General features: G+C 70.7%; 34 protein-coding genes and 2 tRNA genes. 26 read left to right on the forward strand and 10 right to left on the reverse strand.

From position 1 onward, the window contains the following. The first annotated feature begins 233 nt into the window (after positions 1-233). From HS109_13115 to HS109_13135, 5 genes are all read left to right on the forward strand, one after another. Entirely contained in the window at positions 234-1,514 is a 1,281-nt protein-coding gene (locus HS109_13115; protein ID MBE7523311.1) for a serine hydrolase, read from the forward strand. 48 nt (positions 1,515-1,562) lie between these two features. After that, on the forward strand, positions 1,563-2,678 hold the full coding sequence (locus HS109_13120) for a YeeE/YedE family protein (protein ID MBE7523312.1): 1,116 nt from the start codon (positions 1,563-1,565) through the stop codon (positions 2,676-2,678). A 47-nt stretch (positions 2,679-2,725) separates the two neighbouring features. Further along, the gene (locus tag HS109_13125) at positions 2,726-3,151 is read left to right on the forward strand and encodes a DUF1178 family protein (GenBank protein MBE7523313.1); all 426 of its coding nucleotides are present in this window, start codon (positions 2,726-2,728) and stop codon (positions 3,149-3,151) included. A 99-nt stretch (positions 3,152-3,250) separates the two neighbouring features. Further along, positions 3,251-3,327 (forward strand) — tRNA-Lys (locus HS109_13130). Between the two features lie 78 nt (positions 3,328-3,405). Continuing rightward, positions 3,406-3,481: transfer RNA gene (locus HS109_13135), tRNA-Lys, on the forward strand. Between the two features lie 97 nt (positions 3,482-3,578). Here the strand turns inward: HS109_13135 and HS109_13140 are convergent. Both HS109_13140 and HS109_13145 read right to left on the reverse strand, forming a co-directional pair. Beyond that, entirely contained in the window at positions 3,579-4,196 is a 618-nt protein-coding gene (locus HS109_13140) for a hypothetical protein (protein ID MBE7523314.1), read from the reverse strand. Between the two features lie 43 nt (positions 4,197-4,239). Further along, entirely contained in the window at positions 4,240-4,584 is a 345-nt protein-coding gene (locus HS109_13145) for a hypothetical protein (GenBank protein ID MBE7523315.1), read from the reverse strand. Positions 4,585-4,838: 254 nt separating this feature from the next. On the opposite strand from HS109_13145, the gene HS109_13150 reads away from it, so the two are divergent. Beyond that, a complete protein-coding gene (locus HS109_13150; protein ID MBE7523316.1) occupies positions 4,839-5,111 on the forward strand; it encodes a BrnT family toxin in 273 nt (90 codons plus the stop codon). After that, entirely contained in the window at positions 5,071-5,355 is a 285-nt protein-coding gene (locus HS109_13155) for a BrnA antitoxin family protein (protein MBE7523317.1), read from the forward strand. Before HS109_13150 ends, HS109_13155 begins: the two co-directional genes overlap by 41 nt. A 132-nt stretch (positions 5,356-5,487) precedes the next feature. Here HS109_13155 and HS109_13160 read toward each other — a convergent pair whose 3' ends face one another. Further along, entirely contained in the window at positions 5,488-6,411 is a 924-nt protein-coding gene (locus HS109_13160) for an EamA family transporter (protein MBE7523318.1), read from the reverse strand. A 137-nt stretch (positions 6,412-6,548) separates the two neighbouring features. Here HS109_13160 and iolC point away from each other — a divergent pair, with 137 nt between their 5' ends. The 10 genes from iolC (at position 6,549) to HS109_13210 (ending at position 19,486) form a co-directional block, all read left to right on the forward strand. Continuing rightward, positions 6,549-8,495 (forward strand): 5-dehydro-2-deoxygluconokinase, encoded by a 1,947-nt coding sequence (gene iolC, locus HS109_13165; protein MBE7523319.1) that lies wholly within the window; start codon positions 6,549-6,551, stop codon positions 8,493-8,495. Then, positions 8,495-10,339, forward strand: a complete 1,845-nt coding sequence (iolD, locus tag HS109_13170) for a 3D-(3,5/4)-trihydroxycyclohexane-1,2-dione acylhydrolase (decyclizing) (protein MBE7523320.1) — start codon at positions 8,495-8,497, stop codon at positions 10,337-10,339. The genes iolC and iolD overlap by 1 nt, the downstream gene beginning before the upstream one ends. Next, positions 10,336-11,250 carry a myo-inosose-2 dehydratase gene (gene iolE, locus HS109_13175; protein ID MBE7523321.1) on the forward strand — a complete coding sequence of 305 codons (915 nt, stop codon included), beginning with the start codon at positions 10,336-10,338 and terminating at the stop codon, positions 11,248-11,250. The genes iolD and iolE overlap by 4 nt, the downstream gene beginning before the upstream one ends. Positions 11,251-11,451: 201 nt before the next feature. Next, on the forward strand, positions 11,452-12,249 hold the full coding sequence (iolB, locus tag HS109_13180) for a 5-deoxy-glucuronate isomerase (protein MBE7523322.1): 798 nt from the start codon (positions 11,452-11,454) through the stop codon (positions 12,247-12,249). Then, on the forward strand, positions 12,231-13,151 hold the full coding sequence (locus HS109_13185; GenBank protein ID MBE7523323.1) for a MurR/RpiR family transcriptional regulator: 921 nt from the start codon (positions 12,231-12,233) through the stop codon (positions 13,149-13,151). Before iolB ends, HS109_13185 begins: the two co-directional genes overlap by 19 nt. Beyond that, the gene (gene iolG, locus HS109_13190) at positions 13,141-14,130 is read left to right on the forward strand and encodes an inositol 2-dehydrogenase (GenBank protein MBE7523324.1); all 990 of its coding nucleotides are present in this window, start codon (positions 13,141-13,143) and stop codon (positions 14,128-14,130) included. The genes HS109_13185 and iolG overlap by 11 nt, the downstream gene beginning before the upstream one ends. Before the next feature lie 11 nt (positions 14,131-14,141). Beyond that, positions 14,142-15,164 carry a Gfo/Idh/MocA family oxidoreductase gene (locus tag HS109_13195; protein ID MBE7523325.1) on the forward strand — a complete coding sequence of 341 codons (1,023 nt, stop codon included), beginning with the start codon at positions 14,142-14,144 and terminating at the stop codon, positions 15,162-15,164. 95 nt (positions 15,165-15,259) lie between these two features. Next, positions 15,260-16,291, forward strand: coding sequence for an ABC transporter substrate-binding protein (locus HS109_13200; GenBank protein MBE7523326.1), 1,032 nt, complete (start codon positions 15,260-15,262; stop codon positions 16,289-16,291). Between the two features lie 13 nt (positions 16,292-16,304). Then, positions 16,305-18,425: an iron ABC transporter permease gene (locus HS109_13205; protein ID MBE7523327.1), complete on the forward strand. Its 2,121-nt coding sequence runs from the start codon at positions 16,305-16,307 to the stop codon at positions 18,423-18,425. 17 nt (positions 18,426-18,442) lie between these two features. Continuing rightward, positions 18,443-19,486 (forward strand): ABC transporter ATP-binding protein, encoded by a 1,044-nt coding sequence (locus tag HS109_13210; GenBank protein MBE7523328.1) that lies wholly within the window; start codon positions 18,443-18,445, stop codon positions 19,484-19,486. 43 nt (positions 19,487-19,529) lie between these two features. Here the strand turns inward: HS109_13210 and HS109_13215 are convergent, their stop codons facing one another. From HS109_13215 to HS109_13225, 3 genes are all read right to left on the reverse strand, one after another. Beyond that, on the reverse strand, positions 19,530-22,250 hold the full coding sequence (locus tag HS109_13215) for an insulinase family protein (protein ID MBE7523329.1): 2,721 nt from the start codon (positions 22,248-22,250) through the stop codon (positions 19,530-19,532). Positions 22,251-22,437: 187 nt separating this feature from the next. Then, on the reverse strand, positions 22,438-23,013 hold the full coding sequence (locus HS109_13220) for a DedA family protein (GenBank protein ID MBE7523330.1): 576 nt from the start codon (positions 23,011-23,013) through the stop codon (positions 22,438-22,440). 48 nt (positions 23,014-23,061) lie between these two features. Next, positions 23,062-24,360 (reverse strand): MFS transporter, encoded by a 1,299-nt coding sequence (locus HS109_13225; GenBank protein ID MBE7523331.1) that lies wholly within the window; start codon positions 24,358-24,360, stop codon positions 23,062-23,064. 257 nt (positions 24,361-24,617) lie between these two features. Between HS109_13225 and HS109_13230 the strand changes: the two genes are divergently transcribed. From HS109_13230 to HS109_13240, 3 genes are all read left to right on the forward strand, one after another. Beyond that, on the forward strand, positions 24,618-27,911 hold the full coding sequence (locus tag HS109_13230) for a cobalamin B12-binding domain-containing protein (protein ID MBE7523332.1): 3,294 nt from the start codon (positions 24,618-24,620) through the stop codon (positions 27,909-27,911). A 112-nt stretch (positions 27,912-28,023) separates the two neighbouring features. Beyond that, positions 28,024-29,730: an AMP-binding protein gene (locus tag HS109_13235; GenBank protein MBE7523333.1), complete on the forward strand. Its 1,707-nt coding sequence runs from the start codon at positions 28,024-28,026 to the stop codon at positions 29,728-29,730. Positions 29,731-29,817: 87 nt separating this feature from the next. After that, positions 29,818-31,638: a diguanylate cyclase gene (locus HS109_13240; protein MBE7523334.1), complete on the forward strand. Its 1,821-nt coding sequence runs from the start codon at positions 29,818-29,820 to the stop codon at positions 31,636-31,638. A gap of 31 nt (positions 31,639-31,669) precedes the next feature. Here HS109_13240 and HS109_13245 read toward each other — a convergent pair whose 3' ends face one another. Further along, the gene (locus HS109_13245; GenBank protein MBE7523335.1) at positions 31,670-32,095 is read right to left on the reverse strand and encodes an Lrp/AsnC family transcriptional regulator; all 426 of its coding nucleotides are present in this window, start codon (positions 32,093-32,095) and stop codon (positions 31,670-31,672) included. Positions 32,096-32,217: 122 nt separating this feature from the next. Between HS109_13245 and HS109_13250 the strand changes: the two genes are divergently transcribed. Beyond that, a complete protein-coding gene (locus HS109_13250) occupies positions 32,218-33,318 on the forward strand; it encodes an ornithine cyclodeaminase (GenBank protein MBE7523336.1) in 1,101 nt (366 codons plus the stop codon). A 66-nt stretch (positions 33,319-33,384) separates the two neighbouring features. Here the strand turns inward: HS109_13250 and HS109_13255 are convergent, their stop codons facing one another. Further along, positions 33,385-34,395, reverse strand: coding sequence for an endonuclease/exonuclease/phosphatase family protein (locus tag HS109_13255; protein ID MBE7523337.1), 1,011 nt, complete (start codon positions 34,393-34,395; stop codon positions 33,385-33,387). Then, positions 34,392-35,486 carry a 5-methyltetrahydropteroyltriglutamate--homocysteine S-methyltransferase gene (locus HS109_13260; protein MBE7523338.1) on the reverse strand — a complete coding sequence of 365 codons (1,095 nt, stop codon included), beginning with the start codon at positions 35,484-35,486 and terminating at the stop codon, positions 34,392-34,394. Before HS109_13260 ends, HS109_13255 begins: the two co-directional genes overlap by 4 nt. Before the next feature lie 163 nt (positions 35,487-35,649). Here HS109_13260 and HS109_13265 point away from each other — a divergent pair, with 163 nt between their 5' ends. Both HS109_13265 and HS109_13270 read left to right on the forward strand, forming a co-directional pair. Then, entirely contained in the window at positions 35,650-36,846 is a 1,197-nt protein-coding gene (locus tag HS109_13265; protein MBE7523339.1) for an amidohydrolase, read from the forward strand. 91 nt (positions 36,847-36,937) lie between these two features. After that, positions 36,938-37,774, forward strand: coding sequence for a hypothetical protein (locus HS109_13270; GenBank protein ID MBE7523340.1), 837 nt, complete (start codon positions 36,938-36,940; stop codon positions 37,772-37,774). A gap of 22 nt (positions 37,775-37,796) precedes the next feature. On the opposite strand, the gene HS109_13275 is transcribed toward HS109_13270, so the two are convergent. Then, the gene (locus HS109_13275; protein ID MBE7523341.1) at positions 37,797-39,404 is read right to left on the reverse strand and encodes a hypothetical protein; all 1,608 of its coding nucleotides are present in this window, start codon (positions 39,402-39,404) and stop codon (positions 37,797-37,799) included. Between the two features lie 138 nt (positions 39,405-39,542). Here HS109_13275 and HS109_13280 point away from each other — a divergent pair, with 138 nt between their 5' ends. From HS109_13280 to HS109_13290, 3 genes are all read left to right on the forward strand, one after another. Next, positions 39,543-40,343 carry an ABC transporter substrate-binding protein gene (locus tag HS109_13280; protein MBE7523342.1) on the forward strand — a complete coding sequence of 267 codons (801 nt, stop codon included), beginning with the start codon at positions 39,543-39,545 and terminating at the stop codon, positions 40,341-40,343. An 18-nt stretch (positions 40,344-40,361) separates the two neighbouring features. Next, a complete protein-coding gene (locus tag HS109_13285) occupies positions 40,362-41,348 on the forward strand; it encodes an oxidoreductase (protein ID MBE7523343.1) in 987 nt (328 codons plus the stop codon). Between the two features lie 142 nt (positions 41,349-41,490). Further along, positions 41,491-41,820, forward strand: a 330-nt coding sequence (locus HS109_13290; GenBank protein ID MBE7523344.1) for a monovalent cation/H+ antiporter subunit A, incomplete at its 3' end; no start/stop codon positions are given.

Genomic DNA, 41,820 nt, shown 5'->3' on the forward strand with positions numbered 1-41,820 from the left:
GACAGAGGACAGAAGCGTCGGCGTCTCCGGTGGCGGCGCGTCGAGCGCCGTTGCGAGGTCCTGGTAGGTCCGGCTTCGGCCGGACGCTGCTTGCGCCCATCCGGCGAACCCCGTCAGCCTGACCCGCAGGGGAAGGGCCCATTGGCCATTGACCCTCGCGCCGCCACTACCGACGCGACGCTTGCGCAACGGGGAGTTCGCCGCCACGCTGTCGGTCGACGGGACCGCCACGCATGCCGCTCCACGCACGCCTCCGATCGCTGAGCCGCGTTCGCGCAAGGTCATGCTGCGGGCGGCCCGGACGCGCGCCATCGTGGATCCTCGCGGTCGGGCTCGTCGTCGCTGTCGACGCCGGCGCCGCACCGGACGAGGAAGCGCTCGGCAGGAACGAAGGCTATCCGGTCTGCCGCGATCAACCGCTGCGCCCCGAGACGCGTTGCCTCGTCGGACTGGTGAGCCGCTGGGACGAGGTCCATGCGACGCGCAAGGTCGCCCGCGGCGAAGTCGTCTCGCCGCTCGCGCGCGCCTCCTCGGAGCCCGCGATCGGCTACCGCTTCGCGAACCTCGATCGGCCGACGCTCGACGACTATCTCGCGCGCAATCGCACGACCGGCCTCGTCGTGCTGAAGGGCGACACGATCCTCGTCGAACGTTACCAGTACGACCGCCGGCCGGACCAGCGGATGGCGTCGTACTCGATGGCGAAGACGCTCGTCGGCATGCTGGTCGGCATCGCGATCGGCGAGGGAGCGATCCGTTCGATCGACGACCGCGCCGATGCGTACGTGCCCGCGCTCGCGGGCACGCCGTACGGCGAAACGCCGATCCGGCACCTGCTCACGATGTCGTCGGGCATTCGCTACTCCGAAACCCACGGCGGGAGCGACGACGTCGACCTGCTCGCGCGCCTCTCGATGGGGCGGGGGAGCGACGGCGGCGCGGCGACGGTCGCGCCGTTCCGCACGCGCGAGCATCCGCCGGGCGAGCGCTTCAACTACTCGTCGGCGGACACGCAGGTGCTGGGGCTGGTGTTGCGCGCGGCGACCGGCGCTCCGCTCGCCGACTACCTGTCCGAGAAGATCTGGAGGCCGATGGGCGCGGAGGCCGACGGCTCGTGGACCGTCGACAAGGGCGGGTACGAAACGGCCTACTGCTGTTTCAACGCGATACTGCGCGACTACGCCCGATTCGGCAGGCTGCTCGCGAACGACGGCGCGCAGGCCGGCCGGCAGATCATTCCGGCCGGATGGGTGCGCGCGGCCACCACGCCTTCGTTGCGGCGCTTCGAGCCGGGGCAGACGGGCGAGCTCCACGGATACGGCTACCAGACCTGGGTCGTGTCCTCCGGCGACGGGCGACAGTTCGCGGCGTGGGGACTGCGCGGCCAGAACCTGTTCGTCGATCCGGCGAAGAAGCTCGTGTTCGTCAACACCTCGGCGGGGCCGCTCGGCGACCCCGGCAGCGGAGAGCGCCTGTCGCTCTGGTACGGGATCGTCGACAGCGTGGGCAGGTAGCCCGCGCCCGCATGCCATAATTCCCGGCCCCACCCGCACGAAACGCCCATGAAAGACGCCGCCCAGATCGCTCCGCTCGTGACCGGAGGTGCGTTCGCGCTCGCGTTCGTGTTCGGCTGGGTCGCGAACCGCGTGAGTTTCTGCACGATGGGCGCGGTCTCCGACGTCGTGAACTTCGGCGACTGGCGGCGCATGCGCATGTGGCTGCTCGCGATCGCGGTGGCGATCGCCGGCACGGGGGCGCTGCAGGCGACCGGAACGATCGACGTCGCGAAGTCGATCTACACCGGCGCTCAGGTGCCGTGGCTGTCGCACATCGTCGGCGGATTCCTGTTCGGATTCGGCATGACGCTCGCCTCCGGCTGCGGCAGCAAGACGCTGATCCGCGTCGGCGCGGGCAATCTCAAGTCGCTCGTCGTGCTGATCGTGCTCGCGATCACCGCCTACATGACGCTCAAGGGCGCGTTCGCGGGCGCGCGCGCCTTCGGCCTCGATCCGTTCCGCATCGACATGGCGTCCGTGTTCGGGACGAAGACCTCCGACCTCGCGTCGATCGTCGGCGCGTCGGCGGGCGGGGCGAGGCTCGCGGTCGCGCTGTCGGTTGCCGGGGCGATCGCCGCGTTCGTGTTCGCGAGCCGCGACTTCCGTTCGACGACCGAGATGATCGTCGGCGGCCTCATCGTCGGCGCGGTGATCGTCGGCGGCTGGTACGTCTCCGGGCACCTGGGCTTTCTCGCCGAGGACCCGGCGACGCTCGAGGAGAAGTTCGTCGCCACGAACACCGGTCGACTGGAGTCGTACTCGTTCGTGGCGCCCGCCGCGTACCTGCTCGAACTCTTGATGCTGTGGACCGACAGCACGCGGGTCATCACCTTCGGCATCGCGGGTGCGCTCGGCATGATGGCGGGCTCGGGCGCGTACGCGCTCGTCTCGCGCACCTTCCGGTGGGAAGGCTTCGCCAGCGTCGAGGACATCGCCAACCACATCGTCGGCGGCGCGATGATGGGTTTCGGCGGCATCACCGCGCTCGGCTGCACGATCGGGCAGGGCCTGACCGGCATGTCGACGCTCGCGATCGGCTCGATCCTCGCCCTCGCGTCGATCCTGGCGGGTTCGGTGGCGGCGTTCCGCTACCAGACTTGGCGGCTGGAACGTCTCGGGTAGGCGGGCGCGTTGTCCACGCCGCGGCCCGCCCGCACGTTATCGATCCCATGATCGTCTTCGACCTCCGCTGCGCTCAGGGCCACGGCTTCGAGGGCTGGTTCGACTCGGGCGAGGCGTTCGAGTCGCAGCACTCGAACGGGCTCGTGCGCTGTCCGGTGTGCGATTCCGCGGAAGTTGCCCGGCAGCCCGCGGCGCGGGTCAACGTGCCGAAGGGCCGTGAAGCGGTCGCGTCGACTGCGACTCCTGCCGTCGCCGGCATGTCGCGCGAACTGCTCGCGAAGCTGCGCGAGATGGTCCGCAACACCGAGAACGTCGGGCGCCGCTTTCCCGAGGAGGCGCGCAAGATCCACTACGAAGAGGTTCCGCACCGCGCGATCCGCGGCGAGGCGACCGCCGACGAGGCGCGCGAACTCGCCGACGAAGGTATCGACTTCTCGCCGATTCCGTCGATCCTGTCGCGCGACGAGCAATAGGGTTGCGCTGCCGGTTTCGCGGCGGGACCGCCGTCCGTCCCGGAGCCCCGCGGAACTGGCGAGCGCGACGGCGATCGGCTACAATCCCGCGTTTCCCGCGGGCCGTTAGCTCAGCTTGGTAGAGCAGCGGACTTTTAATCCGTTGGTCGCTGGTTCGAATCCAGCACGGCCTACCAGGCCTTCCCGGTCGGCCGCACCGTCGAACCGGTCGGGCCGGGACGCCGCGGGCGCGGTAGAATCACGCTTCTTTCGGCGGGCCGTTAGCTCAGCTGGTAGAGCAGCGGACTCTTAATCCGTTGGTCGTAGGTTCAAATCCTACACGGCCTACCAACCCGTCTTCCGCAGGTGCCCGAGCCCGGGTGCAGGCTCGCCCCCGTTGCTCGGGAGGCTCGGCCGACACGCCGTCGACGGAAGCCCCGCGCGCGGATCAGCGCGTCGCGATCAGCCCGTCGGCTTGCAGCCGTCCGACCACGTCGTTGGCGAACGCCGGCACGCCCTGCGAGAGCGAGAGCGGCGAGTAGGTGACCGGGTTGTAGGTCCAGACCGGGCGCGCGGTCGCGACGTCGAACAGCGTCGTGAAGATGTTGGCTGCCTGATAGTTCTCCGACACGACGCCGGGCGCGTACCAGCCGACGTACAGGTTCGGGCCCGCCTGCGCGACCGTGCCGGCCGAATAGGCGAGCGTCGACTCGGTCTGGACGTCCGACATCCGGACGAGCAGCGCACTGTCCGCGCCGGATCGCGCGACGGCTGCCCGCATCGTGGCTTCGTCGGGCACGCGGTCGGTCGGAACGAATTGCCAGCCGGGCACCGCCACGACGCCGGCGCTCTGCAGCGTCGCGACCATCGCGTTCTCGAAGCCGCGCTGGTCGACGAGGCTCTGCGCACTCAGGCCGACGACGAAGACCTTGCGGAACGGTGGGCCGCTGAACCCCGGATCGCGCCAGGTCGTGACGTTCGTGGGCGACGGCGCGGCGGCGCAGGCCGCGAGGAGCGCGCAGGCGAGCGTCGCGATCGAACGCCGCAGCATCGAAGTGTCAGGCAAGAGAAATCTCCGGATATTGTCGTGGACGGATGTCGTGCCGACGCTAACGCTGCGGCAGCATGCCGAGCACGCACGATACGCCGGGATCGCCCGACCTGCCCTCGAGGTCGCTCACCACGGCGAGCGTCCATGGGTCGGCGCCGATCCGGCCGCTGTACAGGCGCGAGGTCGCGTCGAGGAAGACCATCGCGTGGTCGGATGCGTTCATGCCGAGGAGCGAGCCCACCTCGTAGCGTCCGATCGTCTGGAAGTTGCAGGCCGCGGCGACCTTCGCGATCCATGCATCGAACGCGCTGTCCGGCCGGACGGCGTCCGGGGCGCAGGCCCAAAGCGTCATCGGGGACACGAGCGCGAGCATCAGGCGCAACGAGACGAGGCGAGTGTGCATCTGCGGTCCGTGGATCCTGCGGTCGTTGGCGTGCGGGGCGGCGTGGACGCCCGTCAGCCGCTGCTGGCGACTTGCGCCTGTCGGGGGCGGCTGCTCGCGATCGCTTCGGTCCTCGTGTTCGCCTGGTCGGTCGGTGCGCTGCCCATCGCTCGAGTCAAGCCGTGCCGCGAAGCGGTCTCGGCCTGTACGGCATGTCCGCCCCGGCCCCAGCCACGCCTTGACAGCCACATTATTGTATATACAATAAATACCGCGTGAGCCACGACCCCGCCAAGCGACGCAGGAACCTGCGCAAGCACGGTATTGACTTGCCGGCGTGCATGGAAGCGTTCGAAGGCCCGATGCTTACCCGGGAGGATGACCGTGAAGACTACGGAGAGCAACGGTTGGTCAGTCTGGGCTGGGCGCATGGCCGGGTGGTGGTGCTGGTATGGACCGACCGCGAGGGCGGTCCGAGATTGATCTCCTGCCGAGAGGCCGAACCCCATGAACGTGAAGCGTACTACCGCGCGTACCCGCAAGGCTGACGTGCCCTACAACCCGAAGAGCAAAGCGGCAACCCGGAAATTCTGGGAGGCCGCGACGCCCCACCGAGGGGTTGCCGAACTGCGAGCCAAGCGGGGCAGGCCCGCCAAGGCAGCGGAAGACCGCAAGGAGCAGATTGCCTTGCGTGTGGACAAGGACGTGCTCGAGTGGTACCGCGCACAAGGAACAGGATGGCAGACGCGAATGAACGCGGTGTTGAAAGCGTTCCGGGATGCGACAGTCTGATTGCCGGGCCTGACGCCTGGTGGCGATTCGCCACCGGGCATCTCGCACTCGCGCGCACCGTGACGAGCGCGAGCTTCACTCGAGGGCCGTAGGCGCCGGCATGGAGTTCCGATTCGCACGACGGTTCGGGCGTCAGTCGCCGGAAGCCGTCCGCTTCAGCGCCGGCCCCAGGACGTTCAGAGCCAGCCCCGCGAGCACGATCAGCACGCCCGCCATCTGGACGAACGCGAGGCGCTCGCCCAGGAAGATCGCGCCCGACACGAGGCCCGACACCGGCACGAGCAGCGCGAACGGCGAGACGAGCGGCGTCGGATGGAGGTGCAGCAGGCGATTCCACACGGCGAACCCGAAGAGCGTCGCCGCCCACGCCAGGAACAGGATGCACGCCCACGCGAGCCACGACGCGTTCGCGGCGGCGTGCACCGCGTCCATGCCGCCCTCGAACGCATACGACGCGAGCGCGAGCGGGATCGGCGGCACGAGGCTCGACCAGACGACGAGCGAGAACGCGTCGACGTCGTGGTCCGCGCCGGCGCGCTTGGCGATCACGTTGCCCGCCGCCCAGGCGAACGCCGCGACGAGGAGCACGACGAACCCGGCGAACGTGCCTTCCGCGCCCTCTGCGACCTTGTAGCCGCCCAGCACGACGATGCCCGCCGTGGCGACGATCGCGCCGACCACGTTCCAGCGGTGCACCCGGTCGCCGGCGAACGCGACCGCGAGCGCGATGGTGAAGAACACCTGCACCTGCATGACCAGCGAGGAGAGCCCCGCCGGCATGCCGAGCTTCATCCCGAGGAACATGAGTCCGTACTGGAACACGCCGATCGCGAGTCCGTAGGCGAGGACGCCCCGCCACGGCATCTCGGGCCGCCGCACGAAGAACACCGCCGGGATCGCCGCGGTGGCGAACCGCAGCGCCGCGAGCATGAACGGCGGGACCTCGACCAGCGCGACCTTGATCGGAACGAACGAGAAGCCCCAGACGGTCACGACCGTGAGGATGAGCGCGAGGTGGCCGGGCGCGAGGCGGTCGGGAGTGTGGGGACGGTGCACGGCGGAGCGGCCGATCCGGCCGGTCGCGCGGCGGAAAGGATATTCCGGAGCCGGTCCGCCGTGGAATTTGCGTTTCGAACGGAGCCGGGCGACAATCGCGATCCTACCCGAGCGCCCGCCGCCCTCCCGCCGTCCCCATGCGCAACGCGACGACCTTCGCCTCCGGCCGCGAGTTCGACGTGCTGGCGCTCGGCCGCTTCGCCGTCGACTTCTACGCGCAGCAGATCGGCGCGCGCCTCGAGGACGTCACCAGTTTCGCGAAGTACCTGGGCGGGTCGTCGGCCAACACCGCGTTCGGCTGCGCGCGGCTGGGGCTGCGCGCCGGTCTCATCTCGCGAGTCGGCGACGACCACCTCGGCCGCTTCCTCGTCGAGACGATCGCGCGCGAGGGCTGCGACACGAGCCACGTGAGCGTCGATCCCACGCGCCTCACCGGCGCGGTGGTGCTGGGGATCAAGGACCGCGACAGCTTTCCGCTCATCTTCCTGCGCGAGAACTGCGCGGACATGGCGATCACCGAGGACGACGTCGCCGAGGACTACCTCGCGCGGAGCCGCGCGCTCCTGATCACCGGCACGCACTTCTCGCAGCCGCACATCGACCGCATCAGCCACCTCGCGCTCGAGCGCGCGCGCCGCCACGGCGTGCGCACCGTGCTCGACATCGACTACCGGCCGGTGCTCTGGGGCCTGACCAAACGCGGCGACGGCGAGACCCGGTTCATCCATTCAGACTCCGTTACCGCGCACCTGCGGCGCATCCTGCCGCACTTCGACCTCGTGATCGGCACCGCCGAGGAATACGCGATCGCCGGAGGCAGCCGCGATCCGGTCGAGGCGTTGCGCGCGATCCGGGCGGTCACGAAGGCGACGCTCGTCTACAAGCGCGGGCCGCTCGGCTGCGTCGTGATCGACGGCGACGTGCCCGACTCGCTCGACCGTGCGTTCCAGGGCCGCGGCGTCGAAGTCGAGGTGCTGAACGTGCTGGGCGCGGGCGACGCGTTCTCGGCCGGATTCCTGTCCGGCTGGGTGCGCGGCGAGGACTACGAACATTGCACCGCGTACGCGAACGCCTGCGGCGCGCTGGTCGTGTCGCGCCACGGCTGCGCGCCTGCGATGCCCACGCGCGCCGAACTCGACCACTTCCTCGCGAACGCGGCGTCGATTCCGAGGCCCGACCGCGACGCGACGCTCTCGCGGCTGCATCGCGTGACCGCGCCGCGGACCCCGCGCGAGGATCTCGCGATCTTCGCGTTCGACCACCGCAACCCGTTCTTCGAACTCGCGCAGGAGGCGGGTGTCGGCGAGGATCGTCTGCCGCGCCTGAAGCGCCTGTGCGTCGAGGCGGCCGCGGAGACCGAACGCGCGCGCGGGCTCGGCGGCCGCGTCGGCATCCTGTGCGACGACCGCTACGGCCAGGACGCGTTGAACGAGGCGACCGGCCGCGGCTGGTGGATCGGACGGCCGGTCGAACTGCCGGGCAGCAACCCGGTCGTGTTCGACCGCGGGCGTTCTGTCGGCACGACGCTCATCGGCTGGCCCGCCGAGCACGTCGTCAAGTGCCTCGTCGCCTACCACCCGGACGACGTCATCGATCGGCGGCTCGAGAACGAGGCGCAGATCCGTACGCTGTGCGAGGCGACCGAGGCGTCGGGCCACGAACTCTTGCTCGAGATCATTCCGCCGCGCGGACTGCCGCGCGCACCCGACACGGTCCTGCGCGCGCTCGAGCGTCTCTACAATCTCGGGTGCCGCCCGGAGTGGTGGAAGCTCGAAGCGATGAGCGCCGCCGAGTGGCGCTCGATCGACGCGCTCATCGCCGAGCGCGATCCGTATTGCCGCGGCGTGCTGGTGCTGGGACTGGCGGCCGACGTCGCGACGCTCGCGCAAGGGTTCCGCGACGCGCGCGCGAGCGCGAGCTGCCGCGGCTTCGCGGTCGGCCGCACGATCTTCCACGCACCCGCGCGCGCGTGGCTCGCCGGCGAGATCGACGACGCGCGCTTCAAGGCGTCGGTGCGCGAAACGTTCGAGGCGCTCGTCGACGCGTGGGACGACGCGCGGCGCGGCCGGCGCGAGGCCGCGTGATGGGCGCGAGCGTCCGCCTCACCGCCGCGCAGGCGCTGGTGCGCTGGCTCGCGGCGCTGCGCGTCGAAGGGGGCGAACGGGTCTTCGGCGGCGTGTGGGCGATCTTCGGGCACGGCAACGTCGCCGGACTGGGCGAGGCGCTCTACGCGCACCGCGCGTCGATCCCGACCTTTCGCGCGCACAACGAGCAGGCGATGGCGCACGCCGCGATCGCCTACGCGAAGGCGCACATGCGCCGCCGGATGATGGCCTGCACGACGTCGATCGGCCCGGGCGCGACCAACATGGTGACCGCGGCCGCGCTCGCGCATGTCAATCGCCTGCCGGTGCTCTTGCTCCCCGGCGACGTGTTCGCCTCGCGTGCGCCCGACCCGGTGCTCCAGCAGGTCGAGGACTTCCACGACGGCACCGTCTCGGCGAACGACTGTTTCCGGCCGGTGTCGCGCTACTTCGACCGCATCGCGCATCCCGAGCAGTTGCTGACCGCGCTGCCGCGCGCGCTGCACGTGCTGACCGACCCCGCGCTGTGCGGTCCGGTCACGCTCGCGCTGCCGCAGGACGTGCAGACGATGGCCTTCGACTGGCCGGTGGCGTTCTTCGCGCCGCCGCCGGTGCGCTTCGCGGCGCCCGTGCCCGCCGAGGAGGACATCGCGGCGGCCGCGGCGCTGCTGCGGGAAGCCCGCAGGCCGCTCATCGTCGCGGGCGGCGGCGTGCTCTACTCGGGTGCGAGCGGCGCGCTCGAGCGCTTTGCAGGGGCGCACGGCGTACCGGTCGCCGAAACGCAGGGCGGCAAGGGCGCGCTCGCGTGGGACCATCCGCTGCAACTGGGCGCGATCGGCGTCACCGGCTCGCCCGCCGCGAACGCGCTCGCGCAGGACACCGACCTCGTGCTCGCGGCCGGCACGCGGCTGCAGGACTTCACTACCGGCTCGCATTCGCTGTTCGCGCGCGCGAGGCTCGTGACGCTGAACGTCAACGGCTACGACGCGCACAAGGGTCGCGGCACGATGGTGCGCGCCGACGCGCGCCGCGCGCTGGAGGCGTTGTCCGCGGCGCTGCCGGGCTGGTCGTCCGAGGCAGCGTGGCGGCAGAGGGCGACCGACGAAGCCGCACGCTGGCGGGCGGAACTCCTGCGCCTCACCGGCCCGCGCGACGGCGCGCTGCCCTGCGACGGCGAGGTGCTGGGCGCGGTGCAGCGCTCGGCGAAGGACTCGCCGCGCGACGACATCGTGGTGTGCGCGGCGGGAACGCTCCCCGGCGAACTCCACAAGCTCTGGCGCACCTCGACGCCCGGCGGATACCACGTCGAGTACGGCTACTCGTGCATGGGCTACGAGATCGCCGGAGGTCTCGGCGTCAAGATGGCGAAGCCGGACCGCGAGGTCGTCGTCGTCGTGGGCGACGGCAGCTACCTGATGATGAACTCGGAGATCGCGACCTCGCTGATGCTCGGCCTGAAGCTCACGATCGTCGTGCTCGACAACCGCGGCTTCGGCTGCATCAACCGGCTGCAGCAGGCCTGCGGCGGTGCGCCGTTCAACAACCTCCTCGCCGATTGCCGGCACGGGCCGGACGGACCGCCGGCGATCGACTTCGCCGCGCATGCGCGCTCGCTCGGCGCGGACGCCGTTCACGTTCGCACCCTCGAAGAGCTGGAGGCCGCGCTGGTGAAGGCGCGCGCGTCGAAGCGCACGAGCGTCGTGTGCATCGACACCGACCCCTCCCGCACGATCGACGCGGGCGGCTGGTGGTGGGAGGTCGCGGTGCCGGAAGTCTCGGACCGTGCGCAGGTACGCGAGGCGCGCGCCGCCTACGAGGCGGCGAAGAAGGGACAGGCGCGATGACACGGGGACTCGACGTGCGGATCGGGATCAATCCGATCTCGTGGAGCAACGACGACCTGCCCTCGCTCGGCGGCGAGATCTCGCTCGAGACGGCACTCTCCGAGGGAAAGGCGATCGGCTACGAGGGCTTCGAACTCGGCAACAAGTTCCCGCGCGAGCCGGCGGCGCTCGCCTCGGTGCTCGGAAGGCACGGCCTCGCGTGCGTGTCCGGCTGGTACTCCGGGCGGCTCGCGCGCGGGCGCACCGTCGCGCAGGAGATCGAGGCGGTCGGCCCGCACCTCGACCTGCTCGCGAAGAACGGCGCGACGGTGATGGTCTACGGCGAGGTCGCCGACAGTATCCAGGGCGCAGCCGCGCCGCTCTACCAGCGCCCGCGCTTCGTGCGGCCGGACCAGTGGAGCGCGTACGGCGAGCGGCTCGACGCGTTCGGCCGCCATCTGCTGCGGCACGGCGTGCGGCTCGCCTACCACCACCACATGGGCGCCTACGTCGAGACGCCCGACGACGTCGACCGGCTGATGTCGGTCACCGGCGAGGACGTGGGTCTCCTGTTCGACACCGGCCACATGACCTTCGCGGGCGGCGACGCGGTGGCGATGATCGAGAAGCACGTCGCGCGCGTCTGCCACGTGCACTGCAAGGACGTGCGGCCCTACGTGATCCGGCTCGCGCGCAATCGCAACTGGAGCTTCCTCGAAGCGGTCATCAACGGCGCGTTCACCGTGCCCGGCGACGGCGCGATCGACTTTCGCGGTGTCCTGTCGGTCCTGCACGGCCACGGGTACCGGGGCTGGCTCGTCGTCGAGGCGGAGCAGGATCCCGCCGTGGCGCCGTCGTACGCGTATGCGGAGAAGGGCTATCGGACGCTGCGCGGCATCGTCGATGCGTTGGCGAAGAAGGAGGCGGCGTGATCCGCGCATCGCGTCGGCCTGAAGGCCGACCTACCGCAATCCAGTGGGTCGGGCTTCAGCCCGACGCGGCGCCTCCCCGTGGGTCGGGCTTCAGCCCGACGCGGCGCCTCCGTGGGTCGGGCTTCAGCCCGACGCGGCGCCTCCGTGGGTCGGGCTTCAGCCCGACGCGCTTGTCCGGACGCCCAGCGAGCGAGGGATCGCATGAGCTCACTGCTGGTGAAAGCGAGCAAGAGCGGCCCGACGATCGTCGACGTGACGCCCGCCTCCGCCGGCTGGCGCTACGTCGGCTTCCACGCGTACCGGCTCGACGCCGGCGAACGGGCGGACCTCGCGATGCGCGGGCGCGAACTGTGCATCGTCGTGCTGTCCGGCAAGGTCGACGTGCGCGCGCCGGGTGGCGAATGGCGCGACCTGGGCGGACGCGCGAGCGTGTTCGACGACCAGGCGCCGTGGGCACTCTACCTGCCCGACGGCGCCGGCGTGTCGATCGTCGCGCGCACCGCGGCGGAGATCGGCGTCGCGAACGCTCCGGGCGGCGGCACGCTCGCCGCGCGCGTGATCGACCCCTCGACGATGAAGCGCTCGGTGCGCGGCGCGGGCACGAACACCCGCTACGTCACCGACATCCTGCCCGAGACCGCGCCCGCCGAACACCTGCTGGTGGTCGAGGTGCGCACGCCTTCCGGCCATTCATCGTCGTACCCGCCGCACAAGCACGACCGCGACCTGCCGCCGCACGAGACCGAGCTCGAGGAGACCTACTACCACCGGCTCGACCCGCCGCAGGGCTTCGCGTTCCAGCGCGTCTACACCGACGACCGCTCGATCGACCAGTCGCTCGCGGTCGAGGACCACGACGTCGTGATGGTGCCGCGCGGCTACCACCCGGTCGTGGTGCCGCACGGCTACCGGTCGTACTACCTGAACGTGATGGCCGGCCCGACGCGCGAATGGCACTTCCACAACGACCCGGCGCACGAATGGATGCTGAAGCGCTAGTCCGCGCGAGGCCCGTGCGCCGCGCGGATCGAAGCGAGGCCCCCGCCTCGCAGGTCGACCGGCTGCTCGCGCGCATCGCCGCCGAGTACGACGGCCTGCCGCGGCAGTTGAAGAGCGTCGCGCGCTACGTCGAGCGGCATCGCGCGCGGGTGATGGTCGACCGCATCGGCGACATCGCGCGCGCGTGCGAGGTGCAGCCCTCGGCCGTCGTGCGCTTCGCGCAGCGTTTCGGTTTCCCCGGATACTCGGCGCTGCAGGCGGTTTTCCGCGACGACTACACGCAGCAGACCGCGCCCGCGTCGACCTACCAGCAGCGCATCCGCAAACTGGTTTCGGCGCGGCCGCGCACGTTGACCCCGGGCGCGGTCGCCCGCGAGTTCGTCGCGGCGAGCGTCGGCGGACTCGAGGAACTGGCCCGCGACTTCGACGAGGCCGCGCTCTCGTCCGCGGTCGCGCTCCTCGCGCGCGCGCAGCACATCTACGTCGTCGGCGTGCGCCGCTCCTACGCGGTCGCCGCCTACATGACCTACGCGTTGCAGCACATCGACAAGCGCGTGCAGCTCATCGACGGCGTCGGCGGGATGGTGCACGAGCAGATCCGCTCGATCGGACGCGACGACGTGATCGTCGCGATCAGCTTCACGCCCTACGGCAAGGAGACGCTCGCCTGCGTGCGCCACGCGACGAAGCGCGGCGCGAAGGCCGTCGTGATGACCGACAGCCGGCTCGCGCCGCTCGCGCGCGGCGCCGATGCGCTGCTCGTGGTGCGTGAAGGCAGCGCGTTCGCCTTCCGGTCGCTGACGAGCGCCCTGTGCCTCGCGCAGGCGCTGTTCGTCGCGCTCGCCTGCCGGCTCGAACTCGACGTCGAGGAAACAGCTCACCGCGGAGACTATGATGACTGATGTGGCGATCTTCGGCGCCGGCAGGATCGGCAAGATCCACGCCGGCAACCTCGTGCGCCAGCCCGGCGTGCGGTTGCGCTGCGTCGTCGATCCCGACGCGGCCGCCGCGAGGGTGCTCGCCGCGCAGCACGGCGCGGAGGTCGGCACGGTCGAGGACGTGTTCGGCGATGCCGCGATCCGCGCGGTGGTGATCGCGTCGTCGACCGACACGCACGCCGACCTGATCGAGCGCGCCGCGCACGCGAAGAAGGCGATCTTCTGCGAGAAGCCGGTCGACCTCGCCTACGAACGCGCGCAACGCTGCGCACGCACGGTGAAGGACGCGAACGTTCCCTGCCTCATCGGCTTCCAGCGGCGCTACGACCCGACGTTCTCGGCGCTGCACGCGCGCATCGTCGCGGGCGAGATCGGAGAGCCCGAGATGCTCGTCGTGACGAGCCGCGACCCGGGACTCCCGCCGGTCGAGTACCTGAAGCGCTCGGGCGGGATCTTCAAGGACATGCTGATCCACGACTTCGACGTCTTCCGCTGGATCCTCGATGACGACGCGGCGACCGTCTACGCGACCGGGAGCTGCCTCGTCGATCCCGCGGTCGCAGGCGTCGGCGACGTCGACTGCACGGCGGTCACGATCCGCACGAAGCGGGGCCGCCTCGCGCAGATCAACACGATCCGCCGCGCCGCGTACGGCTACGACCAGCGCTTCGAGGTGATCGGCGCCAAGGGGATGCTTCAGGCGGGCAACCACCGGCCGACCGAGGTGGTCGCGTCGAGCGGACAGGCGGTGAGCGCGGACCTGCCCGAGCACTTCTTCCTCGAGCGCTACAAGACCGCCTACGCGCTCGAGATGGCGCATTTCTTCGACGCGATCGCGTCGGGCAAGCCGGTGCGGACCTCGATCGACGACGGCGTCAAGGCGCTCGCGCTGGCCGAGGCCGCGACGCTGTCGTGGCGCGAGAAGCGCATCGTCGAGATGTAGGGGGGAGCGCGATGGGCGAAGCGGACACGAGGGTGGGAATCGTCGGATTGGGCCGGCTGGGCAAACGCCACGCCGAGAATCTGGCGCATCGCGTGCCGGGCGCGGCGCTCGTCGCGGCGTGCAGCCCCGACGCGGACGAGCGCGCCTGGGCCGCGCAGGCGCTCGGCGTGAAGCACGTCTACGGCGAGTATTCGCAACTGCTCGCGCACCCGGGCCTCGACACCGTGTTCCTGGTCACGCCCAACGCGATCCACCCGGAGCAGATCATCGCCGGCCTGCGCGCCGGCAAGCACGTGTTCTGCGAGAAGCCGCTGTCGATGGTGGAGGACGAGTGCCTCGCGGTCGAGGCCGAGGCGAGGAAGCATCCCGCGCTCAAGACGATGATCGGCTACGTGCGCCGCTTCGACGCGAGCTACCAGGACGCGCAGGCGAAGATCGCCTCGGGCGCGATCGGGCGCCCGTTCATCGTCCGCTCGCAGACCACCGACAGGAACGACCCGTCCGGGTTCTTCGTGCGCTTCGCGCCGAAGTCGGGCGGCATCTTCATCGACATGAGCGTGCACGACATCGACTGCGCGCGCTGGCTCCTGGGCTCGCCGAAGCCGAAGCGCGTGTTCTCGGTCGGGACGATCGCCGTGCACCGGGGGCTCGCCGACTGCGGCGACGTCGACAACGGCATCGCGGTCGTCGAGTTCGAAGGCGGCGCGATGGCGACGATCTACGCGTCGCGCACGATGGCGCACGGGCACGAGTCCGCGACCGAGGTGATCGGCACGGAAGGGCGGCTCGTCATCGGCCGCGACGGACTCCTGAACCGGGTCGAGATCGCGGACCGCCACGGCATCCGCGTCGAGACCACCCCGACGTTCTGGGAGCGGTTCGAGGACGCATTCCTGCGCGAGACGCTGCACTTCGTCGACTGCGTCCGGCACGACAAGGCGCCGGGGCTCTCGCTCCACGACGCGACCGAGGCGACGCGCATCGCGGTCGCGCTGCGGACCTCGCTCGACGAGCGCCGGGCGGTGGATTTGTGAGGGGCAGGAAGGGGCCGCGACAGGTTGCGGCCCATTTGCTAGAGTCTTGCGGCAAGAGGCGGGTCGACCGCCCATCCAACCAGAGGAGCATTCCCATGCGTGTCTCGAAATGGCTGCGGGGCCTGATTCCCGCGATGCTGTTCGCCGCCCCGCTGTCGGCCTGGGCGCAGGGCGAACTGGTGGTCTACTGCACGGTGCAGGAGGAGTGGTGCCGGCCGATGGTCGCGGCGTTCGAGAAGGCCACCGGCATCAAGGTGCTGATGACGCGCAAGAGCGCGGGCGAGTTCTATGCACAAATCAAGGCGGAGGCCGCCAACCCGCGCGGCGACGTGTGGTGGGGCGGGACCGGTGATCCGCACCTGCAGGCCGCCGAGGAAGGGCTGACCGAGCCGTACAAGTCGCCGCGGATGCCGGAGCTGCAGGACTGGGCGATCCGCCAGTACGACGCCGCGAAGGGCCGCACGATCGGCATCTACGCCGGCGCGCTCGGCTACAGCTACAACACCGACCTCCTGAAGAAGAAGGGCATCGCCGAGCCGAAGTGCTGGGCCGACCTCGTGAAGCCGCAGTTCAAGGACGAGATCCAGGTCGCGAACCCGAATTCGTCGGGCACCTCGTACACGATGCTGGCGACGTTCGTGCAACTGTGGGGCGAGGACAAGGCGTTCGACTTCCTGAAGGCGCTGCACAAGAACGTCAACCAGTACACGAAGTCGGGCGGCGCGCCCGCGCGCGCGGCGGCCACCGGCGAGAGCCTCGTCGGCATCACGTTTCAGCACGACGCCGTCGTCCAGAAGGTCAAGGGCGCGCCGGTGACGATCGTGTCGCCGTGCGAGGGCACCGGCTACGAGATCGGCAGCATGAGCATCATCAAGGGCGCGAAGAACATGGAGAACGCGAGGAAGTGGTACGACTGGGCGCTCTCCGCCGAAGCGCAGAACATCGGGCCGGACGCCAAGGTGTCGTTCCAGGTGCCGTCGAACAAAGGCGCCTCCGCGCCGCCCGGATCGCCGAAGCTCTCCGAGATCAAGCTCATCAACTACGACTTCGTGAAGTTCGGTTCGTCCGCCGAGCGCAACCGCCTGCTGAAGCGCTGGGACACCGAAGTCTCGACGCTGCCCAAGTAATCGCGGGCGAGTCGTGTCGACGGCCGTCGCCGCGTCGCCGGTCTTCGTGCCGGCGGCGCGCGACCGGGCGACGGCCTGGATCGCCGCGGCCGCCCTGGCCGCGCTCGCGGTCGTTCCCTGGGGTCTCGAGGGCGGCGCATCCGCGCTGGTCCTCGCCGCGCGAGGCGCGCTCGCGCAGGTCGTCCTCGTCGCGCTGACGCTCGTCGCGCTCGGCTGCGCGTGGCGCGGGGCCGACCGTGCGACGGCGGTCGCGTCCGGCCTCGCGGTGGCGTGGGCGTTCGCGGCGGGATTCGCCGGCGGCGCGAAGGGAACGTCGTTCGGCATCGGCGCCGCGATCGCGCTGATCGCGCTCGTCGCGGTCTTCGCGCGCGCGATCGCGCGGCGCGGCGCGTTCAAGGGCGACCCGACGGTCGCGACGATCGTGGTCGTCATCGCGGCGCTGCTCGCGATCTTCATCTTCTTCCCGGTCGGCAGGGTGCTCTCGGCAGCGCTGTTCGACGAGAAGGGCGCGTTCGCGCCCGCGCTCGCGGCCGAGCGCCTGTTCGCCTCCGACATCTGGGAGATCCAGTGCCTGACCGGAGGCGTGCACTGCGGCGTCGCGATCAATTCAGCGATCCTCGCCACCGTGGTCGGATTCCTGTCGACCTTCGTGGGCCTCGTACTCGCGCTCGTCGTGCAGCGGGGAGGCGCCCGCTACGGCGCGGTGACCAAGGTGATGTCGATCCTGCCGATCGTCACGCCGCCGTTCGTCCTCGCGCTCGCGTTGGTCGTGCTGTTCGGCCGCACCGGCATCGTGACGACGCTGCTCAACACCTGGTTCGACATCCCGCGCTCGCGCTGGATCTACGGCCTGCCGGGCGTGACGCTGGCGCAACTCCTCACCTTCTCGCCGATCGCGTTCCTGCTCCTGCACGGCGCGCTGGCCGCGATCAGCCCGGCGCTGGAGGAGGCCGCGCAGACGCTGCGCGCGTCGCGCTGGCGGATCTTCCGGACCGTGACGCTGCCGCTCCTGCGTCCGGCGCTGGCGAACGCGTTCCTGCTGGGCTTCGTCGAGAGTCTCGCCGATTTCGGCAACCCGATCGTGCTCGCCGGCAACTACGAGGTGCTGTCGACCAAGATCTTCTTCGCGGTCGCCGGGGCGCAGCACGACCCCGGACGCGCGGCGGCGCTCGCGGTCGTGCTGCTCGGACTCACGCTGGTCGCGTTCTGGCTGCAGCAGCGCTGGATCGGCAAGCTCTCGTACGTCACCGTGACCGGCAAGGGCGACAGCGGGCTCCACGCGCAGCTTCCCGGGTGGCTGCGCCGCGGCTGCATCGTGGCGGCCATCGCGTGGTTCGCGTTCACGCTCGTCTGCTACGCGATCATTCTCGCCGGCGGACTGGTCCGCGACATCGGCCGCGGCGACATGACGCTGACGCTGCACCACCTGTCGCAGGGCTTCGCGATCGATCCGTCGTCGTCCGCGACGATGTTCGTCGGCTCCGCCTGGGACAGCCTGTTCACGACGCTCGAGGTGGCGGCGGTCTCCGCGCCGCTGACCGCCATCGTGGGGCTGCTCTCCGCCTACGTGATCACGCGGCACCGATTCGCCGGGCGCCGGGCGTTCGAGTTCCTGACGATGGTGAGCTTCGCGATCCCCGGCACGGTGATCGGCGTCTCCTACATCGTCGCGTTCAACGTCGCGCCGCTCGAACTCACCGGCGGCATGGCGATCCTCGTGCTGTGCTTCGTGTTCCGCAACATGCCGGTCGGTGTGCGCGCCGGCATCGCGGCGCTCGCGCAGATCGACCGGACGCTCGACGAGGCGTCCTCGACGCTGCGCGCCTCGACCGCGCGCACGCTCACCAAGGTCGTGCTGCCGCTCCTCAAGCCCGCGATCCTCGCGACGCTGGTGTTCAGCTTCACCCACGCGATGACCGCGGTCTCCGCGGTGATCTTCCTCGCGACCGCCAAGTACAATCTCGCGACCGTCTACATCATCAACCGCGTCGAGGCCGGCGAGTATCCGCTCGCCATCGCGTATTCGTCGGTGCTGATCGTCATCATGCTCACCATCCTGCTCGTCGTGCAGGCGCTGGTCGGCGAGGCTCGGCTCGGCCGGCGCGCGAGCCCGATGCTCGGCGGCGGCGGCTGAACCCCGAAGGAACTCCCATGGCTGTTGCGCAGGACGGTGTCGTGTTCGACCGCGTGAGCAAGCGCTACGGCACGGTCACCGCGGTCGACGACGTGTCGTTCGCCGTGGCGAAGGGAGAACTCGTCACGCTGCTCGGGCCGTCGGGCTGCGGCAAGACGACGACGCTGCGCATGGTCGCAGGGCTCGAGCCGGTGTCGGGCGGCCGGGTGCTGATCGAGGGCACCGACGTGACGCTGCGCGCGGCCAACGAGCGCGACGTCAGCATGGTGTTCCAGTCCTACGCGCTCTTCCCGCACATGACGGTGCTGGAGAACGTGTGCTACGGGCCGCAGTCGATGGGGAAGGACAAGGCGGCCGCGCGCGAGATCGCCCACGCCAAGCTCGCGATGCTGGGGCTCGCCGGCATGGAGGCGCGGCTGCCGTCGGAGCTCTCCGGCGGCCAGCAGCAGCGCGTTGCGGTGGCGCGCTCGCTGGTGCTCGAGCCCAAGGTGCTGCTGTTCGACGAACCGCTGTCGAACCTCGACGCGAAGCTTCGCCGCCGCGTGCGCCAGGAGATCCGGGAGCTGCAGCAGCAGCTCGCGCTCACCGTGCTCTACGTGACGCACGACCAGGAGGAAGCGCTCGCGGTGTCCGACCACATCATCGTGATGGACCGCGGGAAGATCGCGCAGCAGGGCACGCCGCGCGAACTCTACGAGGCGCCGGCGAGCCGCTTCCTCGCCGACTTCATCGGCGACGCCAACCTGGTCGACGGCGAGTTCGCGGGTGGCGCGTTCAGCGCGGGCGGTGTTTCGGCTCCGGTGCGCGCGCCCGGCTTCGCTCCCGGCCCGGCGACGCTGGCGGTGCGCCCGCATCGCCTGCGCATCGTCGACGCGGGCCGCGGTCCGATCCCCGGAACCTGCAAGCGCGCCGCCTACCTCGGCAGCCGCAACGAGTACGTCGTCGCGACCGCGTGGGGCGAACTCCTCGCGTTCGACGACGACACCAACGAGCTCCGCGCGCGCGATTCGCAGGTCGCGCTCGACTTCGACCCGGGCGCGGTGATCCTGCTCGCGCGGTAGGCCGTCCCCGGGGCCGGTGCGCGTCCCGGCCCCGGAGCGAGGATCACTTCTTCGTGAAGTCCCCCGCCACGAAGGTCGCGAGGCCGTCGGGCTTCAGGTACTTGCGCAGCGCCGCGTTCGCGGTGTCGACGCTCACCGCGCCGATCGCGCGGTCGATGTCCGCCGAGAACTGCCAGGTGCGGCCGAGGTACGCCTGCGACACGAGCGAGGACGCGACCACGCCGTCCTGCGCGCGCGCGCTGAAGCGTTCCTCGAGCAGCGCGCGCTTCGCGTTGTCGACTTCCTCCGCGGTGAAACCCTTGTCGAGCGCGAGCCGCACCTGATCGGCGATCGCCGCCTTCACGCGGGCCACGTTCTGCGGCGCGTAGATCGCGTACAGGCCGAGCGTCGAGTTGTCGTCGAGGCGTCCCTCGTCGAGGAACGATCCGACGCCGTAGGAGAGTCCCATCTGCTGGCGGACGACGGTGAAGAGGCGCGACTCCGGCGCGCCGCCGAGGATGCGCTCGGCGACGAGCATCGAGGCGTAGTCGGGCGAGCGATCCGACATCGCGATCGTCATGCCGCCGACCAGCACCGCGTTCGCCTTGTCCGGGGTCTCGATCGTCTCGATGACCGGCTTCGTCGCCTGGAAGGGATCGGGGACGCGCGCGTAGGGCTGCGGGCTTCGCCACGAGCCGAAGAGCTGCGCGGCGAGCGCCTTCGCCTCCGCCGGATCGAAATCGCCGACGATGGCGAGTTCGGCGTTCGACGCACCGTAGAACTTCGCGTGGAACGCCTTCGCGTCGTCGAGCTTCGCCGCCTCGAGGCGCGCGATCTGCTCGTCGAAGGTCGGCGTCTCGCGCACGTCGCCGGGCGGGAACGGCTTCACGTGCCGGTTGAACGCGCGCCCGGCGATCGCCTGCGGGTCGGAGCGCGACTTCTCGATCGACGCGAGCGACGCGCGTACCAGCTTGTCGTATTCGCCCGCGTCGAAGGCGGGCGTTCGCAACGCCTCGGCCACGAGCTTCAGCGTGGCGCCGAGGTTGCCGCGGACCGTTTCGCCCGAGGCGGAGGCCGAGGTCGCGCCGCCGCCGAAGGCGACTTTCGACTTGAGCGCATCGAGCGCGTCGTCGAACGCCTGGCGCGGATGCGCCGTGGTCCCCAGCGCGAGCATCGAACCCGCGAGCGAGGCCGCGGTCGACGTGCCCTCGAGCGACGCTTCGTCGCCGAAGCGCATCCGCAGCGAGAAGCGCACGACTTCGCCGCGCGTCTTCTTCGGCAGCAGCGCGAGCGTCATGCCGTTGTCGAGCCTGACGCGTTCGGTGCGTGCCTCGAGGTTGGCGGGCGTGGGGTCGAACGCCTCGCCCGCGGCCACCGGGGCGTCGCCCTTGTAGCCCGCGACCATCGCGCCGACGTCGATCGACGCGGTGGCGGGCGCGCGGTCGGGCTTCGCGTCGGGGACGAAGGTGCCGAGCGTCATGTTCGACGGCTTGATCCACTCGGCGGCGACCCGCGTGACGTCGGCGGGCGTGAGCTTGCGCCAGCGGTCCCGGTGCAGGAAGAACGTGCGCCAGTCGCCGAGCGCGATCCACTCGGAGAGGTCGCGGCCGAACGCCTGCGGGTTGTTGATCGTCTCGTCGAACGCCTTCAGGTACTTGGTGCGGACGCGGTCGAGCTCGGCCTGCGTGATCGGGCGATCCTTGACGCCGAAGAGCGTCGCGAGCATCGCCTCGCGGGCCGGATCCACGCTCTCGCCCACGGCCACCTGGGCGAAGAAGATCGCCGGGCCCGGGTCGTAGGTGGCGAAGCTCCAGTTCTGCACGGAAGTGGCCTTGCGCGTCTCGACCAGCGCCTGGTAGAGGCGGCCCGCGGGCTCGGTCGTCATGATCTCGCCCAGCGCCTCCATCGCCGCGTAGTCGGGATGCGCGCCCTGCATCACGCGGAACAGCGCGCCGACGTACTGCGCGCTGCCGACCCGCCGCACGGTGACCGTGTGGCCGCCGTCGCTGGTCGGCTCCGAGGTGTACAGGCGCGGGAGCGCGCGCGTGGGCTTCGGGATGCCCCCGAACTCCTTCGCGATCGCGGCGAGCGTCGAGGCGGGGTCGAACTTGCCCGCGACGATCAGCACCGCGTTGTCCGGCTGGTAGTAGGTGCGGTAGAACGCGCGCAGCCGCTCGATGTCGACGTTCTCGATGTCGGAACGCGCACCGATCGTCGACTTGCCGTAGTTGTGCCAGTCGTAGGCCGCCGCCTGCATCTTCTGCCACAGCACGAGCAGCGGGTTGTTCTCGCCGCTCTCGAACTCGTTGCGCACGACGGTCATCTCGGTGTCGAGCGACGACTTGCGGATCAGCGCGCCGGACATGCGCTCGGCCTCGGCCTTGAGCGCGAACGCGAGGCTCTCCTCGTTCGCCGGGAACGATTCGAAGTAGTTGGTGCGGTCGAAGAACGTGGTGCCGTTGAACTCGATGCCGCGCTTGCCGAACTCCTTCCAGATGTTGTCGATCGACGTCGTGCCGAGGAAGGTCAGGTGCTCGAGCAGGTGCGCCATGCCGGTCTCGCCGTAGTTCTCGTGGCGCGAGCCGACCTTGTAGGTGACGTTGACGGTGGTGACGGGTTTGCTGGCGTCGGGGAACAGCAGCACCTCGAGGCCGTTGTCGAGCTTGTACTGGGTGACGCCCTCGACCGTGACGCCTTGCGTGACGCCCGGCGGGAGCTGGGCGAACGAGAGCGCGGGCGCGAACGCGACGACGAACGCAAGGCGGGCGAGGAGCGAACGGAGCATGGCGGGCGGATCCGGTGAGGGGGCGGCAGTATAGACCGGGCCGGCGCGCGAAACGTTCGCCCGACCGACAGGATGCCGCCGGCGGCAACCGAACGCCCCCAGGCCGCCCCGGAGCGTCGGGTCGGCCGTGACGGTGCGGCTTCGGCAGCGGGCTCACGGCCATTGCCCGGGGCGCCGGGCCAGGACCCTAGCGCGCCGAGAGCCAGCGCCGGCGGCGCCGGCGGCGGGTCAGGACGACGATCACGCCTCCGATCAGCGCGAGTGCGACGAAGGCCGCCAGTTCGACGTGGCGCGCCCGCTCGAGGACGAGCGTGAAGGCGCTGCCGAAGACGTAGCCTGCAAAGGCGACGGCGACGGCCCAGACGATCGCGCCGGCGGCGTTGGCCGCCGCGAATCGCGCCCTCGGGAACCGCGCCGCGCCGATCGACACCGCGCCGGCGATGCGCATGCCGACGAGGAAGCGGACACCGAACGCGGCCCAGGCGCCGTAGCGGTCGAGGAAGCGCTGCGCGTACGGTCGCGCGGCGGCGACGCGCGGGAAGCGGCGGAAGAACGCGTCGCCCCAACGCCGTCCGATCGCGTAGAGCGCCTGGTCGCCGGCGAATCCGGCGACGGCCGCGACGCCGATCACCGTAGGCAGCGACAGGTAGCCGAGATGGGCGGCGAAGCCGGCCAGCACGAGCACCGTTTCCCCTTCGACGACACAGCCGAGGAACACGGCGAGATAGCCGTAGTGCTCGATGAACGCCTGCAGGATGTCCACGCAGCGCGGCCGGGCAGGGACGACGCGGGGTTCGCGCCCTCGAGGTCGCTATCCGACCCGGGCCTTGTCGGGCAACTTGCGCGGGAGCGCGAGAATGGCGAGCGTCGAGCAGAGCGCGATGCCGGCGAGGAGCGCGAGCAGGAAGCCGAAGCCGTTCGCCTTCACGACCGGGCCCAGCAGCCACACGGCGAGTGCGCTGATGCCGAACGCGATCGCGAGGCGCATGCCCGCGACCCGCGAGCGCATCCGGTCGTCGACGTAGCGCACGATCAGCGCGTCGGTGAACGGGATCGCCCCGAACACGAACACCATGAACGCGATCGCGAGGACGTAGAGCGCCCAGCCTTCGGCGCGCACCGCGAGCGCGAACAGCGGGATCTGGGCCGCGACGATCGCGAGGAACAGCGGCTTCAGCGGCACGCGGTCGATCAGCCGGCCGACGACGACCTGCGCGACCGAGCCGATGGCGTAGACCAGCGCGAGCAGCATGCCGAGCGTCGCCGGATCGCGGGTGACGGCGGCGAGCCGCTCGCGCAGCAGTTCTCCGTTCCCGTTGGTCGTGAAGTTGAACACGAGCGAGCCGAAGGTCGAGGTGAGCGTCAGCACGATGAACACGCGCGCGAGCACCGCGGCGGGCAGGTCGACCTGCCGCGGCGCGCGCTTCGACGGCGGGGCGCTCTCCCGTGGCGCCATGCGCGCGAACGCCACGCCGCAGGCGATCGACACGAGTCCCGGAACGACGAACGCGCTGCGCCAGCCGAAGTACTTGACGAGGAAGCCGGTCGAGAGCGCCGCGGCCGCGATGCCGAGGTTGCCGGCGAGACCGTTCACGCCGATGACGCGGCCGGGCCGCTCCGCGCTCTGGACCAGCATCGGGATGCCGACCGGGTGATAGATCGCGGCGAACGCGCCGACGAGCGTCAGCGCGACGGCGAGCTGCCACGGCGAACGTGTGAGCGCAACGAGGATCGACGACGCGCCGAGGCCGAAGAAGAACACCAGCATCATCGCGCGCCGGCCCCAGTGGTCGCCCAGCCGGCCCGCGGGCAACGAGCCCAGGCCGAACAGCACGAACGCGCCGGTCGCGAACGGCATCAGGTCTTCCCAGCGCGAGATCCCGAAATCGACCGCGATCGCGCCGACCGCGGTGGCGAACACCAGCAGCATCAGGTGGTCGAGCGCGTGCGCGACGTTGAGCAGCAGCGCGACCGCGCCGGTGTGGCTCGCGTGCGCGACGTGGAGCGGCGACGAAGGGGCGGTCGCGCCTGCGGCGGCCGCGGAAACGCTGCCGAGCGGCGCGGCGGGTGCCGCTGTCGTGTGCGAGGTCGGGGGCGGAGGCGGGGACATGGCGTTTCCTGGCGGGCAGCCGCTACTCTACCGCGCGGGCTGCGAACCCCCTGGCGCCGGGTGCGCGTCGTACCCTGCGGAGGGCGAACCGTGCGCCCGGGGCGCCCTCCGCTTGACGTTAACGTAAACGTAACGCAAAGTCCGCCCTCGCGGCCCCGGGACGACCCCCGGCGCCTCGCGCCGGCCCGTCCGGTAAGCTTTCCCCTGTCCCGGCGCGGCGGCCGATCGCCCCGCGCGCAGCGAAGCCGAGGTTGCCGATGAACGACCTGTCGATCGCCCAGAAGCCGCTCGTCACGAGACCGACGCACAAGGTGCGCTTCGTCACCGCCGCGTCGCTCTTCGACGGCCACGACGCGTCGATCAACATCATGCGGCGCATCCTGCAGGCGTCGGGCTGCGAGGTGATCCACCTCGGGCACAACCGCTCGGTCGAGGAGATCGTCGACACCGCGCTGCAGGAGGACGCGCACGGCATCGCGATCTCCTCCTACCAGGGCGGGCACGTCGAGTACTTCAAGTACATGATCGACCTCTTGCGTGAGCGCGGAGCGGGCCATGTCAAGGTGTTCGGCGGCGGCGGCGGCGTGATCGTCCCCTCGGAGATCCACGAGCTGCACGAGTACGGCGTCGCGCGCATCTTCTCGCCCGAGGATGGGCAGAAGCTCGGCCTGCAGGGCATGATCAACGAGATCGTCGCAGCCTGCGACGTCGACCTTGCGAAGGACCTGCCGGCGAGCCTCGATGCGCTCGCCTCGTCCGACCGTTTCGAGCGCACGCGCACGCTCGCACGGCTCATTTCGGGACTCGAAGCCGGCGTGGTGCCCGCGAAGACGCGCGACGCGATCCTCGCCGCGGCGGCGAAGTCGACCGCCCCGGTGCTAGGCGTCACCGGCACCGGCGGCGCGGGCAAGAGCTCGCTCACCGACGAGCTGATCCGCCGGCTGCGGCTCGACCAGGATGACCGGCTGCAGGTCGCCGTGATCTCGATCGACCCGTCGCGGCGCAAGTCCGGCGGCGCGCTCCTGGGCGACCGCATCCGGATGAACGCGATCGGGCCCTGGGGCAAGGGCCCTCGCGTCTACATGCGCAGCCTCGCCACGCGCGACACCGGCAGCGAAGTCAGCGCCGCGCTGCCCGACGTGATCGCCGCGTGCCGCTGCGCCGGCTTCGACCTGGTGATCGTCGAAACCTCGGGCATCGGCCAGGGCGACGCCGCGATCGTGCCGCTGGTGGACGTGCCGCTGTACGTGATGACGCCCGAATACGGCGCGGCCAGCCAGCTCGAGAAGATCGACATGCTCGACTTCGCCGAGTTCGTCGCGATCAACAAGTTCGATCGCAAGGGCGCCGCCGATGCGCTGCGCGATGTGGCCAAGCAGGTGCAGCGCAACCGCCAGGCGTTCAAGCAGCCGCCCGATGCGATGCCGGTGTTCGGCACCATGGCCAGTCGCTTCAACGACGACGGCGTGACCGCGCTCTATCAAGCGCTGAAGCCGCGCCTGGCCGCGCTCGGCCTGCCGCTGGCCGAAGGCCGGCTGCCGCCGGTGGCCACGCGGCACAGCACGCACCAGCACCCGGTGGTGCCGGCGGCGCGCGTACGCTACCTGGCCGACATCGCCGATACCGTGCGCGGCTACAAGCGCCGCGCGCGCGCGCAGGCGTTGCTGGCGCGCGAGGTGCAGCAGCTGCGCGAGAGCGCGCGCATGCTGCATGAGGCCGACCCGGAACGCAGCGGCGCGAAGAACACCGTGCTCGCACTGGCCGACGAGCGCGACGCCAAGCTCGACGCCGGCGCCAAGAAGCTGCTCGCGATGTGGCCCGAGACGCTGAAGGCCTACGCCGGCGACGACTACGTGGTGAAGATCCGCGACAAGGAGATCCGCACGCGGCTGGTGCACACCACACTGTCGGGCAACAAGATCCGCAAGGTGGCGCTGCCGCCGTACGAAGACCACGGCGAGCTGCTGAAATGGCTGCTGCTCGAGAACGTGCCCGGCAGCTTCCCGTACACCGCCGGCGTGTTCGCGTTCAAGCGCGAGAACGAAGACCCGACGCGAATGTTCGCCGGCGAAGGCGACGCCTTCCGCACCAACCGGCGCTTCAAGCTGGTCAGCGAAGGCATGCCGGCCAAGCGGCTGTCGACCGCGTTCGACTCGGTCACGCTGTATGGCGCCGACCCCGACCCACGCCCCGACATCTACGGCAAGGTGGGCAACTCCGGCGTCAGCATCGCCACGCTCGACGACCTGAAGGTGCTGTACTCGGGCTTCGACCTGTGCGCACCCAACACCTCGGTCAGCATGACGATCAACGGCCCCGCGCCGACGATCCTGGCGATGTTCATGAACGCCGCGATCGACCAGCAGATGGAGAAGTTCCGCGCCGACAACGGCCGCGAGCCGACCGACACCGAGATCGCCAAGATCCGCGAGTGGACGCTGGCCAACGTGCGCGGCACCGTGCAGGCCGACATCCTGAAGGAAGACCAGGGCCAGAACACCTGCATCTTCTCCACCGAGTTCAGCCTCAAGGTGATGGGCGACATCGCCGAGTACTTCGTGCACCACAACGTGCGCAACTTCTACTCGGTGAGCATCAGCGGCTACCACATCGCCGAGGCCGGCGCCAACCCGATCAGCCAGCTCGCGTTCACGCTCAGCAACGGCTTCACCTTCGTCGAGGCGTACCTCGCGCGCGGCATGCACATCGACGACTTCGCGCCGAACCTGAGCTTCTTCTTCTCCAACGGCATGGACCCGGAGTACACCGTGCTCGGCCGCGTCGCGCGCCGCATCTGGGCGGTGGCGATGAAGGAGCGCTACGGCGCCAACGAGCGCAGCCAGAAGCTGAAGTACCACTGCCAGACCAGCGGCCGCAGCCTGCACGCGCAGGAGATCGCTTTCAACGACATCCGCACCACGCTGCAGGCACTGATCGCCACCTACGACAACGCCAACAGCCTGCACACCAACGCCTACGACGAGGCGATCACCACCCCCACCGAGGAGAGCGTACGCCGCGCGATGGCGATCCAGCTGGTCATCAACCGCGAGTGGGGTCTGGCGAAGAACGAGAACCCGAACCAGGGCGCGTTCGTCATCGACGAGCTGACCGAGCTGGTGGAGGAGGCGGTGCTCGCCGAGTTCGAGCGCATCGCCGAGCGCGGCGGCGTGCTCGGCGCGATGGAAACCGGCTACCAGCGCAGCAAGATCCAGGAGGAGTCGCTGCACTACGAGATGCTCAAGCACACCGGCGAATACCCGATCATCGGCGTCAACACCTTCCGCAACCCGGCGGGCGACCCGGTGCCCGAAGCCATCGAGCTGGCGCGCTCGACCGAAGACGAGAAGCAGTCGCAGCTGAGGCGGCTGCACGAGTTCCACCAGCGCCATGCCGGCGAGGCGCCGGCGATGCTCAAGCGCCTGCAGCAGGCGGTGATCGACAACCGCAACGTCTTCGAGGTCTTGATGGCCGCCGTACGCTGCTGCTCGCTCGGCCAGATCACCGCGGCGCTGTTCGAAGTGGGTGGCCAGTACCGCAGAAGCATGTGATGGCCGAGCAAGGCGCCCGGCGCACCGGCATCGCCGGCGCCCGCCCGATCGACAACGGCGCCGCCGCTCGCGCGTCCCGCGGGCGACGACGCCTTTCTCCAGGAGAACGGCGATGAGCACTTCTTCCTCCCACGCCGCCTTCAAGGCGGCTCGCGACTTCCTGCTCGAGCACCGCAGCGACTACGCCCGGGCCTATACCGGCTTCGCGTGGCCCAGGCTCGACGAATTCAACTGGGCGCTCGACTGGTTCGACGTGATCGCGCGCGGCAACGATGCGCCGGCGCTGTGGATCGTCGAGGAAGACGGGCGACAGGAGCGCTGCACCTACGCACAGCTGTCCGAGCGCTCGAGCCGCGTCGCCAACTGGCTGCGCACGCTCGGCGTGCGCCGCGGCGAGCGCATCCTGCTGATGCTCGGCAACGAGCGGCCGCTGTGGGAGGCGATGCTCGCGGCGATGAAGCTCGGCGCGGTGGTGGTGCCGGCGACGACGCTGCTCACCGAGGACGACCTGCGCGACCGCTTCGACCGCGGCCAGGTGAGGCACGTGATCGCCAACGCGGCGCACGCGCCGAAGTTCGCCGCGCTCGGCGGCGGCTTCACGCGCATCGCGGTGGGGGCGACGGCCGGTACCACGCCGCAGGGCTGGCAGCGCTTCGACGACGCCTACGCGGCCAGCGCCGACTTTTCGGCCGACGCGCCGACTCTGGCGAGCGACCCGCTGCTGCTGTACTTCACGTCGGGCACCACCAGCAAGCCCAAGCTGGTGCCGCACTCGCACGAGACCTACCCGGCGGGCCACCTGTCGACGATGTACTGGATCGGCCTGCAGCCCGGCGACGTGCACCTGAACATCTCGTCGCCCGGCTGGGCCAAGCACGCGTGGAGCTGCTTCTTCGCGCCGTTCAACGCGCAGGCGTGCGTGTTCATCTACAACTACGCGCGCTTCAACGCCGACGCGCTGCTCGGCGTGCTGCAGCAGCACGGCGTCAGCGTGATGTGCGCACCGCCCACCGTGTGGCGCATGCTGATCCAGGCCGACCTCGCGCGCTGGCAGGGCCTGAAGCTGCGCGAGCTGGTCGGTGCCGGCGAGCCGCTGAACCCCGAGGTGATCGAGCGCGTGCGCGCCGCCTGGGGCATCACGATCCGCGACGGCTACGGCCAGACCGAGACGAGCTGCCAGATCGGCAACAGCCCGGGCCAGCCGCTGAAGGAAGGCAGCATGGGCCGGCCGCTGCCCGGCTTCGCGATCGAGCTGATCGACGCCGACGGCCGCCCGGCCGACGAAGGCGAGGTCTGCCTGAAGCTCGACCCGCGCCCCACCGGCCTGATGCTGGGCTACGCCGGCGACGCCGAGAAGACCGCCGAGGTGATGCGCGACGGCCGCTACCGCACCGGCGACGTCGCGCAGCGCGACGCCGACGGCTATATCACCTACGTCGGCCGCGCCGACGACGTGTTCAAGGCGTCCGACTACCGCATCAGCCCGTTCGAGCTCGAATCGGTGCTGATCGAGCACCCGGCGGTGGCCGAAGCCGCGGTGGTGCCAAGCCCCGACCCGCTGCGCCTGGCGGTGCCGAAGGCGTTCATCGCGCTGCGCGCCGGCCACACGGCGAACCAGGAGCTGGCCAAGGACATCCTCGCGTTCTGCCGCGACAAGCTGGCGCCGTACAAGCGCATCCGCCGCATCGAGTTCGCCGAACTGCCCAAGACCATCTCCGGCAAGATCCGCCGCGCCGAGCTGCGCAAGGCCGAGGCGGCGCAGCGCGCCGAGGGCACGCGCGTGGCCGGCGAGTTTTTCGAGGACGACTGGAAAGACTGAGCACGGCGACCGAAAGTCGCCGCGGCGTGCAGCGTTGCACGTCTGTGCGGGGTGGCGCGCGCCGCACGCCGATTCGATAATCGCCGCATGTTGCGCCGTGCGGAATCTGCCGCCTCCAGCAAGGGCCTGCGGCTGGCGCGCAAGGCCTGGCAACTGCTGCACCAGGACGCCCCGCGCTCGATCGAGTGCGCACGCCGCGCGCTCGCGCAGGCGGTGGCCGAGCGCGACGTGCCTGGCCAGGCCTGGGCCCGCCTGGCGATCGGCTACCACCTGCTGTACTTCGGCACGCCGGCCCAGGCGGCGCCGGAGCTCACCGCTGCGCAGCGGCTGTTCGATTCGTTCGGCGAGCGCGCCGGCCACATCCTGGCCGGCGCCGGACTGGCACGCGGCCTGTGGCGCGAGGGGCGCTTCGCGGCCGCAATCGACCACGTGCTGCCGCTGCGCGAAGAGGGCCTCTCGGTGTTGCAGCACGAGCAGCGCGGCGTGCTGCTGAACACCATCGCCGGCTGCTATTCGGCGCAGGGCCGCTCGGAACAGGCCTTCGCCTACATGTACCAGGCGCTGCGCGACTCCGGGCCCACGCACGGGCACGGTTTCGACGCCGTACTGCATTGCAATCTCGCGCACGAGCTGCTGCAGATCGGCGACTACCACGAGGCGCTGCGCCACCTCGATCAGGGTATCGCGCGCTGCCATGCGCTGCGCAACCCGCGCCTGCTCGGCGTGCTGCTGGTCAACCGCGTGATCTGCCTGACCGAGCTCGGCCGCGCGCAAGAGGCCATGCTCGACGTGCTGCGCGTGCGCGAGCTGCCCACCGGCGTGGACGGCCGCGGCACGATGGGCGCCAGCTTCGAGACGCTGGCCATCGCCGCGCTGCGCGCCGGCGAGCTCGCCGCCGGCCGCGAGCTGGTCGAACTGGCGCGTCGGGCGCCGCATGCCGACATCCCCGACGAGCATGTGGAGCTCGCGGTGGCCGGCGCGCTGCTGGCCGGCCTGGAGGGCCGCTGGGTCGACGCGCTGCGCGAGCTCGATCCGGTGCTGGCGCAGGTCAGCGCCGACGATGGCGAGGCCGCCGAAGGCCTCAGCCTGCGCGTGCGCTGCCTGTACCTGCAGATCCGCGCCGAGATCCTCGAGCACCTCGGCGACACCGTGCAGGCGCTGGCACAGCTGCGCCTGTGGCAGCAGTTGCACGTGGCGCGCGCGCACCTCGCCTCGCGGGCGCGCTACCAGGCGGCGGCGCTGCAGACCGAGCTGATGCGGCTGCAGCACAAGCTCGACGAGCAGGCGTCCGAGCGCCGCGCCACCGAGCGCGCACGGGCCGAACTCGAAGCGGCCAATGCGCAGTTGTCGCGCAAGATCGCCGAGGTCGAGTCGCTGCAGGCCGCGCTGAAGGAGCAGGCGGTGCGCGACGCCCTCACCGGCCTGTTCAACCGGCGCTACCTGAACGAAACCCTGCCCACCGCGTTCGCGCTGGCGCAGCGCGAACACCAGCCGCTCGCGGTCGCGGTGATCGACTTCGACCACTTCAAGGCGGTGAACGACCGCTACGGCCATACCGCCGGCGACACGCTGCTGGCCGCTTTCGGGCAGCTGCTGGCGTCGCACTGCCGCAAGAGCGACGTGGCCTGCCGCTACGGCGGCGAAGAGTTCTGTCTGCTGATGCCGCGCACCGATGCCGCCACCGCGCGGCGCAAGGTGGCCGCGCTGCTGGCACTGTGGCAGCAGCAACGGTTCGAGCTCGACGCCGAGATGGTGTCGGGTTTGAGCTTCTCGGCCGGCGTGTCCGACTCCAAGCGCGCGCCGCTGTCGCCGCAGATGCTGCTCGAGCACGCCGACCAGCAACTGCTCGCGGCCAAGCACGCCGGCCGCTGCCGCGTGCTGGCCGACAGCGCGCTCGCCGCGCCCTGACACCCCGGCGCCGAAGGCGCTTCGGAGGGCCTCAACTGGCTTTGTACGTCGTCAGGTGGATGCTGGTCTCGGTGGCGCCGATGCCCTTGATCAGCCGCAGCCGCTCGAGCACCTGGCCGAGCTCGGTGAGATTCGACGAGCGGATCTCGGCCAGAAGATCCCAGCGGCCGTTGGTGTCGTGCACCGCGGCCACGCCGGGCTCGCCGAGCAGCGCGGCGATCACCTTGCGCATCTGGTTGCCTTCGACCGCGATGCTGGTCCACGCCTTGATCTCGTTGGGCTGCGTGTCGGGTTTGAGCCGCACCGTGTAGCCGGTGATCACGCCGCTGTCTTCGAGCCGCGTGATGCGGTTCTTCACCGTGCCGCGCGACACGCCGAGCTGGTGCGCCAGCGTGGCCACCGTGCTGCGCGCGTTGCTGCGCAGCAGGCCGACCAGCCGGTGGTCGAGCGAGTCCATGCAGCAAAGTGTCAATGCACCCTGCCGAAATGTCAACTAACCGCGCGATTCGATGCGTTGTTGATGCTTTTGCTTGAACGCGGTCGCTCGAACAATGCGACCAAAGGAACCGGCTGCATCCGATGAACACCCTGCTGCTCAGCCCCCGCGACGTGGCGCAGATCGTGCGCGCGCAAGGCGTGGCCGGTGCGCTGCGCCGTCTGTCCGACGCCATCGAGGCCGACTTCCGCCGCTGGCACGCGTTCGACAAGAGCGCGCGCGTGGCCAGCCACTCGCGCGACGGCGTGATCGAGCTGATGCCGATCGCCGATGCCACGCGCTACAGCTTCAAGTACGTTAACGGCCACCCGGCCAACACCCGCGCCGGCCTGCCCACCGTGATGGCGTTCGGCGTGCTCGCCGACGTCGCCACCGGCGCGCCGCTGCTGCTCAGCGAGCTGACGCTGACCACCGCGCTGCGCACCGCCGCCACCTCGGCGCTCGCGGCGCGCGTGATGGCGCGGCCGGGCTGCCGCACGATGGCCCTGATCGGCAACGGCGCGCAGGCCGAGTTCCAGGCGCTGGCGTTCCACCACCTGCTGGGCGTGCGCGAGATCCGCCTGTTCGACATCGACCCCGCCGCCACCGCGAAGCTGCAGCGCAACCTGCGCCACATGAGCGGCCTCGCGCTGACGCCGTGCGCCAGCGCGGCCGATGCGGCGCGTGAGGCCGACATCGTCACCACCGCCACCGCCGACAAGACGCGCGCCACCATCGTCACGCCGGACATGCTGGCGCCCGGCGCGCACGTCAACGCCGTCGGCGGCGATTGCCCGGGCAAGACCGAGCTGCACCCCGACGTGCTGCGCCAGGCGCACGTGGTGGTCGAGTACGAGCCGCAGACGCGCCTGGAGGGCGACATCCAGCAGCTGCCGCCGTCGTTCGCGGTCACCGAGCTGTGGCAGGTGCTGGCGGGCGCGGCGCCGGGCCGGCGCGACGATCGCCGCTGGACGGTGTTCGACTCGGTCGGCTTCGCGCTCGAGGATTTCGCGGCGCTGCGCTGGCTGCACGCGAGCGCGCTCGAACTCGGCCTCGGCACGCCGACGCATCTGGTGCCGACGCAGCGCGACCCGAAAGACCTGTTCGGTCTGCTCGCGCCGGCTGCATCGGCAAGCGCGGTGCCGCCAGCCGCCCCCGCGCGCGATACGACGGCGGGAGCCCGCGCGCTCGGTGCCGTGGCCTGAAGGCTGCTGCCGCAGGCTCGCGGCCGGTGGCGATCTCAGGCCGCTCGCAGGCGCGGCCTGTGGTGTTCAGCCCGGCGGCAACCGCAGTCGCAGCAGCGCGCGCACGAAGCCGTGGTCGCTGCGCCAGCGCTCGCGGCCCTCGTGCAGGTGATCGTTGAAGTACTCGACGCGACGCACGTCGCCGATCGCATGGCGCGATTCGGCCACGAACTCCTCGCTCACCCACACCTGGTCGAGCGTGTCGGGCCAGCCCTGGTAGACGTGCGAGTAGCCCAGGTCGCGCCGCAGGCCGGGCTCGGACTGCACGTCGGGCGCGTGGTACAGCGCCACGTCGCGCGCCTCGCGGTCGTGCGCCGCGGCACCGGTGGCGGCGATCAGCTGGCTGGTGGCAGCGTGCGGCGCGTCGTTCAGGTCGCCCAGCAGCAGCAGCGGCTCGCGCGTGCGCTGCAGCACGCCGATCACGATGCGGCGCAGCGCCGCGGCCTCGGCGGCGCGCATCAGCAGCGAGCGCAGCGTGGCGCGCGTGGCCACCAGCGGATCGTCGCGATCCTCGAGCGGTTCGCCGTCGTCGGTCTGCAGGAACTTCGGGCGCTTCGATTTCAGGTGCGCCACCAGCACGTGCAGCGGCTGGCCGTGCTTCAGGCGCAGCCGTGCCACCAGCACCGGGCGTTCGAAGCGCGCGTGCACGCCGAGCTCGGGCACCGTCACGCCGTCGTGCGGGTCGAACGCCGCCACGCTGTCCACCGATTCGAGCGCCAGGCGCGTCACCAGTCCGACGCGCGGCGTGCCGCTGGCGCCGTGCTCGGTGCCCGGCGCCAGCACGTGGGTGTAGCGCAGGCCGCTGCGCGCGACCGCCGCCTTCAGCGCCGCCTCGTCCCAGACCTCCTGCACGCCGAGCACGTCGGCGTTCAGCCGCTCGAACATCGCGCCCAGCCATCGCGTCTTCTGGTCGTACTCGGCGTTGCCGAGCGGCTCCTGGTTGGCGTAGAACGCGCGGCCGGGCAGCGCCAGGTTCAGCAGGTTGCCGCTGACGACCAAGCAGGTCGCCCAGCCGTTGGCGGCCGGCGCGACGGTCAACCCCACACCTCGCCGGCCACCTCGACCACGCGCTCGAGCTTGCGCCACTGGTCATCGACCGACAGCGCGTTGCCGTGGTGCGTGCTCGAGAAGCCGCATTGCGGCGACAGGCACAGGTTCTCCAGCGGCACGCAATGCGCAGCCTCGTCGATGCGGCGCTTGAGGTCGTCCTTGCTCTCCAGTGCACCGACCTTGGTGGTCACCAGGCCGAGCACCACCTTCTTGCCGCGCGGCAACCGGCGCAGCGGCTCGAAACCACCGGCGCGCGCGCTGTCGAACTCCATGAAGTAGCCGTCGACGTCGGCCGAGAACATCGCCTCGACCACCGGGTCGTAGCCGCCCTCGGCGACCCAGGCGCTCTTGAAGTTGCCGCGGCAGGTGTGGATCGTCACCGCCATGTCGGCCGGCCGGTCGCGCAGCGCGGCGTTGATGGTGTCGGCATAGCGCCGTGGCAGCGTCGACGGGTCGTCACCGTTGCGGCGGCAGTTGTCCTGGATGCGCGGGTCGCACAGGTAGGCGAACGTGATGTCGTCGAGCTGCAGGTAACGGCAGCCGGCCGCAGCCAGCTGCGCGATCGCCAGGCGATAGGCCGCGGCGACGTCGGACCAGAACGCGTCGAGCTCCGGGTACACCGCGGCATCGATCGCCGCGCGGCCGCCGCGCAGGTGCAGCATCGACGGCGACGGGATCGTCATCTTCGGCGTGCGCGCGGTGTGCGCCTTCAGGAACGCGAAGTCGTCGACCATGATCGGCGCCGGACAGCCGACGCGGCCGGTCACCGTGGCGATCGGCGGCTGCTCCTGGCCCGCCACCTTGAACTTCTCGCCTTCGTTGGCCTTGACGGTCACGCCGTCGAGCTGCGACAGGAAATCCAGGTGCCACCAGTCGCGGCGAAACTCGCCGTCGGTCACCGCCTGCAGGCCAATCTGTTCCTGGCGCCGCACCGCGTCGACGATCGCACGATCTTCGGCCTCGCGCAGCGCGGCGGCGCTCAGCTCGCCACGCTTGCAGCGCGCCCGCAGCGCGGCGAGCTCGGCCGGACGCAGCAGGCTGCCGACCTGATCGGCACGAAACGGAGGTTTGGCTGGCATCGAACAGACCCTCGCGCAACGTGGCACGGGTGCGATCTTGCACCACCGCATCGGGACGCGCCTGCGCGTGGCTGCGGCTACCATGCCGCCTGGGCGCTCGGCGCACGGCTCTGCGCCGAGCGGCGTCGATCGCACCCGACGGACACCGACCAAGGAGGCCCCGATGAACGCACCGCTGCCGCTGCCCGCGCTCGACGAGATCCGCGAGCACGAAAACGAGATGGTGGCGCTGCGGCGCCAGATCCACGCCAACCCCGAGCTGGCCTACGAAGAGCACGCCACCGCCGACCTGGTGGCCGAGCGGCTGCAGCGCTGGGGCTACGAGGTGCACCGCGGCCTCGGCGGCACCGGCGTGGTCGGCACGCTGCGCGTGGGCAACTCGCCGCGCCACGTGGGCCTGCGCGCCGACATGGACGCGCTGCCGATCGCCGAGACCAGCAACAAGCCGTGGGCGAGCAAGGTGTTCGGCAAGATGCACGCCTGCGGCCACGACGGCCACACCGCGATGCTGCTGGCCGCGGCGCGCCACCTGGCCGCGACGCGCCGCTTCGACGGCCACCTGCACCTGGTGTTCCAGCCCGCCGAGGAAGGCCAGGCCGGCGCCAAGCGCATGCTCGACGACGGCTTCCTGAAGCTGTTCCCATGCGAGGCGATGTTCGGCATGCACAACATGCCGGGCCTGCCCGAGGGGCGGTTCTCGATCGTGCCCGGCCCGGCGCTGGCCAGCTCCGACACCTGCCTGATCACCGTGCGCGGCAAGGGCGGCCACGGCGCGATGCCGCACGTGGCGGTGGACCCGGTGGTGGCCGCGTCGAGCATCGTGATGGCGCTGCAGACTGTCGTCTCGCGCAACGTGCCACCGCTGGAAATGGGCGTGGTCACCGTCGGCGCCTTCCTGGCCGGCGACGCGCCGAACGTGATCCCCGGCGAGGCCAAGCTCAGGCTCACGGTGCGCGCGTACAAGCCCGCGGTGCGCGACCTGCTGCAGCAGCGTATCACCGAGATCGCGAACACGCAGGCCGCGGTGTACGGCGCCAGCGCCGAGGTGGAATACCAGCGCCGCTACCCGATGCTGTACAACCATCCGCAGCAGAGCGCGTTCTGCCAGCGCGTGGTCACCGACTGGCTCGGTGCCGAAGGCCTGCTCGCCAACGCCGAACCGGTGACCGGAAGCGAAGACTTCGCGTTCTTCCTCGAGCAGGTGCCGGGCTGCTACGTCTTCATCGGCAACGGCGTCGGCAGCGAGGGTGGCTGCATGGTGCACAACCCGGGGTACGATTTCAACGACCGTGTGCTGCCCACCGGCGCGAGCTACTGGGTACGCATCGCCGAGACCTACCTCGATCGCCAGGCTACCTGACATCGACGTGAACCGACCACGCCGCACCCAACCCGGCAAGCTGCCCAGGCCCGGCGCGGCCAAGTCCAAGCCGGCCGACGCTCCGCCGCCGGTGACGATCACGCTGCGCAACCTCGAGATCCCGCTGCCCGAGGTGATCGAAACCACGCCGGTCGGGTTCGAGGGGTTGATCGTCTCCGATCCACAGCCGCCGCAACAGCAACCGCAGGCCGCACCCGCCGACCCTGCCGGCCCCGAGGCCGAGCGCGCGGCACAGCGCGCCGCGCGGCGTGCGCAGGTACGGCGCGATCGCATGCGCAATGCCTCCGACGCGGGCGACACGACCGGCTTCGCCACCACGCTCAGCGAGCCGGTGCTGCGCGAGCTGCCGCCCGTTGCGGCAGTGGTCGCAGCGCCCGCGACGCCCGCTGCCCAAGAAGCAGGCGATGCGGCGCCGACAGCCGCACCGGCAGCGGCCCCATCGCGCCCGACGGCTGCACTCGCTGCGGCAACACCACCGGCCGCGATCGCCGCGAGCACGCCGGCCGCAGCGCCGGCCGTGCTGGTGGTCTGTCCGGTCGATGCAGGCGCCAGCCCGCTGTGCACGCAACTCACGGCGTTCGGGTTCGCGGTACACGCGATGTCGCAGTTGCCCGAGTTGCCGGCGCCGTGGCCGTTCGCCGCTGTGTTCGTCGACCTCGCGTGGTCCGATGCCGATGGCAGCGACGGCATCGACCTGTGCAACCAGGCGCGCGAACTCGGCCGCCTGCCGGGTGAGCGCAAGCCGCTGCTGGTGCTGGTGGCGGAAAAGCTCAGCTCGACCAATCGCGTGCGCGCCGGACTCGCCGGCTGCAACGAGATCATCATCGGCGCGATCACGCGCGGCAGCGTGGCCAGCGTGCTCGACGCGCGCGGCATCGCGCTGCCCATCGACCCGCGCAACCGCTGATGAAGCGCAACCGCGGCACGAGTCAGCGCGGCCGCCCCCACACGCGCGCCAGCGCCGCCAGCCGCGCGCGCCACGGCAGACCCTCTTCGGACATCACGTCGAGAAAGTCCGACAGCCGCTTCGACTTGCCGATCGTGTACAGCGTGAGTCCGACGGTGGCGGCGAACACGACGCCGAACACCAGCACGCGCTCGAGCATCGGCGACTCGGCCATGCCCAGCAGGTTCATGCCCAGGAAGCCGGTGGTCACGGTGCCGATCAGGCCGAAGATCGTCACCACGGTCAGTCGCACCACCGTGTTGGCCTGGCGGCGCAGGCTGTCGGCCTCGAGGTAGCTGTTCATGTCGTGCATGCGCTCCTTGACCTCGGCATACAGCGCATCGGTGCCGAGATGCGTGGTGCACAGCCGGAACAGCGCGCGCACTTGCGCCTGCTCGGAGATCTCGTGGAACCAGTAGCGGTGCGTGAAGCGCAGGAACGCGGCGTACGCGTTGCGGATCGCGCGTTTGAACTGCTTCACGCTCTCGGCGTCGGCCACGTCGAGCCGCTTCAGCGCATCGACCAGACGATCGGAGAAGATCAGCAGCGCAGCCTTCTGGAAGTGCGCGATCAGGAACAGCATGAAGTGCTGGTGGCGAAACTGCGCCAGCACGCCGCGCTCGCCGCAGCGGAAGAACTCGGTCCGCGCGTCGCCCACCACCACCAGCGCGTGGCCGCAGCACAGGTAGCGCGTGCGCGGCGCGGCCCCCGAATCGGACCAGAAGCGGTCGTAGCAATGCCGCTGCTCGAAGTCGGCCAGGTGCTGCGCCGCATACGGCAGCTCGTCGTCGCCCGCGTCGGTGACCAGGCCCAGGCGCACGAAGTCGCCGCGCGTCAGCGCGGCGGGCTCGTCGACCGCGAGGTAGGCCATCAGCGGCATCCGGTAGTACTCGATCTGGCGGTAGCGCAGCGCACCGTCGAGCTCGGAATGGTCGGGCGCCAGCGGCCGCAGCAGGAACTCCCAGTGCGCGGCGATGCGCGGCGCGCGGTGCTCGCTGACGTGCGCCATGTACACCTCGCGCGCCTGCGCGTCGGAACTGGCGAGCACGCGGCCGTCGGCATCGAGCCACTCGACACCGGCCATCGCGTGCAGCGGCTGGCCGCTCGCGTCCCAGGCCGACGGGTAGCCGCGGCCGAAGCGGTACAGCACCTCCTGCGCCCGCGGCAGCGCGAGGTCGTCGGCCGCCAGCTCGACGTTCAGCAGCACGATGTCGACATCGTCGAAGAAGGTCAGATCGACGTGCACCACCTGCAGCGTCAGCGCCGCGCTGTCGACGCGCGGCAGCAGGCGCACCGCGCGCACGTCGTCGCGGCGGAACACGTGCATCGACGAATCGTGCGCCCCGCCCGCGCGGTTGCGGCCTTCGCCGTACAGGAACTGCTGCACGAACGGCAGGAAGGTGACGAACTCGTTGTAGTGCCGCTCGTGAAAGCGATTGGCCGTGCCGGTGTACTCGTCGAGCACGCGGTGCCATGGGCCGGCACCGAGCAGCTCCCACGGCCGGCGCTGCACCTCGTCGCCGCGCTGGCGCGCCACCAGCCGCAGCGGCCACAGCAGCACCTGCCGTAAATGCTGCACTTGCGGCGGCAAGGCGGCGCCGCGCGAAGCGGCCGGGCCGGTCGAAGCCGATTGCAACGCCGCATCCATGGCGCGCGAGTGTAGGCGCGCGGCGCGACGATGAGAACAGTCACGGAGCTGCAGGCTCGAAGCACCGAGAATCCACCACCCATGAGCACCCTGCCCGAGCGCATCGTCTGCCTGACCGAGGAACCCACCGAGGTGCTGTACGCGCTCGGCGAGCAGCGGCGCATCGTCGGCATCTCGGGCTTCACCGTGCGGCCACCGCGGGCGCGGCAGGAAAAACCCAAGATCAGTGCATTCACCAGCGCCAAGGTCGACAGGATCCTCGCGCTGCAGCCCGACCTGGCGATCGGCTTCTCCGACATCCAGGCCGACATCGCGGCCGCGCTGGTGAAGGCCGGCGTCGAGGTGTGGATCGCCAACCACCGCTCGGTGCCGCAGATCCTCGGCTATGTGCTGCGGCTCGGTGCGATGGTCGGTGTCGCCGATCGTGCACAACGGTATGTGGACACGCTGCGTTCGCACCTCGATGCGGTGCGCCGGGCCGCGACCGCGCTGCCGCGCCGGCCGAAGGTGTACTTCGAGGAGTGGGATTCACCCGCGATCAGCGCGATCCGCTGGGTCAGCGAGCTGATCGACATCGCCGGCGGCGACGACATCTTCCCGCAGCGCGCCGCCGCGCGCCTGGCCCGCGCACGCATCGTCGCCGACACCGACGAGATCGTGCGCGCCGCGCCCGACATCGTCATCGGCTCGTGGTGCGGCAAGAAGTTCAGGGCCGGGCAGGTGGCGGCGCGGCCCGGCTTCGCCGCGATACCCGCGGTGCGCGACGGCGAACTGCACGAGATCAAGTCGCCGCTGATCCTGCAGCCCGGGCCCGCTGCACTGACCGACGGGCTCGACGCGCTGCATGCGATCATCACGCGCTGGGCCGAACGGCACGCCTGAAGTCGAAGGAGTCCCCCGATGTTCAAAGCCATCCTGCTGTCGCAGACGGAAGACAAGAAGACCCGCGCCGAGTTGATCGATCTCGACGAATCGCGCCTGCCCGATCGCGACGTGACGGTCGACGTGGCGTACTCGACGCTGAACTACAAGGATGCACTGGCCATCACCGGCCGCGGCGCGGTGGTGCGCAGCTGGCCGCTGGTGCCGGGCATCGACCTCGCCGGCACGGTGAGTGCGAGCCGCAGCGCCGACTGGAAGGCGGGCGACCGCGTGGTCGTCACCGGCTGGGGCCTGGGCGAGAACCACTGGGGCGGCCTGGCGCAGAAGGCGCGGCTCGACGCCGGCTGGCTGCTGAGGATCCCGGCGCCGTTCGACGCGCGCTCGGCGATGACGATCGCCACCGCCGGCTTCACCGCCGCGCTGTGCGTGATGGCGCTGCAGCGCCACGGCTGCAAGCCGGGCGACGGCGAGGTGCTGGTCACCGGCGCCGCCGGCGGCGTCGGCTCGATCGCGGTGGCGCTGCTGGGCGGCATGGGCCACCGCGTGGTCGCCTCCACCGGCCGGCCGCACGAGGCCGAGTACCTGAAATCGCTGGGTGCCACGCGCATCGTCGACCGCAACGAACTCTCGCAGCCCGGCAAGCCGCTTCAGAAGGAGCTGTGGGCCGGCGCGGTCGACACCGTCGGCAGCCACACGCTGGCCAACGTGTGTGCGCAAACACGCTTCTTCGGCGCGGTGGCCGCGTGCGGCCTGGCCGGCGGCGGCGACCTGCCGACCACGGTGATGCCGTTCATCCTGCGCGGCGTCACGCTGTACGGCATCAACAGTGTGCTGGTGCCCAACGCCGAGCGCGCGAAGGCGTGGGCGCTGATGGCGCAGCACCTCGACGCGAAGAAGCTCGACGCGATGACGGTCGAGATCGGCTTGAGCGAGGCGATCGGCTACGCGCCGAAGCTGATCGACGGCCAGGTGCGCGGGCGCACCGTGGTCGATGTGCGGCGCTGACGCGGCCTCTGTGCACCGGCGATCTCGCACGCAGACTCCGCGCGCACGGCCGCGGCGCGCGCGCGCCGCGCTCCGGCAGCGCGGCCGGACCTGATCTTCGTCCTTCGCAGCGCGCCGTGGGCAGCGCTTAGACTGCCCGCCGATGTCGCTGCTCGTGCTGTTGCTGCTGCCGTTCGCCGGCTGCGCGGTCGCCGCGCTGCTGCCGACCAACGCACGCAACCTCGAATCGCTGTTCGCCGCGGCGGTGGCGCTGGCCGTCGCGCTGCCGCTGGCGTGGCTGTACCCGCAGATCGCCGCCGGCGCGGTGCTGGTCGAGCGGCTGCCGTGGCTGGGCAGCCTCGGGGTCGATCTCGTCGTGCGGCTCGATGGCTTTGCGTGGATGTTCGCCATGCTGGTCAGCGGCATGGGCCTGCTGGTGATCATCTACGCGCGCTACTACCTGTCGCCCAGCGATCCGGCGGCGCGCTTTCAC

The sequence above is a fragment of the Burkholderiales bacterium genome (assembly GCA_015075645.1).
Lineage (GTDB): Bacteria > Pseudomonadota > Gammaproteobacteria > Burkholderiales > Casimicrobiaceae > VBCG01.

Excerpts from the sequence above, each read along its gene's own strand:
- HS109_13115 (MBE7523311.1), top strand. The coding sequence starts at position 234 with ATGCCGCTCCACGCACGCCTCCGATCGCTGAGCCGCGTTCGCGCAAGG.
- HS109_13120 (MBE7523312.1), top strand. The coding sequence starts at position 1,563 with ATGAAAGACGCCGCCCAGATCGCTCCGCTCGTGACCGGAGGTGCGTTC.
- HS109_13125 (MBE7523313.1), top strand. The coding sequence starts at position 2,726 with ATGATCGTCTTCGACCTCCGCTGCGCTCAGGGCCACGGCTTCGAGGGC.
- HS109_13145 (MBE7523315.1), bottom strand. The coding sequence starts at position 4,584 with ATGCACACTCGCCTCGTCTCGTTGCGCCTGATGCTCGCGCTCGTGTCC.
- HS109_13155 (MBE7523317.1), top strand. The coding sequence starts at position 5,071 with ATGAACGTGAAGCGTACTACCGCGCGTACCCGCAAGGCTGACGTGCCC.
- iolC (MBE7523319.1), top strand. The coding sequence starts at position 6,549 with ATGCGCAACGCGACGACCTTCGCCTCCGGCCGCGAGTTCGACGTGCTG.
- iolD (MBE7523320.1), top strand. The coding sequence starts at position 8,495 with ATGGGCGCGAGCGTCCGCCTCACCGCCGCGCAGGCGCTGGTGCGCTGG.
- iolE (MBE7523321.1), top strand. The coding sequence starts at position 10,336 with ATGACACGGGGACTCGACGTGCGGATCGGGATCAATCCGATCTCGTGG.
- iolB (MBE7523322.1), top strand. The coding sequence starts at position 11,452 with ATGAGCTCACTGCTGGTGAAAGCGAGCAAGAGCGGCCCGACGATCGTC.
- HS109_13185 (MBE7523323.1), top strand. The coding sequence starts at position 12,231 with ATGGATGCTGAAGCGCTAGTCCGCGCGAGGCCCGTGCGCCGCGCGGAT.
- iolG (MBE7523324.1), top strand. The coding sequence starts at position 13,141 with ATGATGACTGATGTGGCGATCTTCGGCGCCGGCAGGATCGGCAAGATC.
- HS109_13195 (MBE7523325.1), top strand. The coding sequence starts at position 14,142 with ATGGGCGAAGCGGACACGAGGGTGGGAATCGTCGGATTGGGCCGGCTG.
- HS109_13200 (MBE7523326.1), top strand. The coding sequence starts at position 15,260 with ATGCGTGTCTCGAAATGGCTGCGGGGCCTGATTCCCGCGATGCTGTTC.
- HS109_13210 (MBE7523328.1), top strand. The coding sequence starts at position 18,443 with ATGGCTGTTGCGCAGGACGGTGTCGTGTTCGACCGCGTGAGCAAGCGC.
- HS109_13215 (MBE7523329.1), bottom strand. The coding sequence starts at position 22,250 with ATGCTCCGTTCGCTCCTCGCCCGCCTTGCGTTCGTCGTCGCGTTCGCG.
- HS109_13225 (MBE7523331.1), bottom strand. The coding sequence starts at position 24,360 with ATGTCCCCGCCTCCGCCCCCGACCTCGCACACGACAGCGGCACCCGCC.
- HS109_13230 (MBE7523332.1), top strand. The coding sequence starts at position 24,618 with ATGAACGACCTGTCGATCGCCCAGAAGCCGCTCGTCACGAGACCGACG.
- HS109_13235 (MBE7523333.1), top strand. The coding sequence starts at position 28,024 with ATGAGCACTTCTTCCTCCCACGCCGCCTTCAAGGCGGCTCGCGACTTC.
- HS109_13240 (MBE7523334.1), top strand. The coding sequence starts at position 29,818 with ATGTTGCGCCGTGCGGAATCTGCCGCCTCCAGCAAGGGCCTGCGGCTG.
- HS109_13245 (MBE7523335.1), bottom strand. The coding sequence starts at position 32,095 with ATGGACTCGCTCGACCACCGGCTGGTCGGCCTGCTGCGCAGCAACGCG.
- HS109_13250 (MBE7523336.1), top strand. The coding sequence starts at position 32,218 with ATGAACACCCTGCTGCTCAGCCCCCGCGACGTGGCGCAGATCGTGCGC.
- HS109_13260 (MBE7523338.1), bottom strand. The coding sequence starts at position 35,486 with ATGCCAGCCAAACCTCCGTTTCGTGCCGATCAGGTCGGCAGCCTGCTG.
- HS109_13265 (MBE7523339.1), top strand. The coding sequence starts at position 35,650 with ATGAACGCACCGCTGCCGCTGCCCGCGCTCGACGAGATCCGCGAGCAC.
- HS109_13280 (MBE7523342.1), top strand. The coding sequence starts at position 39,543 with ATGAGCACCCTGCCCGAGCGCATCGTCTGCCTGACCGAGGAACCCACC.
- HS109_13285 (MBE7523343.1), top strand. The coding sequence starts at position 40,362 with ATGTTCAAAGCCATCCTGCTGTCGCAGACGGAAGACAAGAAGACCCGC.